This is a genomic window from Funiculus sociatus GB2-C1, from assembly GCF_039962115.1.
Taxonomy (GTDB): domain Bacteria; phylum Cyanobacteriota; class Cyanobacteriia; order Cyanobacteriales; family FACHB-T130; genus Funiculus; species Funiculus sociatus.
The window spans coordinates 1-57,671 of record NZ_JAMPKJ010000019.1; the positions used below are offsets into that span (position 1 = coordinate 1).

The 57,671-nt window shown below is 46.0% G+C and carries 40 protein-coding genes (1 of these 40 running past the window's edge); 15 read left to right on the top strand and 25 right to left on the bottom strand.

The features are described 5' to 3' along the window. Positions 1–477: 477 nt before the first annotated feature. Positions 478–2,691 carry a photosystem I core protein PsaB gene (psaB, locus tag NDI42_RS11255; protein ID WP_190451614.1) on the bottom strand — a complete coding sequence of 738 codons (2,214 nt, stop codon included), beginning with the start codon at positions 2,689–2,691 and terminating at the stop codon, positions 478–480. Between the two features lie 81 nt (positions 2,692–2,772). Continuing rightward, on the bottom strand, positions 2,773–5,028 hold the full coding sequence (gene psaA, locus NDI42_RS11260) for a photosystem I core protein PsaA (RefSeq protein WP_190428174.1): 2,256 nt from the start codon (positions 5,026–5,028) through the stop codon (positions 2,773–2,775). Positions 5,029–5,483: 455 nt separating this feature from the next. On the opposite strand from psaA, the gene NDI42_RS11265 reads away from it, so the two are divergent. Then, positions 5,484–7,289, top strand: a complete 1,806-nt coding sequence (locus tag NDI42_RS11265; protein WP_190451617.1) for a hypothetical protein — start codon at positions 5,484–5,486, stop codon at positions 7,287–7,289. Positions 7,290–7,359: 70 nt separating this feature from the next. Here NDI42_RS11265 and NDI42_RS11270 read toward each other — a convergent pair whose 3' ends face one another. Beyond that, positions 7,360–8,499 (bottom strand): EcsC family protein, encoded by a 1,140-nt coding sequence (locus NDI42_RS11270; protein ID WP_199310981.1) that lies wholly within the window; start codon positions 8,497–8,499, stop codon positions 7,360–7,362. Further along, on the bottom strand, positions 8,480–8,953 hold the full coding sequence (locus NDI42_RS11275) for a hypothetical protein (RefSeq protein WP_199310982.1): 474 nt from the start codon (positions 8,951–8,953) through the stop codon (positions 8,480–8,482). Before NDI42_RS11275 ends, NDI42_RS11270 begins: the two co-directional genes overlap by 20 nt. A 171-nt stretch (positions 8,954–9,124) precedes the next feature. Between NDI42_RS11275 and NDI42_RS11280 the strand changes: the two genes are divergently transcribed. Next, a complete protein-coding gene (locus tag NDI42_RS11280) occupies positions 9,125–10,645 on the top strand; it encodes a thioredoxin-like domain-containing protein (protein ID WP_190451618.1) in 1,521 nt (506 codons plus the stop codon). 135 nt (positions 10,646–10,780) lie between these two features. Here the strand turns inward: NDI42_RS11280 and NDI42_RS11285 are convergent, their stop codons facing one another. The 3 genes from NDI42_RS11285 to NDI42_RS11295 all read right to left on the bottom strand — a co-directional run bounded on the left by NDI42_RS11285 (position 10,781) and on the right by NDI42_RS11295 (position 13,158). After that, complete coding sequence (locus tag NDI42_RS11285; protein WP_190428181.1) at positions 10,781–11,515, bottom strand: circadian clock KaiB family protein; 735 nt, start codon at positions 11,513–11,515, stop codon at positions 10,781–10,783. An 85-nt stretch (positions 11,516–11,600) separates the two neighbouring features. Further along, positions 11,601–12,983 carry a type IV pilus twitching motility protein PilT gene (locus tag NDI42_RS11290; RefSeq protein WP_190451620.1) on the bottom strand — a complete coding sequence of 461 codons (1,383 nt, stop codon included), beginning with the start codon at positions 12,981–12,983 and terminating at the stop codon, positions 11,601–11,603. Between the two features lie 25 nt (positions 12,984–13,008). Beyond that, positions 13,009–13,158 carry a hypothetical protein gene (locus tag NDI42_RS11295; RefSeq protein ID WP_190451622.1) on the bottom strand — a complete coding sequence of 50 codons (150 nt, stop codon included), beginning with the start codon at positions 13,156–13,158 and terminating at the stop codon, positions 13,009–13,011. Between the two features lie 467 nt (positions 13,159–13,625). Between NDI42_RS11295 and NDI42_RS11300 the strand changes: the two genes are divergently transcribed. Both NDI42_RS11300 and wecB read left to right on the top strand, forming a co-directional pair. Beyond that, positions 13,626–14,000, top strand: coding sequence for a hypothetical protein (locus tag NDI42_RS11300; protein ID WP_190451624.1), 375 nt, complete (start codon positions 13,626–13,628; stop codon positions 13,998–14,000). A gap of 216 nt (positions 14,001–14,216) precedes the next feature. After that, positions 14,217–15,335: a non-hydrolyzing UDP-N-acetylglucosamine 2-epimerase gene (gene wecB / locus NDI42_RS11305; RefSeq protein ID WP_190447608.1), complete on the top strand. Its 1,119-nt coding sequence runs from the start codon at positions 14,217–14,219 to the stop codon at positions 15,333–15,335. Between the two features lie 14 nt (positions 15,336–15,349). On the opposite strand, the gene NDI42_RS11310 is transcribed toward wecB, so the two are convergent. From NDI42_RS11310 to ilvN, 3 genes are all read right to left on the bottom strand, one after another. Continuing rightward, on the bottom strand, positions 15,350–16,453 hold the full coding sequence (locus tag NDI42_RS11310) for an ABC transporter ATP-binding protein (RefSeq protein WP_190451626.1): 1,104 nt from the start codon (positions 16,451–16,453) through the stop codon (positions 15,350–15,352). A gap of 144 nt (positions 16,454–16,597) precedes the next feature. Further along, complete coding sequence (locus NDI42_RS11315; protein WP_199310983.1) at positions 16,598–21,595, bottom strand: WD40 domain-containing protein; 4,998 nt, start codon at positions 21,593–21,595, stop codon at positions 16,598–16,600. 566 nt (positions 21,596–22,161) lie between these two features. Further along, a complete protein-coding gene (gene ilvN, locus NDI42_RS11320; RefSeq protein ID WP_190428195.1) occupies positions 22,162–22,680 on the bottom strand; it encodes an acetolactate synthase small subunit in 519 nt (172 codons plus the stop codon). A 264-nt stretch (positions 22,681–22,944) separates the two neighbouring features. Here ilvN and NDI42_RS11325 point away from each other — a divergent pair, with 264 nt between their 5' ends. Beyond that, complete coding sequence (locus tag NDI42_RS11325) at positions 22,945–23,313, top strand: BON domain-containing protein (protein WP_190451628.1); 369 nt, start codon at positions 22,945–22,947, stop codon at positions 23,311–23,313. Positions 23,314–23,498: 185 nt separating this feature from the next. On the opposite strand, the gene NDI42_RS11330 is transcribed toward NDI42_RS11325, so the two are convergent. After that, on the bottom strand, positions 23,499–24,446 hold the full coding sequence (locus NDI42_RS11330) for an alpha/beta fold hydrolase (protein ID WP_190451630.1): 948 nt from the start codon (positions 24,444–24,446) through the stop codon (positions 23,499–23,501). Here NDI42_RS11330 and NDI42_RS11335 point away from each other — a divergent pair. The 4 genes from NDI42_RS11335 to NDI42_RS11350 all read left to right on the top strand — a co-directional run bounded on the left by NDI42_RS11335 (position 24,426) and on the right by NDI42_RS11350 (position 29,286). Then, positions 24,426–24,617, top strand: a complete 192-nt coding sequence (locus tag NDI42_RS11335; protein ID WP_348231402.1) for a hypothetical protein — start codon at positions 24,426–24,428, stop codon at positions 24,615–24,617. The genes NDI42_RS11330 and NDI42_RS11335 overlap by 21 nt on opposite strands. A gap of 315 nt (positions 24,618–24,932) precedes the next feature. Then, positions 24,933–25,466 carry a translation initiation factor IF-3 gene (gene infC / locus NDI42_RS11340; RefSeq protein WP_190440785.1) on the top strand — a complete coding sequence of 178 codons (534 nt, stop codon included), beginning with the start codon at positions 24,933–24,935 and terminating at the stop codon, positions 25,464–25,466. Between the two features lie 280 nt (positions 25,467–25,746). Beyond that, positions 25,747–28,731 (top strand): HEAT repeat domain-containing protein, encoded by a 2,985-nt coding sequence (locus tag NDI42_RS11345; RefSeq protein ID WP_190451723.1) that lies wholly within the window; start codon positions 25,747–25,749, stop codon positions 28,729–28,731. A gap of 75 nt (positions 28,732–28,806) precedes the next feature. Continuing rightward, positions 28,807–29,286 carry a Crp/Fnr family transcriptional regulator gene (locus tag NDI42_RS11350; RefSeq protein ID WP_190428204.1) on the top strand — a complete coding sequence of 160 codons (480 nt, stop codon included), beginning with the start codon at positions 28,807–28,809 and terminating at the stop codon, positions 29,284–29,286. 82 nt (positions 29,287–29,368) lie between these two features. Here the strand turns inward: NDI42_RS11350 and NDI42_RS11355 are convergent, their stop codons facing one another. The 6 genes from NDI42_RS11355 to fbp form a co-directional block, all read right to left on the bottom strand. Beyond that, positions 29,369–31,651 (bottom strand): dynamin family protein, encoded by a 2,283-nt coding sequence (locus NDI42_RS11355; protein WP_190451632.1) that lies wholly within the window; start codon positions 31,649–31,651, stop codon positions 29,369–29,371. Between the two features lie 150 nt (positions 31,652–31,801). After that, positions 31,802–33,217, bottom strand: coding sequence for a cobyrinic acid a,c-diamide synthase CobB (locus tag NDI42_RS11360; protein ID WP_190451633.1), 1,416 nt, complete (start codon positions 33,215–33,217; stop codon positions 31,802–31,804). A 41-nt stretch (positions 33,218–33,258) separates the two neighbouring features. Continuing rightward, positions 33,259–34,641 (bottom strand): glucose-6-phosphate dehydrogenase assembly protein OpcA, encoded by a 1,383-nt coding sequence (opcA, locus tag NDI42_RS11365; RefSeq protein ID WP_190451635.1) that lies wholly within the window; start codon positions 34,639–34,641, stop codon positions 33,259–33,261. A gap of 101 nt (positions 34,642–34,742) precedes the next feature. Then, positions 34,743–36,272: a glucose-6-phosphate dehydrogenase gene (zwf, locus tag NDI42_RS11370; protein ID WP_190451637.1), complete on the bottom strand. Its 1,530-nt coding sequence runs from the start codon at positions 36,270–36,272 to the stop codon at positions 34,743–34,745. A gap of 93 nt (positions 36,273–36,365) precedes the next feature. After that, complete coding sequence (gene tal, locus NDI42_RS11375) at positions 36,366–37,511, bottom strand: transaldolase (protein WP_190451725.1); 1,146 nt, start codon at positions 37,509–37,511, stop codon at positions 36,366–36,368. Between the two features lie 124 nt (positions 37,512–37,635). After that, a complete protein-coding gene (gene fbp / locus NDI42_RS11380; protein ID WP_190451639.1) occupies positions 37,636–38,718 on the bottom strand; it encodes a class 1 fructose-bisphosphatase in 1,083 nt (360 codons plus the stop codon). Positions 38,719–38,958: 240 nt separating this feature from the next. On the opposite strand from fbp, the gene NDI42_RS11385 reads away from it, so the two are divergent. The 3 genes from NDI42_RS11385 (at position 38,959) to NDI42_RS11395 (ending at position 41,044) form a co-directional block, all read left to right on the top strand. After that, positions 38,959–40,038, top strand: a complete 1,080-nt coding sequence (locus NDI42_RS11385) for an ATP-dependent 6-phosphofructokinase (protein ID WP_190451641.1) — start codon at positions 38,959–38,961, stop codon at positions 40,036–40,038. A gap of 155 nt (positions 40,039–40,193) precedes the next feature. Next, positions 40,194–40,508, top strand: coding sequence for a transposase (locus NDI42_RS11390; RefSeq protein WP_190451642.1), 315 nt, complete (start codon positions 40,194–40,196; stop codon positions 40,506–40,508). Next, on the top strand, positions 40,505–41,044 hold the full coding sequence (locus NDI42_RS11395) for a transposase (RefSeq protein WP_190451644.1): 540 nt from the start codon (positions 40,505–40,507) through the stop codon (positions 41,042–41,044). The genes NDI42_RS11390 and NDI42_RS11395 overlap by 4 nt, the downstream gene beginning before the upstream one ends. Positions 41,045–41,160: 116 nt before the next feature. Here NDI42_RS11395 and rbp read toward each other — a convergent pair whose 3' ends face one another. From rbp to nrdJ, 3 genes are all read right to left on the bottom strand, one after another. Next, the gene (rbp, locus tag NDI42_RS11400) at positions 41,161–41,439 is read right to left on the bottom strand and encodes an RNA-binding regulator (RefSeq protein WP_190440810.1); all 279 of its coding nucleotides are present in this window, start codon (positions 41,437–41,439) and stop codon (positions 41,161–41,163) included. A 331-nt stretch (positions 41,440–41,770) separates the two neighbouring features. After that, positions 41,771–41,989, bottom strand: a complete 219-nt coding sequence (locus NDI42_RS11405; protein WP_190451646.1) for a ssl0294 family protein — start codon at positions 41,987–41,989, stop codon at positions 41,771–41,773. Positions 41,990–42,566: 577 nt separating this feature from the next. Continuing rightward, the gene (nrdJ, locus tag NDI42_RS11410) at positions 42,567–45,824 is read right to left on the bottom strand and encodes a ribonucleoside-triphosphate reductase, adenosylcobalamin-dependent (protein ID WP_190451648.1); all 3,258 of its coding nucleotides are present in this window, start codon (positions 45,822–45,824) and stop codon (positions 42,567–42,569) included. Positions 45,825–45,993: 169 nt separating this feature from the next. On the opposite strand from nrdJ, the gene NDI42_RS11415 reads away from it, so the two are divergent. Next, the gene (locus tag NDI42_RS11415; protein WP_190451649.1) at positions 45,994–46,572 is read left to right on the top strand and encodes an Npun_F5749 family FMN-dependent PPOX-type flavoprotein; all 579 of its coding nucleotides are present in this window, start codon (positions 45,994–45,996) and stop codon (positions 46,570–46,572) included. 56 nt (positions 46,573–46,628) lie between these two features. Here NDI42_RS11415 and cysE read toward each other — a convergent pair whose 3' ends face one another. Beyond that, positions 46,629–47,396: a serine O-acetyltransferase gene (gene cysE / locus NDI42_RS11420; RefSeq protein WP_190451650.1), complete on the bottom strand. Its 768-nt coding sequence runs from the start codon at positions 47,394–47,396 to the stop codon at positions 46,629–46,631. Between the two features lie 166 nt (positions 47,397–47,562). After that, complete coding sequence (locus NDI42_RS11425) at positions 47,563–49,962, bottom strand: PhoX family protein (protein WP_190451651.1); 2,400 nt, start codon at positions 49,960–49,962, stop codon at positions 47,563–47,565. A gap of 495 nt (positions 49,963–50,457) precedes the next feature. On the opposite strand from NDI42_RS11425, the gene NDI42_RS11430 reads away from it, so the two are divergent. Together NDI42_RS11430 and NDI42_RS11435 are read left to right on the top strand one after the other, a co-directional pair. After that, positions 50,458–51,288: a hypothetical protein gene (locus NDI42_RS11430; protein ID WP_190451653.1), complete on the top strand. Its 831-nt coding sequence runs from the start codon at positions 50,458–50,460 to the stop codon at positions 51,286–51,288. Between the two features lie 270 nt (positions 51,289–51,558). Then, on the top strand, positions 51,559–52,278 hold the full coding sequence (locus NDI42_RS11435; protein ID WP_190451655.1) for an IS1 family transposase: 720 nt from the start codon (positions 51,559–51,561) through the stop codon (positions 52,276–52,278). Positions 52,279–52,453: 175 nt separating this feature from the next. Here the strand turns inward: NDI42_RS11435 and NDI42_RS11440 are convergent, their stop codons facing one another. From NDI42_RS11440 to NDI42_RS11450, 3 genes are all read right to left on the bottom strand, one after another. After that, a complete protein-coding gene (locus NDI42_RS11440; RefSeq protein WP_190451656.1) occupies positions 52,454–52,897 on the bottom strand; it encodes a hypothetical protein in 444 nt (147 codons plus the stop codon). A 97-nt stretch (positions 52,898–52,994) separates the two neighbouring features. Then, positions 52,995–56,117, bottom strand: a complete 3,123-nt coding sequence (locus NDI42_RS11445) for a PAS domain-containing sensor histidine kinase (RefSeq protein WP_190451660.1) — start codon at positions 56,115–56,117, stop codon at positions 52,995–52,997. Positions 56,118–56,356: 239 nt separating this feature from the next. Next, positions 56,357–57,671, bottom strand: partial view of an ATP-binding protein gene (locus tag NDI42_RS11450; protein ID WP_190451663.1) — the 3' portion only. The gene runs 869 nt beyond the window's last position; 1,315 of the gene's 2,184 nt are visible here — the last part of the coding sequence; the start codon falls outside the window, past its right edge; it ends in the stop codon at positions 56,357–56,359.

Consider the following 57,671-nt stretch of genomic DNA (forward strand, 5'->3'; position numbering starts at 1 on the left):
TAGGTGTCAACAATTTTTTGCCGCAGGTCAAGGGAGTAGGGTTTCATCTCTAATCAAGAAAATACTCATGCTCTATGCTTTGAGCGTACCTCACTAGACAGGAAAAGGCTATAAAGGCATTTTAGAATGCTAGCCTAATTTATAAAATAAATTTCCATAATAAACTATGGAAACGTTTACCGGATGTGGTGCAGAGCTTGCAAGAGAAAGAAGATACCTGAGATAACGTCGTAGGCTGTTTTCACAAACGGAACAATTGAAGGCATAGTCAGTGGTGCCCAACTAATCTAAAAAACTAAATACATAAGGAATATTAGTAAATTCCTACCATAAATGGTAAATCGCTTTTTAAAAGAAAAATTTTGACCAATAGCGAGGAAACTTGCCCAACGGCAATGTGAGCCAATTAAGTAAAAATCCTCTACCCGAAGGCAGAGGATTTTATTTATTTACCTACAAATGCTAGTTTCAGCCAGATTAACCGAACTTACCAGCAGTTGAGGCAATGAGGAAGGCAGCGTAGGTGAGGACGTAGCCCACAGCGAAGTGAACTAGACCAACCAAACGACCTTGGACGATGGACATAGCAACGGGCTTGTCCTTCCAGCGAACCAGGTTCGCAAGAGGAGTGCGCTCGTGTGCCCAGACAAGGGTTTCGATCAACTCTTGCCAGTAACCACGCCAAGCGATCAGGAACATGAAGCCAGTAGCCCAAACCAGGTGTCCAAAGAGGAACATCCAGTCCCAAACCGCCAGGTTATTCATGCCGTAGGGGTTGTACCCGTTGATCAGCTGAGCGGAATATAGCCAGAGGTAGTCGCGCAGCCAGCCCATGAGGTAAGTAGAAGACTCATTAAACTGAGCTACATTGCCTTGCCAAATACCCAAATGCTTCCAGTGCCAGTAGAAAGTTACCCAACCAAGGGTGTTCAGCATCCAGAACGCGGCGAGGTAGAAGGCATCCCATGCAGAAATGTCGCAGGTACCGCCACGACCAGGGCCGTCACAAGGGAAGGCAAAGCCGAAGTCCTTTTTATCGGGCATCAGCTTGGAGCCCCGAGCATCCAACGCACCCTTGACCAAAATCAGGGTGGTGGTGTGCAGACCAAGAGCGAAAGCGTGGTGAACCAAGAAATCGCCAGGGCCAATTGTCAAGAACAGGGAGTTAGTGCCGCTGTTGATGGCATCCAACCAGCCTGGTAAGTAAGTAGCACCCGCAGTGGAGGCAACACTATCGGCGTTAGACAGCAAAGTGTCAAAGCCGTAAAGCACCTTACCGTGAGAAGCCTGGATGAACTGAGCAAATACTGGCTCAATCAAGATTTGCTTTTCGGGAGTACCGAAGGCAACCACAACATCGTTGTGGACGTATAAGCCCAGGGTGTGGAAGCCCAAGAACAGGGATACCCAGCTTAAGTGCGAGATGATCGCTTCTTTGTGCTGTAGTACCCGGTCAAGAACGTTACCCCGGTTTTGCTCAGGGTCGTAGTCCCGCACCCAGAAGATAGCTCCGTGAGCGAACGCACCGAGCATGAAGAAACCAGCGATGTACTGGTGGTGGGTGTAGAGCGCTGCCTGAGTTGTGAAGTCCTTAGCCATGAAGGCGTAAGGAGGCATCGCATACATATGCTGCGCCACCAGGGAAAGAGCCGTCCCTAGCGCTGCCAGGTGGATTCCCAACTGGAAGTGTAGAGAGTTGTTATAGGTGTCGTACAGACCTTGGTGAGGCAGGTTGAACTGCCCTTCAGTTTTGGTGCCAAAGAAGTTTTTGGCGTTCAGCATATCTTTGATGCTGTGACCAATTCCGAAGTTTGTCCGGTACTGGTGACCGGCGATGATGAAGATAACAGCGATCGCTAAGTGGTGATGAGCCATATCCGTCAGCCACAGCGATTCTGTCTGAGGATGGAAGCCACCCAAGAATGTCAGAATAGCTGTTCCAGCACCTTGTGCAGTTCCGAAAATCTGCCCTGGGGTATCTGGGTTCTCAGCGTACACACCCCAATTTCCAGTAAAGAAGGGGCCTAAGCCTGCTGGGTGAGGTAGCGTGGTCAGGAAGTTATCCCAACCTACGTGCTGTCCACGAGATTCGGGGATAGCAACGTGAATCAAGTGACCTGCCCAAGCCAAAGAGCTAACTCCAAACAAACCTGCCAGGTGGTGGTTCAGCCGAGGCTCAGCACTCTTAAACCAGGACAGGCTGGGACGGAACTTAGGCTGTAGGTGCAGCCAGCCTGCGAACAGGAAGACCGCAGACAGCAAAATCAGGAATACTGCACCTTGGAATAGGTCATTATTCGTCCGCATCCCGATGGTGTACCACCAGTGGTAGACACCAGAGTAGGCAATGTTTACAGGAAAGTTCGCACCACCTTGGGTGAAAGCTTCTACTGCCGGTTGACCAAAGTGGGGGTCCCAAATCGCGTGAGCGATGGGACGGACATTTAGCGGATCTTTGATCCACTGCTCAAAGTTACCTTGCCAGGCGACGTGGAACAGGAGACTGGAAGCCCACAGGAAAATAATTGCCAGTTGACCGAAGTGGGTAGCAAAAATCTTTTGATAAAGATTTTCCTCCGTCATTCCATCATGGCTTTCAAAGTCGTGAGCCATTGCAATCCCGTACCAGATCCGACGTGTCGTCGGGTCCTGAGCGAGGTCTTGGCTAAATTTGGGAAATTTTGTCGCCATAGTATCCTCAATTATCGGTACAGAGTGCTGAGAACTAAGCAAGTCCTACTCATTACTCAGCACTCATTACTCAGTCCTGACTTATCCTATTGATAGGATTCGCGCCTCGAAGAACGCCCAAATCGTGACGATTGCCCCCAGGAGGAAGTGAGCAACCCCCACAGCCCGACCCTGAATGATGCTCAGAGCGCGAGGCTGGATCGATGGGGCAACTTTTAGTTTATTGTGTGCCCAAACGATGGATTCAATCAACTCCTGCCAGTAGCCGCGACCACTGAACAAGAACATTAAGCTGAATGCCCAGACAAAGTGAGCGCCCAGGAACAGCAGACCATAAGCGGAGAGAGCTGATCCGTAGGATTGAATCACTTGAGCGGCTTGCGCCCACTGGAAGTCACGCAACCAGCCGTTAATCGTGATGGCACTCATCGCAAAGTTGCCACCAGTTATGTGATCCACCGTACCATCGGCATTGACTGTTCCCCACACATCCGACTGCATTTTCCAGCTGAAGTGGTAAACCGCGATCGCAATCGTGTTGAACATCCAGAACAGACCCAGGTAAACGTGGTCCCAACCAGAAACCTGGCAGGTACCGCCACGACCAGGACCGTCGCACGGGAACCGGAAGCCCAGATTAGCCTTGTCTGGAATCAGACGAGAGCTACGAGCAAACAGGAAGCCCTTCAGCAAAATCAGCACTGTAACGTGAATTTGAAAGGCGTGAATATGGTGGATCATGAAATCCGCCGTACCCAGAGCAAGTGGCATCATCGCTACCTTGCCACCTACAGCCATAATCCCGCCACCGAAGGCATAGCTAACTGGCTCAAGCTGGTTGGGAGCGGTAGCTCCGGGAGCCAGAGTGTGCAGATTTTGCACCCACTGAGCAAATACCGGTTGCAGCTGAATTGCTGTATCCGAGAACATATCTTGGGGACGACCCAAGGCACTCATCGTGTCGTTGTGGATGTACAAACCGAAGCTGTGTAAGCCCAGGAAAATACATACCCAGTTGAGGTGAGAGATGATTGCATCCCGGTGACGAATCACCCGATCCAGCAAGTTGTTTTGGTTCACAACCGGATCGTAATCCCGCACCATGAAAATGGTAGCGTGAGCTGCTCCACCAACGATACAGAATGCCCCAATCCACATATGGTGGGTGAATATGGACAACTGAGTCGCGTAGTCAGTGGCGAGGTACGGATACGGAGGCATCGCGTACATATGGTGCGCCACAATAATGGTCACAGAACCTAGCATAGCTAGGTTGATACCCAACTGAGCGTGCCAGGAAGTTGTGAGGTTTTCATAGAGACCTTTATGACCATCACCTGTGAAGGGGCCTTTGTGGTTCTCTAGGATTTCCTTAATGCTGTGACCAATTCCCCAGTTGGTGCGGTACATATGACCGGCGATGATGAACAGCACCGCCAAAGCCAAGTGATGGTGGGCTGTATCTGTCAGCCATAAGCCGCCAGTGACTGGGTTTAAGCCACCTTTGAAGGTGAGGAAGTCAGCATACTGACCCCAATTCAAAGTCCAGAACGGCGTTAACCCTTGGTTAAAGCTGGGATACAGCTGCGCCATCAAGTCACGGTTCAAAATGAACTCTTGGGGTAGGGGGATATCTTTGATAGCCACTCCCGCATCCAGCAGCTTGTTGGTGGGTAGGGCCACGTGAATTTGGTGACCTGCCCAAGACAAGCATCCCAGTCCCAGCAATCCTGCTAGGTGGTGGTTCAGCATCGACTCCACATTCTGGAACCATTCCAGTTTAGGAGCACGCTTGTGATAGTGGAACCAGCCAGCAAACAGCATCAGAGCTGCTGCTACCAAGCCACCAATGGCAGTGCAGTAAAGCTGGAATGTGTTTGTGAAGCCAGCCGCCCGCCAAACCTGGAACAAGCCGGATGTAATTTGAATTCCGTGGAAGCCACCGCCCACATCGGCATTCAAAATATCTTGACCTACGATTGGCCAGACAACTTGAGCGCTAGGCCTGATTCCAAGGGGATTGGCTAGCCAAGCTTCGTAGTTAGAAAAGCGAGCGCCATGAAATTCCATACCGCTTAGCCAGATGAAGACAATGGCTAAGTGACCAAAGTGCGCCGCAAAGATTTTCCGAGATACGTCTTCTAAGTCACTTGTATGACTATCGAAATCGTGGGCGAGAGCGTGAAGGTTCCAAATCCAGGTGGTGGTTTTTGGCCCTCTAGCAAGGGTGCGGTCAAAATGACCGGGCTGCGACCACTTCTCAAAAGAAGTTGGTACCGGGTCTTTATCAACTACTACCCTTACCTTTTGCTCCCGCTCCGGAGGACTGATTGTCATGAGGACTCTCCTCTCTTTAGACAAGGAACGAGAACTGTCCCATTCAACAAAGTTGATTTTAATGGGGGCAGGAAAGCTGGCTGGGAAGAACCACTTTCCCCGAATTATGTAATGCCCGTTTTAAAGGGTTCACTACAGAGGGAAGGATTCAAAACCACACCCTCTATCTTGTAGATGATAGGTCTTGAATTACAGCCTATTCCGATGGACTTAACAATAATTCAAATTTGGTCAATCGTTTATGTAACTTAGCTTGCACCTCCATAATCAGGGGTACAAAGTCAAGAGGCGTTAAATTTAGTTTACAAAACTAAATTATCAGCTCATTTAAAGCTGGTATTTTTTTTCCTTACTATCTGCGGAAATTCCCTAGATTTCGGCGGTCAGATTCATGCTTTTGGGCTATATTTCCCTATGGGCAGCTGTCGCGCAAAGAGTAGGAGTGAGTGTTGGGCATGAATCGCCAGTGGAAACCTGTAAGAGTGCTAGTTTCATTTTTGATGGCAGCAGTATTGGTGGGGAGTTTAGCCGGGTGCGGCAAAGCCTCCCCGAAACCGCCAGATGCTGCCTCCAAAGGCATATCTTCCCTAGCCTCTGGGGCAGTCTCAGAAGTGTCGCCGCCAGAAGTCATTCAACAGTTGCGTCCAGCCTTGGAAGCTTATCAGCCGCAAGTAAGTATTCTCAGTCCCCAGGCAGATGAAATTCTCCAAGACACCAAAGTTGAGGTAAGGCTCCAGGTTCAGGACTTGCCAATCTTCAAAAACCCTGACTTTGGTCTAGGCCCGCATCTGCACGTAATCCTTGACAACCAACCTTATGAGGCGGTTTACGACTTAAACAAACCCTTAGTTTTTGAAGATTTAGCTCCCGGAACTCATACCCTGCGAGTCTTTGCCTCCCGTCCTTGGCATGAGAGCTTCAAAAACGAAGGCGCTTACGCCCAAACTACCTTTCACCTGTTCACCAAGACAGCAGGCAACAACCCCGATCCTCAACAGCCACTGTTAACCTATAGCCGTCCTAAAGGCAGCTATGGGGCCGAGCCAATAATGCTCGATTTCTATCTGACCAACGCCCCCCTGCACCTAGTCGCGAAGGAAAATCCTGAAGACGACATTGCTGACTGGCGAGTACGTGTCACAGTGAATGGTCAAAGCTTTGTTCTAGACAGATGGCAACCGCTTTATCTCAACGGCTTTAACCAAGGGAAAAACTGGGTACAACTAGAGTTTTTGGATGAGAAGGGAAACCCAGTTAACAATGTGTTTAACAACACAGTCCGGCTGATAACCTACGATCCCAAAGGCAAAGATACCCTAGACAAGATTGTGCGGGGTGAACTTTCAGCAGATCAAGTTCGGGGAATTGTAAACCCCAGCTACACCGCTACGACGCCAGTACCAACGCCAACCCCGACACCGGAACCGTTACAAACTCCTAGCGTTGAAGAAACGCCTACGCCTCAGATACAGGAAGAGATACCGACAGAACCGGAAGAATTACAGCCAACAATACCAGCCGAACCCTTACCGGCCCAGACAAAACAGGTAGAAAAACCCAAAGGTGGCTTTTTCAATCGCTTCCGTGGTAAATCTGCTCCTGTCCCATCACCTAAATTGCCAGAGGTGATGGAGTCGCCGACTCCGGAACCAGCAGCACCAGAAACAATTCCGCTACCAGAGTTTTTACCAGAACCGGAAGTATCGCCGATTCCAACTCCAGAAGTAGAACTAATTCCCCCAGTTGAACCAGTACCGACCCAGACAAAACAGGTAGAAAAGCCTAAAGGCGGCTTCTTCAATCGCTTCCGGCGGCAACCTTCCCAGGAGGTGACACCTGCTCCCAGCTTGCCACCGACAGAGCCAGAAGTTATCGAAACACCTTCGCCGGAACCCTTGGCACCAGAAACAGCTCCTGAACCAGAGGCAGGTGTTGTTACTCCTTCCCCCAGCTTGCCGCCAACGCTACCGGAGATAGTGCCATCACCAGCGCCTGAAGCAGTGACTCCTGATTTGGTTGAGCCTCAGCCACAGAGTTCACCAGAAGCAGTACCTTCAACCACATCATTGGAAGGTAAACCCAAAGTGGATTTGAAGGAAGTCTTCCTGCCAAAAACTTCTCCAACCCCAACCCCAAGGATTATCCAAGCCCCAACTGAACCAGATATCCCCAGCAGCTTCTTCAAGAAATCAGCACCACCAGTAACACCAGAACCTGCTCCCGCAGTTGATGAGACGGGGGAGGCTGAGTCAGGAGGTTAATAACCCTAGAAAAACTGGGTCAAAATCAGAGAGTGCGATCGCATTCTCTGATTCTCTAAACCCTCCTGCCCTAAACCAGCGAAACTGTAACAAAATCTAGCTCAATGCCAAATTTATTAGTGATGGTATCTATCACCTTGGCTTCTTCTGGTGTTGTCACGCCGTCTAACTGAGCAATTTTCTGGCATTGAGCCAGAAGCGGTACACCAAAGTCACGGTTGATTTGATTCAGCAAAGTCTCTAATTGTGGCGGTGATTTAATATTGGATGCGATCGCTTCCATTGAAGCTGGACTCAGGTTCAATGTTTGTAGTTCTGGCAAAATCTGTTCCCAAGTTTTCCCCGGATTCCCCGCCAAAACAACGTGAACCAAAATCTGATCCATCACTACTTCTTGAGCGATCGCGCCTTCTAAATACTTCTCGCTTTGAGCCTGAACATCCACTAGCGTCGCTTCCAAAGTTAAAGGGCTGTTTTTACCTTCATAGAAGCGGCAAGCCGCATATCCCAGCGCATAAATCATCCCTGCATTAGTGCTGGCACCAATAACTGCTCCAGCAACAGGAATATTTCTCAGGAAACCTAAAAAACCTGCTTTGACGGCATAGCTGCTGCCAACTTTTAACGCTTGAGTGCCAGCAGCTTTTAAAGCTTGGCTACCTCCGAAAGACAGACCAAAAATTGCTATAACCTCATCCTTCCTGGCTGGATCTTTTAATTCCAATCCATAGGCACAAGCAATCTGGTAAACCATTTCAGCCTGCAATAGCATATTAGCCGCAAAATCCACTACAAACGCAGCAGCAGCAGCTCCCGGCACTAGGCTACTAACTAATCCTGAACTTCCGGCATACAGTGCTTTATTTATCATCAGACGATGAGCAATATCGCTCGGTTTTTCGTGAGGATATTGCTGCTGAAGTTTTTTCACTTCAGCTTCAGCTTTCACAATATCCACTTTGTCTATAAAGTCCAACCAATCCGGCGGCAAAATATTTTTCACCTGTTGTAGCAGGGGGCTATTGACAATCAAATCAATTGCGTACCCTGTTCCTTCCGTTGCTTGTAAAGCGGCGCTACCAATTACACCGCCAACACCTACGGCGGCTCCGGCAACAGTCCCACCAGCTTGTACAGCAGCAGTTCCGACTATTCCTGCGGTTTCTACGGCGGCTCCGGCGACGGCTCCACTAGCTTGAACATACAGCACCCCCAACTACTCCTGCGGCTCCTGCTACTGCGCCAAACATCGATCCAAAAAAAGATGGTTTTTGTACAGTTAACTGAGTATCTGTATCAGCTTTGATAAGAGACGTGGAGGACTGAGCCTCAATATTTGTTTCAGGTATTGACAAAGGTAAATTTACCTGATTGTCTAGCTCAAACTCTTGTTGCCACTCGGGAAAATCTTCCCCTGTCTCCCGCCCGTATATTTTGACTTTCTTGAAAGATTCAATTCCTAAGCCGATTAATCCATCACGAATCAGCGGGACTACTGCCTGTTGATCTGGAACTGGGGCTGATTCCAGCATTACCTGTAAAATATTATCTTTTAAGCTGGCTTTTGCAGTAATACCTTTCGGTTGCACAGAGTGGTTAATTTGAGCTTCAATAGCTTTGGCGTCGCCTGTGCGAGCAAGTTCCAGAAGATTCGGCTGAGTCATAACCAGTAGATTTAACGTAAGGTTCTAAACTCAGGGTTCCCGGATTTTTACGATAGATTGACATTTTTCAGCATTTTTTGCGTGATCGCACTCCCGGTATAAAGTAGTCAACCAGAGTTTCGCTAACGTAAAGGAGTGTAAAGTTATGCGATCGCGCTCACTAATAAATCTATGACTCCCCGCGTTAGAGCGCCAGAGTTTCCCAAAAACAAAACCTGGCTAAACACCGACCGCCCTCTCTCTATCCAAGAGTTAAAAGGGCGAGTCGTAATACTTGACTTTTGGACATATTGCTGCATTAACTGCCTGCACGTCCTGCCAGATTTAAAATACCTCGAACAAAAATACAAAGACAGCCTTACAGTCATTGGGGTTCATTCTCCCAAATTTGAAAACGAGAAAGAAGCTGAAAACATCCGTCAGGCAATCCTGCGTTATGACATTGAGCATCCAGTCGTAGTTGACAGCAATTTTGCGATTTGGCGACACTATGCCGTCCGTGCATGGCCTACCTTGATGGTGATTGACCCGGAAAGCTACGTCATTGGCTATATGTCTGGGGAAGGAAATCGGGATGCTTTAGACCAGTTGATTTCGCAGCTAATTGAGCAACACAAAGAGCAGGGAACGATTAATTTTCATGAACTTAGCTCCATTTTGGAAAAACAGCGGCAACCCTTGGCGGCACCCCTAGCTTTTCCCGGTAAAGTGTTAGCGGATGGCGATCGCTTATTCATCGCCGACTCCGGTCATCACCGCATCGTTGTCAGTACCATCGCAGGTGAAGTGCTACATATAATTGGCACTGGCAAACAAGGGTTAACCGACGGTTCCTTTACTGAAGCTCAGTTTTTCGCTCCTCAAGGCATGGCACTAGATACCGAGAATCAAATTCTCTACGTCGCCGATACCGAAAACCACGCCATACGTAAAGTTGACCTCAAACATCAGCAAGTGCAAACCATTGCTGGTACTGGCGAACAAAGCCACCAAATCCGCCCCCACGGTGGTGCTGGACTAGAAACTAAGTTAAATTCCCCTTGGGATATAGAAAAAGTCGGAAATAGCCTATTTATCGCTATGGCTGGCCCTCACCAAATCTGGGAAATGCAGCTAGAAACTGGCACGGTCAGCACCTATGCAGGCACAGGTGCAGAATCATGCGTCGATGGAAATCTTGACGAATCTGCCTTTTCCCAACCCAGTGGCATCACTACAGATAGCCAAGAATTATATATAGCCGACAGCGAAATTAGTTCAATTCGCGGTGTCGGACTCGGCAAACAAGCTCAAGTGAGAACCGTCTGCGGCAGCGGTGAGCTATTTGGATTTGGAGATGTTGATGGTGAAGGCTACGACGTGCGACTCCAGCATTGTCTAGGTGTTGAATATGCCCAAAATTCCCTTTGGGTAGCTGATACCTACAACCACAAAATTAAGCGAGTTGACCCCAAAAGCGGCATTTGCGAAACTGTTTTGGGAGGCACGGCAGGATTTCAGGATGGTGAAGGCACCAGCGCACGATTTTCTGAGCCATCAGGACTAAGTGCTGTTGGTTCCACTCTATACATTGCGGATACTAATAACCATGCCATCCGTTGTGTCAATCTCACTACGCTGAGTGTCACAACCATGAAGTTTCCAGCATTGTGTGCGCCAGATGTCTGTATTCCCGCCGCTTATGAAAATTAAATTTCTCGTTCCCTGGCTGGCCCAGGGAATGCTATTCTCGGAGGCTCTGCCTCCCGTAATGTTTGGCAGACGAGGCAGAACCTCTAGATTTGCATTGCTAGTCTCTGACTGGCAACAAGATAAACAAGAGAAAATTTATAAATCCACAGCGCCGAGTACCTGTAGCACTCTTTCAATATTATCCAAATCACCAACAATCCTTCGCACAGGCTGAGGCCAGACCCGAACAAGGGTCGGTGTTGCAGAGATATGATTAGACTCCGCCTGCTCTGGGTGTTTGAAGATATCAATAACTTTCAAAGTGTAAGGATGACCAAGAGATTGCTCTAACAGCTGGTGCAAACTTTGGAGAGTCCGTTCAGTGGTTCCATTATGTCCGGAAACAAAGAGGCGCAGGACATAGCCACGAGTTGGAACTGTAGGTAATGAAGGTTGGAAACCAGTTCGCTCCAAGCGCACGATTAAGTCGTGGTTTTCCCAAAGTTGGGGAAATTGGTCGCGATAAGTTTCCAGTACAATCGGGTCGCCTAATTCTGGGGGCCAAGGAGCAATTTGCCAATTTTGCCAATCGCCAGTCTGGAAAACCCCATTCAGTAATGCCTGATGCCGTCGCACTGGCGGATAAACTTCAGCAGCAACCTGCAATTCTTGGGTGTAAGGAGCAAACCAGCGATCGATTGTGGCAGTGTACGCTGGCACTAAAAAATGAGGAGGCTCCTGTAACCCCAGCATTTCTTGAAGTCCAGCACACAGATGCAGGTGCCAGTGGTTCTGCTTAGTGGAGTCAATACAATAAATTAAATCTCCCCCTGGTGTAAACAGGGCAATGCCTTTGAACAACTGGGGGATGTGTAGTTGGTATTGGGTCAAGGAAATGCGCCAAAAGAATAAAAATTAAAAATTAAAAATGGAAGAAGACGGTCTTCTTCCATTTTTAATTTTACATTTTTAATTGTTATACCCGTCCTCGGAGGAATTGAGCCATCTCGTTAGGAGTAGGCGACATTTCCAAGGCAGTTTCTTCAGTAATTCTACCTTCTTGATAGAGGTCGAGGAGTGCTCTATTCATAGTAATCATGCCGTCAAAACTGGAGGCAAGCATGATTCCGGTAATCTCTTCATACTTACCTTCCTTGATGTAATCTTTGATCGCCTCAGTATTGATCAGGATGTCGTGGAAAGCAGCACGTTTCCCATCGGTGGTTTTGCACAAACCTTGGGAAATGATGGATACAAGAGATTCAGCGATCGCTATCTTCATAGAATGCTGCTCCTCAGCTGAGTAAAGATTGAGAATACGCTCAATCGTTTTCACAGCGCTGTTGGTGTGTAGCGTTCCCATTACCAAGTGACCAGTTTGAGCAGCTTTGAGCGCAGTGTTAACCGTTTCTTTATCACGCATTTCCCCCACCAGAATCAAGTCGGGGTCTTCCCGCAACGCTGCTTTCAGTGCGTTGTCAAACTTCAAGGTGTTCAAACCGACTTCCCGGTGTTTAATTAGAGACTTGCGACTGGTATGAACAAATTCAATCGGGTCTTCAATGGTGATGATGTGCTTTGCCATTTCTTTATTGATGTAGTCAATCATGGCAGCCATCGTGGTAGATTTACCAGAACCTGTCGGCCCTGTCACCAAAATCAACCCTTTATGGTAATGACAAATATCTTTAAATACTTCTGGCAACCGTAGCTGCTCCATCGTCAAGATATTGTTCGGGATGAGTCGCATTACCATCGCCGGACCGCGCATAGAACCAAATACGTTGATCCGTGCCCGCGAAAACTCGTACTGCGTTACCCCGTCAAAGTCTAGACGTTCTTCAAATTCCCGAATCTGAGCATCACTCATCACTTCCCGCAACCAGCTCATAAAAGTTGCTTCATCCGTTAACGGATAGTCAGTCGTTTCCATGTCGCCCCGCTTGCGGAAGCGCGGAACTTCAGATACACCTACGTGAATGTCGGAAATTCCATTTTCATGAGCCTTGACGACGATTTCCCGTAATGTTGGTTGTCCCGGACTAGGGCCTACAGGTTTTGCAGGTGTGCGAGATACAACAGTTGGTGCAGCCGAGGAAGGCGGGGGAGCTGGTCGCCCTGAAGGTGGCACCCCAGGCGGCATCCCAGGCGGCATCCCAGGGGGAACTTTGGGGGGAGGCGGAGGAGCTGCGACAGCGGTTCTTTGTGTCGAAGACATATCCACAGTTTGCATTGGCTGCTGCTGAGTAGAACTGGTGGCAGCTGCATCCCTTGCTGGAGGTCGCATTCCCGGCGGTGGTGCAGGGGGTACGCGGGGTGGAGGGGGCGGTGACATCGGTGGACGCTGGGGTTCTGTCATCTTTCAAATACCGCTGTTAGAAAATTTACATCAATTCATAAAGCGCACTTTCATCCCACGAAGACGTTTCCTCAAGGCAGCCCTCAGAGGTGATGCGGGGTTTGGCGGCTGTTGTAGGAGTTTTAAGCCCTCCTATTGGTAGTTTTCCCAAAACTAGGGGGTGAGTAACATTCACCGGAAAAAATTCTTTCTTTCCAGGGGATTGTTTAATTTGGGATTTTGAATAGGAGGTTTTCTCCCAGTTACCTTCTCCCCAGTCCCTTTCATAGATGAGCTTAATTATGAGAATATTTCTTGGAAATCATAAGATATGTTAAGCAGAATGGTGTTGGATTGGTTGTATAGAAGTTATATAGGCGATCGCGTCTTTTCAGCCTGCCTATAAAATAAGCTGAAACCCTAACACTCTTGAAACCTATATCTTTTGGGGGATGGTGGTTATAATTTGCGCTTTACAATAAGCCGACGCTAAAAATTTCGCAGCCATAAATAATCTGAACTGAGTGTAAATTTTAGTGAAGATAAGCTCATCTTAAGAAAAGGATTAACTATACTAATTTTCACGCCAGTCGAGCCGCAAGGATCGATTAAAAGTCATTTTCTACATATAAATTCGTTGTTTGGGTATCAGGAGAAAAAATCATGCAACTGACTCAGAACCAAAGTTTGGGAAAAGGTTATTCATTATCTACGATCAAAAGCTTTTTGATCTGGACTTTTACTTTAACGGTTTGCTTACTGGTTGTAGGCTTCCCGTTGGTTGTCCTCATGGTTACGGTAGGCGCAATGCTTGCGATCGCTTTACAATCTGTACTGCCTGTGAGCGCTGTATTATTGGTGGCAGGAGCCTTGATTGGAGCAAATGTTTTGGCAGTTGTCGCTGGTGCGGCATTGTTAACTCTCAAGGGAGTACATCCTCAAGAAGTCCGTTGGTTGCACTGGCTGCACGGTGAAGCAAATCCTCGCCACACTTCAGTGTATGCAGCTTGTCCACTAACTTGCGATCTAGATTCCTAACAACTGAATAAATTGTGAACGCTCATCTAAAGAAAGTGTGTTGTCTGCAACAGTTCAATGACCCGGCATCTGCCGGGTCTTTTCGTAGGAGAATCTTTATATAGGATTGGGAAAAGCGAACAACTTTGTATGCGTCCGAAGTGTGAAAAACCGCATCAAGTACCATATAAAGGAAGCGATCGCAATTCCTGTTACTCGCAAATGACCTAAATTTCCATGCTCCCATCTCCTTTTTCGATTTGCATCACCCTGGGAACCCGTCCGGAAGCGATTAAACTGGCACCAGTTATCCAGCAGTTCCAGCGATCGCCCAATTTTAAAACTCAGGTAGTTTTGACTGGTCAGCATCGAGAAATGGTTCAACAGGTGATGCAGCTATTTGGACTGAGTGCTGATTGGAATCTAGAAATCATGCAACGTCAGCAAACTCTCACAGATATTACCTTTCGCAGTTTGCGGGGACTAGAAGCCATATTTGGACAGTTGCAGCCACAAATGGTAATAGTTCAAGGCGATACAACCACAGCTTTTGCAGCTACTTTGGCGGCGTTTTACCAAAAAATCCCTGTAGGTCACGTAGAAGCGGGATTACGCACAGACGATCTATTTAATCCTTACCCAGAAGAAGCCAATCGACGGCTGATTTCCCAACTAACCCAGCTACATTTTGCGCCAACATCGCTGGCGGTGGAAAACCTGCAACGTTCTGGAGTGACGGGTGAAATTCACCAAACTGGAAATACAGTAATTGATGCTTTGCTGACGGTGGCGAAAAGTCAGCCAGAGTGCGACATTCCCGGTTTGGACTGGAATCAATACCGCGTACTTCTAGCAACAGTTCACCGCCGGGAGAACTGGGGGGAACCACTCCAAGGAATTGCAGAGGGATTTCTACATATATTAGATAAGTTTCCCGATACAGCTTTATTGTTACCCCTGCATCGAAATCCGACAGTGCGAGAACCTTTACAAGCACTTTTAGGAACTCACGAGAGAGTTTTTTTAACAGAACCCTTAGATTACGCCCAGCTTGTAGGCGCAATTCAACGCAGTTACTTGCTGTTAACAGATTCCGGGGGATTACAAGAGGAAGCACCGAGTTTAGGTAAACCAGTGCTAGTTTTACGGGAAACCACAGAAAGACCAGAAGCTGTAACAGCAGGTACAGCAAAATTGGTGGGTACCGACTCAAATCAAATTCTGGTTGCAGCGACCCAATTGTTAAGTAACCCAGATGCCTATCAAAAGATGGCAACAGCGATTAATCCTTTTGGCGATGGACGTGCATCTGAGAAAATTTTGCAAATTGTAGAGAAATATTTCTCTAGCTGTTAAAAATTAGTAACTTTCTAAGGATAGAGAGTGTCGCCAGTGGTGGAGTCAAAGACAAACAGCTGATTCAGGTCGAGTTGGATGGTCAAGCGATCGCCCGGACGACCCCGCCAATCTGCACCCGCCTGAAAATTCACCACAACAGCAGATTCCGGCAAACGCCCACGAACTAGAATCTCCCTCCCCAAAGGTTCAACAACATGCACCTCAACAACTAACTGTCCATATTCCTTATCTTCTGGGGGCGTTTGCGGTTCGTTAATCCAAATATGCTCTGGACGAATTCCCAAATCAAAAGTTTTCCCTTCAGGGAGTTTTAACTTATTGCGAAGCGCAAACAAACAAGGTAAAGATTCGTTGCCTATCTGAAAAACTTCACCCGTGTAGGTCGCAGATAAAATATTCATCGGCGGACTACCTAAAAACGTCGCCACCATCCGATTAGCAGGTCTGGCATAAATATTTTGAGGGTCGCCAATTTGCTGAATTCGACCTTGATTTAGCACTATAATTTGATCGGCTAAAGTCATCGCTTCTACCTGATCGTGGGTGACATAAATAGTAGTAATTCCCACTTTTTGATGTAGCTGCTTGAGTTCCGCCCGGGTATCATCTCGCAACTGAGCATCTAAATTAGAAAGTGGTTCATCTAAGAGAAATACTTGGGGTTGACGTGCGAGCGCTCTCCCCAACGCTACTCGCTGCTGCTGTCCTCCAGAAAGTTGCTTAGGCTTACGATCCAGAAGATGGGAAATATCGAGCGATCGCGCTACCGTTTCCACCCGTTCTCGAACCATTTTCTTCTCAAAAGAGCGCATCCTCAGACCAAAAGCCAGATTTTCCGCTACCGTCATGTGCGGGTAAAGCGCATAATTTTGGAATACCATCGCCACATCCCTCGCCCTAGCTGGGACGCCATTCATCAAAGTATCCCCGATGTAGAGATTACCGCCAGTGGCAGTTTCCAAACCAGCAATCGTTCGCAAAATCGTCGATTTACCGCAACCAGAAGGCCCCACCATCACCCAGAATTGTCCATCAGGCACCTCAAAGGTAATATTCTCAATGGCAGTGGTATTAGTAAATCTGCGCGTAATGCCTTGTAAGCGAACGTTTGCCATAGTTTTTAGTTATTAGTCATTAGTTATTAGTTTATACATAGTTATTAGTAAAAATGCCTTACTGTAGGCGCTTCGCCTTCTCCAAGGGTAGTCACGGCTTTGTAAGTGGAACATCAAAACTAAAGTGCTGTGGGTATATATTTCCTAATTACTATTGCAAAGGAAGCGATCGCTTGCTCGAACTTTCGGGTTATTAGTCAGATAGTCCTGCACCCAATTACAGCTGTGCAACAGGAGATTATCTAAATCCAGATTCCAGATACTCGCTGTTTGATCCTGACTAGCAGAAGCAAGTGCTTTACCATCAGGACTGAAACTGACGCTTGTAACGCGGCCACTATGACCTTGAAGAGTTTTAATCAAAGTATCATCAAGCCGCCACAATTGTACTGTATTTTCCCAAGTAGTCGTCGCCAAAATCTGACCATCTGGACTAAAACTAAGGTGAGAAACGCTATCAGTATGCCCTTCTAAAGTTCGATACAAAGATCCATCCCGGCGCCAAAGTTTTACAGTATTATCATAACTAGCTGACGCGATTAGCTGGCCATTGGGACTAAACGTTACATCCAAGACCCAGCCATTATGCCCAGCCAGGGTTTGGATGTATTTGCCATCAGATGTCCAGAGTTTGATAGTATTATCATCGCTGGTAGTTGCCAGTGTATTACCATTCGGACTAAAGGCAACTGCATTAACGCGATCGCTATGTCCTTTCAAAGTTTTAATCAGCCTACCAGAAACATCCCAAAGTTTCACTGTCTTATCGCGAGAAGCAGACGCAATGATCTTACCATTAGGACTAAAAGCCACATCCAAAACCCAATCTTTATGTCCATTCTGCCCGTTTAAAGTCAAAAGCAGCTTACCCGATATACTCCAAATTTTCACCGTTTTGTCGCGAGAAGCAGAAGCAATCAACTGACCGTCTGGACTAAAAGTAACACTAAGTACCCGGTCTTTATGCCCCACCAAAGTTCCGAGTAACAATCCACTTTTGTCCCACAATTTTACCGTTTTATCTTGACTAGCAGAAGCTAAAGTCTGACCATCTGGGCTGAAACTAATGTCATGCACATGATCCTTATGTCCTTTTAAAACAATGCGCGACATATCGTTAAGTCGCCAGAATTTAACAGTTTTGTCGTAGCTACCAGAAGCCAAAGTCTGACCATCTGGCGACCAAGATACACTGGTGACAGCATCGCTGTGTCCCTTAAGAATTCTGTAGGAACGGGTTTCAAACTTGGCCTTACTGTCACGCCGCCAAACTCTCACCGTATTATCATTACTGGAAGAAGCTAACTTCTGACTATCGGGACTAAAACTAACTCCAAATACCCAGTCAGTATGTCCTGCCAGCGTCTGAACCAGTTCGCCGCTTTTGTTCCAAAGTTTTATCGTTTTGTCATCGCTTGCCGAAGCCAAAAGCTGCCCATCCAGGCTGAAATTCAGGCAAGTCACTTTACCTTGATGTCCCCGCAAAATTTTTTCAGGCTGCTCTAGCTTTTGCTTGGAAATATCCCAAATGCTAATGATTTTGTCATAACTCGCCGTAGCTAACAACCTCCCATCCGGGCTGAAAACAACGCTAGTAACTTTGCTGTTATGTTTTAAGGTCTTCAGCAACTGGCCAGTGCTGCGGTTCCAAAGCTTTACCGTTTTATCATCACTTGCTGAAGCCAATATTTTACCGTCTGGGCTGAAGCTGACGTTATTAACCGGGCTACTATGTCCTTTAATTGTTCTAATTAAAGTACCGTCTGTTTTCCACAGTTTTATCGTCTTGTCTAAACTGCTAGAAGCCAACGTTTTACCGTCTGGGCTGAAACTTACACTGGTGACACTATCAGTGTGTCCAATAAGGTTTCCCAAAGTTTTCAGTAGTTTGCCATCGCGTCGCCAGAGTTTTACAGTCTTATCTGTACTCGCTGAGGCAATTGTTTGTCCGTCTGGGCTGAAACTCACACCCCAAACTATATCTCGATGCCCCTCCAAACGATTGCGCTCTTGCACGCCATAGACTGCTCGCTGCATTGCTAACAAGACGCGCAGCTGAGTCGCTGGTTCTACACCCGTGGCATTTTTTAGGCGTTTACCTGCCCTCAACGCTTCAATTAAAGCATCAAATTCCTTGTGGGAAACAAAGAGTGTTTCGGAAGAGGCACTCAGGGCGCTAAGCTGAGCATTAGTTTGCGCGATCGCAGCCACTTTTCTTTGAGCTTCCGCTCGCCACGCAAATTGTCCAGCCAAAATTGCCAGAATTGCCATTATGATACCAGCGGCAATCGTCCCCAGCTGTTGTTTCTGAACTCGATTCAGTTTTTCCTCACTTCTGGCTAGCTGTGCTTTCAGGTTCAAATCGGATCTGTGGCGAATCCGCTCGACCAAATAATCATGCACCAACTGATAGCGGGCTTCTGACTCATCCCAGACAACAAATACTAAACCAGAGCCTATAAGAATCTCTAAAATTAAATTTAGTTTCTTTTTCTTGACAGATAAAATAGTTGCGAATTCCTCTTGAGTCTTTAGTGGACGGGTTCCTTTTTTATCTGTTAATAAAAACAAAATATCCCAAGCGGCGGACTCGTTCTCTGGGCCACAATCAGCAATAACTTTTTTTAAAAATCTCTCCACCAGTTCTGCTTTTGGGTTAGCTCCAAGTTGCAGATATTGCTGCAAAGTTGTGATTTTGTCTTCTTCTTCTTGTAGTTGAGCGCCCACTAATTGCAACTCAATAGGTCGAACTTCTCCTAATTCTTCAGCCAAATCTTCTACCAACCGACTAATTAATTGCTGCTCCAAATTAAAAAATGGAGAACGTTCAGTTAATCTTTTAATCACAAGCTTGGCATCTTTCTTAGAAAAGTTGCCCAAGTAATAACGAATTTCTTGATTTAAAATATCATTGTTAATAATATCTAAATAATTAAGTCGTTCGCATTCTAATAAATAATGTAAATAGTCTTCTCGGAGGGATAAAATAACTTTTACGAAAGGAATGTTTAGACAGTCGCGCAAAAATTCATAAAATTGATGTCTAATCGCTGGGTTAGTACAAACAAAAAATAACTCTTCAAATTGGTCAAAAATCAGAACTGTTAACAGATTGCCGTTAGCATTTTGTCGCAACTGTTCTAGAATTTCAGTGGAAATGGGGAACTCTTGACTAGGTAAAGGGAATAATTCTCTCTCTCTACTGCTGTTTGCCTCTTCGCCTTTCTGATTCCTGAGAGCAAGAGAATGGGCTAAATTTCTTCTCAGCGTCCCCAACCAATCGCTGTAAGCCTGCACTACGACGGGCAAGACATCGCGAGCGCCAATACTTTTGAGCTGTAGTGCGGGGATTAAGCCAGCTGTAATAATTGAGCTTTTGCCAACCCCAGAAGGGCCGTGAATTAAAATCAGCTTGCGATCGTTGCGGCTGATGCGCTCGATAAGGCGACTAACATCTTGTTGGCGACCGGAAGCCGCTATCTCCTGGGCAACAGATCCTCTAGCTCGCGTTTCTAGTGCATGTGAGATACTTGGGTTAAGAGCTTGTCGGTGGGGCTGTAAGCGTCCAGCACCAGTGAAGGCGCGGAAACCATACTGCTGTTCAATGGAACGCAGTTGTTGCTTAAGTAGAAAAGCTTGCAGATAATGACCTTCTTCAAAGTAAAGCGATCGCAAAGCTTTGGCAATCCGAATATACAAATGCGGATCGTACTGATGGTTACACTGTTCTAGAGCTTGTTCCAAGTTTTTGACAGCAGTAGCAGTTTGCCACTCACCCAAATGCTGCTGGGACAGAGCCAGAAGAAATAGATATAAACTCTCATACTGGGAGAGTGGCATTGCTAGACAGGTTGTATCTAAATTCGTTAGCGCTAGCGTCGAGAGTGCAAACCTTGCTTGCAAATTTACCTCTTCCCAGTTGCATACAGAAAGAGCAACTTCCGCCAAAAAGCCATAATCTTGAGCTTGCTGGAGGGACAATTTATAAGTTTGATGTAACAACAAAGCTTTTTGAGCCAAAACCTGCAAGTCTGTCCAAGCTTCTAAGCGTTGCAGCACTTCACAAAGAGACGAAATAAACTTAGCAACCAGTTCTGGACGCTCAGCCGCTTCAAAGACCTGAATACACTCGTGTAAATAATCTCTGGATTGGTTCCAGTGTTGGCGGCTTTTTTCTGGTCGCAAGTTAGCCAAACGGCTGTAACATCGCCCCAAGTAAAACAGCAGTAAACCCTCTCGCTCTTTCTGGGGGTTCTGAAGGCCTAGCATGGTAAAGCGTCGCAGACGAGAATGGAAAGAAGTGTTTCTCGCCTTTCGGTTTTTGTCAGTTGCCTTTTTGTGACAACTCACTGCTGAGTCGTCACTTCGGAAATAACCCAGACTTTTTTGATAATGGACTATGCTCGACTCGATCCGATCTCTGTTGTAGTCATCGCATCCCCGGACAAATTCCAGACTTGCTTGTAATTTTGGCTCTAATTGCTGTCCGCGATCGCGCAAATCTTCTAAAGCTGACTCCAGTTCTAGAGGATGGTTGGAAACACAAGGAGCGAGGGCAAAATTTTCTGGCGACTGATCGGTACTGAGGTTTAGCTCTTTGGCAAACCAGGAGTCTGCCTTATTTTGCAGTAATTCCATTAACTCCGATGTGGACAGCACAAAGCGGATTGATGAAGCCGCCCAGCTTTTGAAATCCGGCGCAAACCGGATTAGCTTTTGCAGCACCGCGTCCGTAATCCACAGCACTATCGGAAAGGGAAAATGAGCGCGAAACTCATCTCGCAGTAAGTTGGTAGATATCAGCACCTGGTCAAGCGCGATCGCTGACTCTAACCCCAAAATCATCAAAGCTGGCGGCATTTCCTGTTGTAGCTGCGAGCTGCCTTGCTCCCCCACAGCTTCCAGAATCGGGTTGTAGAGGGTTTTGACTGTATCTGCTAAGATAAGCTCCCGCATCAAACACTGATTTTGTTGGCGTATCTGCTGCACCATCCGATTTTGTAAAGAAGCATAGTTGCAGCGCACCAAGATTAGCGAAAAGTACCCCTGAGAAAGTGCGATCGCTCTTAATAATGTCCTCACTGAGCGATCGTTGTATGCAGATGCCTCTTCTGGTTCCCTCAAATCAGTCATTGCTCTCATTTTCGGCCTGTGCGTTCGATGCAAATAGTCATCAACCAGTGCTGTAGCAGTGGCGGTATCTACAAACCTTACAAGCAATAATACTTAGTCTATTTTCTGATTCCGCAATTGGCTGATTATCAGTATTTGCTAAATAAAGTTTTTTTTACTCCCCTGTTATGTCAGGACATATTTTCAGCACCCAAGTGAACCCTGTTAATTATCAAAAATCGTTTATTAATCTTTCGCCAGCTCACATCTTATATGCCTTTAACAGAGAATAATCAATATTTCTTTAGATAGAATATAGAAACCATTGTCCGCAAAAAGCATACGACAGATTGCCCACTCCATACAGTGCTTTTGATACCGAGTAACTACCAACCCATCCGGATTCTGTAGATATTAAAGTATGTTTCCGTGGCTATAAACTAATTTAGGGAACACTAAATTAAAGTTGCTGACATAAGAAAAACATAGATAGAAACCCGCTTTCTTTAAGAAAACGGGTTTCTCAAACCCTGCATATATTGGCCGCCTTCCTAGCGTCCAACAGCGGCAACGAAACAGGTAAAGTTGCCAGTCCCTTAAAGTTTGGCTTCCAAAGACTTGAGAAACTCTGTATTAACGCCTGACTCGCGAGTCAGGGCAATCTTACCAGTACGAGCAATTTCCCGTAAGCCAAATTTATTCAGCACCTGGACAATTGCTACCAACTTCCCTGGATCTCCTACCACTTCTAAGGTCAGCGAATCCTCAGCGATATCTACTACCCTAGCGCGAAAAATCTGAGCTAACTCGACAACTTCCGAGCGATTCGAGCTGGTAGCATTTACTTTCAGCAGCATCAACTCTCGCTCAACACACGGAGTATCAGTAATATCTTGTACCTTAAGTACATTCACCAACTTGTAGAGCTGCTTAGTAAGCTGCTCAATTATCCGATCATCTCCTGGTACAACCATTGTGATCCGGGAGATTCCCAAATTTTCGGCAGGCCCAACAGCAAGGCTTTCAATATTAAAGCCGCGACGGGCAAATAAACCAGCTATTCGGGTCAGAACTCCCGCCTCATCTTCAACTAAAACAGAAAGGGTGTGTTTCATTGTATACAAAAGAAGCTGAAGCGCAAAATCTTGCTTTGCAATACAGAGTTTTCCTAAAGGTTACGCTAAGCAAAAGCAATGCTGACGCAATATGCGGCAACGGGACACCATTTTATGTTACTTCATAGCGCCCCCTGTCCACAAAAACGCCTATATCTGTAGATTTAGCGACAGTAACAGCTTAAATCTTTCCTTGGGAGATGTTATCAATTCGTCATTTTCATAATAATGGTGTAGTAAACTTCGTTCGGAGTAAGAATACTTATGGGTTGGTTAAAAAGACTTTTTGGGATGGAAAAGCCGCAAAATGCTCAAGTCAATGCGACCCCAGCACCGACAGCACAAGCTCCTGCCGCAGCTGGTGCAGCAAGTGGCAGCCAGACAATTCCCCCAGAGCGAGTAGGATTAAATGGGGAATATGACCAAAGCGGTCTTGCCAAGCGGGTTGCTCTGGCTTTTGACCAAGACCCGTCTTTGGATGATATTGATACGCTCTACGTAGCGCAGACTGGCGGTACAGTGGTTTTAAAAGGAAAAGTTCCCAGTCAGCAAATTCTCTCTCAAATGGTATCGGTCGCCCGCAGTGTGGAAGGTGCCACGGGTGTTGAAAGCAATCAAGTCACCATTGGTTAGATTGTAGCTAGAGTAATCCTCTTCACAAAAGTAGGTGGGATTGAAGGATACAAACCCAATCTAAATATAGGCATTTGTTGGGTTTTGCTTAGTCGTTCAACCCAACCTGCCCTTATCCTGGGCGCATTTATCATGCGTAGCGCAGGCATTATTCCTGCGCTACCTGGCAAAAGTTACAGCCGGTGTTATTCTCTAGCAGTCAACTGCTTTTGCGGTGTAGTAGAGTCAGTTTTAGATGTAGCTAGAGTTTCTAGCCAGTCGAGGATCAGCTGATTAACTTCGTCGGGGCATTCATCGTGGGGGCAGTGACCTGCATCTACCTCAACTAACTGGAGCCTTGCGTTGAGGTTGTTGAAGCGATGTACAAGACTGTAGGGAATCATCTTGTCTTTACGGCCCCAAATCAGCAGCATAGGCACATTTAAGGTTGGCAGCAGCTTGGTGACACTAGGGCCAAACTGTGTCCCAGTCATCGCCTTAAAGATGGCACAGAATGCCGCAGCAGAACCCCGGTCTTGGGCAGGGCCTGCGAGAATATCCACCAGTTCGTCGGTGATAGCTTCCGGGTTAGAATAAGCTAGGCTTGCCCACTTGCGGACGAAAGACGGGCGCTTAACCACAGAAAAAACGTTTTTCAGCACTAGGGGCGATGCCACAACGCCTTTAACACTCGCCACCAAAGGTCGTAAGAACTTGGGAGTCGCCTCCTCCTCCATCGTCGGATCGGGCAAACTCATCATCACAAAGCCCTGCACCATCTCCGGATGCGCCGCCGCCGCCGCTAGAGCAACCAGCGAACCAATCGAGTTTCCCACTAGCACTACTGGCTGCTGAATAAAAGTGCGCCAGAAATCATAAACCTGCTCTACCCAGAGGTCAACTTTATAATTTGCCTGGGCCTTCCGGGAAGCTCCAAATCCCAGCATATCCAGGGCATAAACTGTGTGGGATTGGCTCAAGACCCCTAGATTGTGTCTCCAGTGTCCAATAGAAGCCCCGAATCCATGCAGCAGCAACACCGGGGTTGTTATCTGACTTGGTTGAGATACACGGATGTAGGTATAGCGAGTCTGCCAACCTCGCCAAACCCAGTCTCGCTGACTGCCAATCCGATGCTGCCAATGCTGGGTCACGATCGCATTTGCCTCAAGTTAAGAAATGTTTACTATTTTGGTTTCTTAACTTCTATTTTAGAGGTTTGCAGCGGGTTGCTGTTTAAAATTCAGATCGAGGATAATTTGATTACGGCGGAAAAAAGGCAAGCTAAAAGAGCGATCGCTCTGGCAGTGATACTAGCGGATTAGCTATAAAAGCTATGGAGTGTAAAGCTTTCAGCCTTTGTGCGGGGAGGATTTCTCCCGGTTGCCGTCTCTAGACCTTAGTTCTCAGATTGGCAACAAGTGCCTAGCTCAATTGAAAGTTAAATTACAACCCTGGACAGAAACCATATCAGACTAAGTAGAATGGCTAATACAAGGAGCGCAAAGCTTGGGTTCATTCTCATTGAATTGAAAACAGCTCCTGAGCATTTTGTCAGAGGCGATCGCTCTGGCGGCAAGCTTGCTACTTGGACAAACTAACTTACTTACCATTACAATTAACCGAGCAAAAATAACCTAATGCCTGTGATTGAAAAAAGACGCACGCGCGATCTACCCCAAATCAACGAAAGAATTCGCTTTCCCCAAATTCGTGTCATTGATACCGATGGCACGCAGTTGGGTATTATGGCACCGAATGAGGCTCTACGCATTGCCGAAGAAAAAGAGCTGGATCTCGTTTTGCTGAGCGACAAGGCAGAGCCACCCGTTTGCCGGATTATGAACTACGGCAAGTATAAGTTCGAGCAAGAGAAAAAAGCGCGGGAAGCCAAGAAAAATCAGCATACGGCGGATGTCAAGGAAGTGAAGATGCGCTACAAGATTGAGGAGCATGACTATCAAGTGCGCGTCAATCAAGCCGAGCGCTTTCTGAAGTCGGGAGATAAGGTTAAAGCTACGATTACCTTTCGAGGTCGAGAAATTCAACACAGCGATTTGGCCGAGGAACTGCTGCAACGGATGGCGACAGATTTGCAGGAATTGGCGGAAGTGCAGCAAGCTCCCAAAAAAGAAGGTCGCAACATGATGATGCTGCTGTCTCCAAAAAAATAGCCTAAAAGAAGAAGTCAGGAGACTGACAACAGTCACCAAAGGATAGACTAAAAGTCTGGAACTGGTGGCAATAACCTCCATCAAGAATAGAGGAGACAAAATACAGGAGGCAGAATCAAGGGGACAAAATCCATAAGAAAAACCTTGCCTCCTGACTCCTCGCTCCTGAATGGGGGTAAGCTTTTATATCCTGCCTGTACGGGTGAAGTATTTGGGTGGGAATAATAAAGCTGTTGCCCAGATCAATCGCCTCCTAAAACTGACTTCTCCCTTGAGCGGCATGAAACTGAACAATCGCACTTGGTCTTGGTCCGACTGGGGACGGGGATTCCTCCAGTGGGTGAATCTCCGCCCAGAAGAAGGAGAGCGAACATTACTGATGTTCGCCTTCTACACCACAACCTCGGTGGGGATAATCTGGGCAGAAGCCAGCACCGTCGCTTTATTTCTCGAAAAGTATGGAGCAGAATCCCTGCCCTTGTTTTATATTCTCTCGGCAGGGATTGGTTCCGGGCTGGGGGTGGTGTATTCTTGGATGCAAAAGATTCTGCCCTTGCGCTCGGTAATTGTCGTAGTTGCTATTCTTGCAGTCGCCCCCCTACTCCTATTTCGCGTGGGGTTGAGTATTGTCTATTTGTCTGGCGTTATCGTCTTTCTGATGCGCCTGTGGGTGGAAGCTATTAACGTCCTCAATGACATCAACACCTCCATTACAGCTAATCAACTATTTAATATTCGGGAAATTAAACGCACTTATCCGCTCATTAGTAGCGGCATTTTAGTGGCAGATGTCGTCAGCGGCTTTTCTCTCCCGTTCATTGTCGCCACAGTTGGGCTGAATAATGTTTCTATAGTCGCCGCCCTGATGATGGGAGTGGGAGCCACAAGCCTTTTTTATCTTACCCAGCGCTATAGCCAAGCTTTCCCTGCTGCTCCTTATAGAGGTAGTGCTGCCCAAGAAACAGATTTTACCTCGCGCCGCCTCCGAGGGCCGCTACAGCGATACGCAATTCCGCTATTTGGCTTCTTCGTGGTTGGGCAGATTTTGTACCTGTTAATAGACTTCCAATATCTCAGTCAATTAGAGCTGAAGTTGGACAGTAAGCAAATTGCCAGCTTCCTAGGATTATTTAGTGGGATTGTGGGATTGTGCGAACTGGGGACGCAGTGGTTTATTTCTAGTCGTGCCATAGAGCGACTAGGGGTATTTGTCGCTGCTATGTTATTACCAGGAGCGATCGCTATCCTTGGCTTAATCTCCCTCACAGGCATAGGCAATTTTTTTATTGGTCTAATCTGCCTGAAATTCATAGACGAATTACTACGCTACACTCTGATTGCTGCTATTGGCCCTGTTCTGTTCCAACCTCTCCCAGACAACATCCGCAGCTCGGTTATGGCTCAGGTGCGGGGTATTGCTGAATCTCTCTCCACCGGATTTACTGGAGTAGCGATTTTAGGTGTCATCAGCCTGTTAGCTTTTGTTTTTCATCACCTGTCGGAGAACACATTACAGTATCTCCAAACTTGGGTGTTTGTCGCCGCCATCTTAATTGTGGCTCTCGTGTGGTTACTCATAGTTTGGCTGTTACGGTCAACCTATGTCGGCTTACTGGTTCAGAGCGCCCAAGGAGAACGCTTGAGCGTCTCGGATGTGGATTTGCGGGTTCTCAAGCGTACCATCATCGAAACCTTAGAGAAACCAGGAACGGAAGCCGATAAACGCTCTTGTATAGAACTGTTGTGCCAAATAGACTTGGAGGACGTTGGGGAAGTCCTCGCTCCGCTGCTGACTCACCTCACACCGTCCTTGCAGCGTCAGAGCCTGGAAGCAATGCTGCTAAACCCAAGTCAGATTTATTTAGACCCAGTTCAGGATTTAATTGCCCAAAAACCTAATCCTGAAGTTCTTGCTCTGGCTCTGCGCTATGTTTGGATAACTCAAGACGAGCCGGATATAGGGCAGTTACAGCCTTATCTTCGCCCAGGTGTAGACCCAGTAGTGCGAGGAACTGCTGCTGCCCTGATTTTACGCCGAGGTACGCCTACGGAGAAAGCGGAGGCTACTAATACTGTGCGACGGATGCTAACCCATCAACGGGAACGGGAACGAGTTATGGGTTGTCGGGCGCTATCGGAGGCGGATTATTTGCAGGGGTTGCGACTTTATATTCCCAGTTTGTTGCAAGATGAGTCTTTGCGGGTGCGCTGTGCCTTACTCGAAGCGATCGCATCAACTCACTTAAACGAATATTATCCAGCTTTGGTGCGGGGACTTTACTACAAGTCTACCCGCGAAGCCGCAATTAGCGCCCTCGTGCGTCTAGGTGATGAAGCAATACCGATGCTGGTTGAACTGGCTGAAGATATCCATAAGCCAGATTTGGCGCGGCTACAAGCTTGGGTCGCCCTTGGTCAGATTGGCACGCCAGAAGCGCTCAATCAATTGGTGGCTCACCTGAAAACGGGTTGGGGGACAACGCGACGCAACATTCTCCGCACTCTGCTGAAGATGCCTAATGAAGCCGGAATTGAGGGGGTTCTCGACCGATTAGGACGCAGTGGTGTGGAAACCTTAATTGAACAGGAAATGCTGTTTATCGGGCAACTGTATGCTGCACTTCAAGATTTAAGCCGTTCTGAGGAACGAGTGCTGATTCCTGAATCTAATAGTTTCAAATCGGCTATAGACCAGACTTATTCAGCACTGGATTTGCTGCGACGGGCGCTTTTAGAGGAGCAGTCAGATGTGGTGGAGCGGTGTTTTTTGTTGATGAAGTTTCTTTATCCGTTGAATTCTATTCAAGCTGCGGCTTTTAATCTTCAGTCTGATTCGCCTTCTAATATCGCTTTGGGGTTGGAAATTTTGGATAATACTTTGGATATTGCCAGAAAGCGAAATCTTGTGGTAATTCTCGACCGACGACCAGAAGGCGAAAAACTGCAAAGTTTGGCGGAAATGGTGCCATATAAGCCGATGACTAAGAGCGATCGCTTGCGTCGTTTGCTAGAATTACGCCACTTTCTGTCAGACTGGCCTTTGGCTTGTTGTTTTCATGTGGCACGTCAGGCAAAATGGAGTCTCACGCCAGAACAAACGCTGGTGTGTATGCGCCATCCTACAGGTTTTGTGCGAGAGGCGGTTCTGGCTTATCTAAAAGCAGCTTCGCCGCGCGCTTTGGCAGAAATGCTACCCGTGCTGAAAAATGACCCAGACCGCCTTGTAGCCGCCCAAGTTGAGCAGATGATGTCAGAGCTGAAATAATTAGTTCATGCTAATGGAAGTATGGCTAATTGCAATTGACAATTAGCAATTAGCTATTGACAAAATATTAAATTTATGTTAACCAGCGTTGAGCGCCTATTATTTGTCCGGGGTGTCCCACTTTTCCAAGAATTGCGGGATGATTTTCTGGTGCGGCTGGCTTCTGTAATGGATGAGCTTTCTTTTCCAGCGCAGCATACCATTTTTACCGAGGGACAAGAAGGGCGATCGCTTTATATTGTTGTCTCAGGTAGAGTAAGGGTACATCTGGGCGATCGCGATCTGGCGCAACTGGATCAGGGTACTTGCTTTGGGGAAATGTCTCTGTTTGATGCTGAACCGCGTTCGGCTTCGGTTACGACTTTGGAATCCTGCGATTGTCTGGTGTTGACGCAGCTGCAATTGTATGATGCTATCGATGAAACTCCGGGAATTGCTGTGAATATCATTCGTCTACTTTCCCGTCGCATCCGCGAATTAAATAACAAGTTGAGTGTTTATCGGGCAGAAACTCAGGATGGGGATTTGAGTAAGGCTGGTAATTTAGGGGGATAAACCGCGTTAGCGCTATAGACGCGAAGAACAAGAGAGGAACAAGAGAGTGCGATCGCATTCCCTCCCTACCCAACACAACTATTTATACAGGCTTCCAGCTATTCAAAGATTCCCTAATAGAATTCAATTCCGACAAATATTCATTTAGTTGCTTTTTTTGAGCCTGAAGATTTACTAAAATTTCATTAGTATCGGCTTCTGGCTTTTCTCTTTCGCTCACCAGATAGTTAAATTCATTTTTGAATCTTTCAATGTAGTCCTTAATTTGTTTCTCTGCACTTTGAAAATCTGCTACGATCTGTCTTTCAATAACTTGTTTGAAAATCTCTTGATTTATAGAAACCTGTTCATCTATCTTCAGCTTAACTTCCGCTGCTATTTGGTATAAGTCAATTTCTAAAAAATCGCCCTTATCTTCAAAGGGTATATCGACTTGATATAGATTAGTTGAAGCAGTGCGATCGCTTTCTGTTATAGTTTCTTTTTCTAGCCTCGCATATACCTCTTGCTGAGATTTAATTTCTGTATCAATGCCTAAAAATTCAAAACTCGGAAACTGAATGCAATTAATGTTCAATTCAATTTTCAAAGCTTTTTCTATAGAAGTAGTTATTTCATTGGATATTTGTTGGGCTTGCTCTTGTATTTCTTGCACCAACTCCTCTCTACTGCGCGTTCCCTGTCTGATAAGCTGATCTTGCGTGTCTATCCACCAGCTTTGAATTTGAGAACCGAAGAACTCGTTTACAGCGCGTCGAATATTTTGAGCATCTTCCCTGGTAGCAACTCTAAGTTTATAGACTTGCGAATGGGGATTATCAGTATTACTATTAAATAGATTAACAACTGCTCGTTTTATAGCTTCTACGAAAGTAGCTTTTCTTTCATTTATGACAAATATTGAAGATTCGCCTAAAAAAGGAATCTTTGTGATTTCCCGGTTAACATTACTCTGAGTAACCTTTAAATCTGTTGTTGTATTTCCAATTTCAGTATTTAGATGAGCAAGTCGTTCAATTTCTTTTTGAATCTCGTTTTTAGCATTCTCAGCAAAAATGTTTATTTCAGATGTAAGTTTAGTAATTAATTTTTCCTTTTTTCCTTCTGAAAAGTTTTTAACTAAATCAATCTTTTTAGTTACAAATTTAGATTTTTCTCTATATTCTTTCACCTGATTTTTAAAAGCTTCAATTTCCATACCCCAAACTTTTAGTTCGGTATTTAGAGAATCCTCAATTGCCTTGGCAGCTTTATCTAGTTTTGCCAAAACATCACTTATAAGATTCCAACCATAATTTTTAGTAAGGTTTTGAATTATTGTTTCTTGAATAGTTGTTATGCCACTATCTTTTAAGGCTTTCGACGCAATCTCTATGGGTTGGGGAACTCTAACTTCACCGTCCTCATTTTCTTCGAGATATTCACCCAAAAACAATTTAACAAATTCTTTGGTATGACTGTTAGCTGCTGTATCTCCTTGAATCAGTTTCGCTAATAGTCCTTTTTTAGAACTTGCAGGATAGATTATTGGGTTAGAGAGTCCAAAGCCAGCTAACTCTACTTCAAGTTTTTTTATAAAGTCATTATTTCCTGTATTTACATCTATTGTTTTATCAGCTTTATTCAAAATAAAGTAAATATTCTCCGTTTTTTCAGGTAATATATTTTTTTGGTTCTCCATGACATCACGAAGCAAATCTGAAATCAAACTTTCTGTAGAAGAGGTGTAATCTAAAATAAACAAAATAGCATGGCATTTTCGCAATGATTCCAACGTTATTTGCTTTAATTCTGTGGAATAATGATATTCCCAATTCCCATTAGCTACGCCAGGGGTATCAATGAGAGTAAATCCAGCCAGGGATGAGAGGGCGCTAATAGCCTCGATAGGATACTCTATTTCAAAGCGAATGGTATGGTCGGGATTGTTATGAGTGCGAATATATTGGGTACGTTTCAGAAATTTTTGGTGAATTTCTGCACCGTCACCTTCAGCAATAACAACAGGTTGTCTTTTCCCCTCTCTATACTCTAAAAATCTAGGCACTTGCCCAACATCAATATGTCGGATATCTGTACGGCAAACGGTACAAGCGGCGGCTTCAGTTGCTAAAATATCTGCACCAATTATGGCATTGAGAAAGGTACTTTTGCCTGTTTTAGTTGGGGCAATGACTGCAAGTTGATAGTTGTGTTCCTTCAAAGCGTATAGCGCTTTGGTGATGTCTTCCTCAACACTTTGTAAGCATTTGGTATCGTTTCCTTTAGCCAGACGCTCCGCTTGAATTTCTTGAAGGTATTGTAAGAGTAGTCTACCAGTGATATAGATGCTGTCGTGTGCTGCTTGGAACTGTTCAGAAGACATACTGGCTGTCCGAAAGAGGGTAGCTTTTGTTAGCTAAAGCTTACAACAGCTGAACGCAATAGGGCAGGGGAGGGTGATACTTACTAGGGTGGCTGACTGGAAAATGGCGAGTGCTGAGTAGAACAAGAGAAAGTTTTCTGTGATGCTTCGTTAGTTGGCGATCGCGTCCGTTGCGGCTGGAGAAAACCTCACGCAATGTTCTAAAAATCTGGCGGGAAGATCCGGACAGCCAGCAAAATGAATATGGACATAAGAAGCATGAAGCTGATGCAGCAACCATCCTTCGACTGTGGTTGAACTGTGCGGATCGCGACCTCGTGCCTGAAATAGAGGTGCAACTGGTTCCTGAGTTAACTGGGAACGGTGAAACTCATGTCCCCAAACTGTTGTACCTGCGGGTAGTAGGGGACTGTCTTGCAAAACTACGGCTTGCCGATATCCCAATGTCAGACGCGATCGCATAACGGCTGTAGTAGGCAAAACTCCCACCATTGGGGAAGAATTTCCCTCAAATACAATCTGCTGACACAAATACATTAAACCGCCGCACTCGGCATAGGTGGGCATTCCGGCTAAGATGGCTTTTCGGACTGCATCCCGGACGACTGTGTTGTCAGCTAACTGCTGGGCAAAAACTTCCGGGAACCCGCCCCCAAAATACATCCCCTGAATGCCTTCTGGTAGGCTGTCGTCGGTCAGCGGACTCCAAAATGCCAGTTCTACCCCAAGCGATCGCAAACTCTCTAGATTGTCCTCGTAGTAGAAGCTAAAAGCGCGATCGCGGGCAACTGCCAATCTTACCTTACCTCTTGCCCGTGTCTGAAGTTCGGGTCGGAGTTGGGGAGAGGTTCCCACTTGCAGCAACGGTAACAAGCGTTCCCAGTCAAAGCAATCGCCCAAGTAGGCAAGTCGATCTATCAAAGCATCCAGATGGGACACTTCTGCTGTAGGGACTAAACCAAGATGCCGATCAGGAATGGTAATGTTATCTTGACGGCGAAGAATACCTAAAATCGGCAATTGCAAAGGTTCCAGGGCATCTCGAAGAAGTTGCAAGTGGCGATCGCTTCCGACTCGATTTAAAACTACTCCCGCGAATTTGAGACGGGGATCAAAGGAACGGAAACCGTGCGCGATCGCAGCCACCGAACCCGACAACCGGCTGCAATCTAACACCAACAATATCGGCAAATCCAACAGCCGCGCAACGTGAGCCGTACTTGCAAAAGTGACCGGAGATTGGGAATCTTGCCCAGTTCCCAGTTTCGAGTTCCCAGTCCCCTCCACACCATCAAAAAGCCCCATCACCCCTTCTACCAAGGCGTACTCTACCGCCTGAGTATGACGGGCAAAACATTCCTGCACATAAGTTTCCGATGTCAGCACCGGATCTAAATTCCGACAGGCACGATTTGTAACGTACCGATGAAACATCGGATCTATGTAATCTGGCCCAACCTTGAAAGATTGTACCTTTTCACCCCGACGACACAAAGACGACAGTAGGGCAAGCGTGACTGTCGTCTTGCCCACCCCACTGCGATCGCCTGCGATTACTAAAGCCATGTTTGCTAACTGCTAACTGAAGGATAGCTAATAGTTAACCATTAGCTATTAGCTTTATTCATCTTGATAATTTCCGCCGTGACCGCCAGACTTTCTTCGTAAAGCATATCGCGACCCCAACGGCGCAACTGCTGACCTAACAAAGTCTCAGCCTTTTGATCAGTCAGAGGCGCTACCTGCTCAAATCGGCAAGCTTGCGCGCCACCCCCAGCTTCCATCCGCATACAACCGCTAGTTTCCGAACACAGAACTGTACAACAGTCAGCATCCAGGTTAGTCGAACTCATCCGCAAGGCAATCAAATCACCCGGAATTTCGCCCCAATCAGCGGTGGGAATTCCTGCTAACTCAGCTTCTATTGGGCGTTGGTCAGCAGTCACGAACGAGCAGTATCTCAGATCGTAATCGCCGCCTTCGCGCTTATAGGATACTGGATGCCACTGGAGACGACTTGCCAGCCAACCCAAGAACATCAGCGCCTGATCGGGATTGCCTTTTTCATAATTTATCGTCACTTTATCGACTTCTGTGAGAGCAGCACGGCGTTCTGGGGGATCGAAAGCCTCGGCCGTCAGTTCTTGCCATGCTGCCAACCGTCGCCAGTTAAGGTCAGTAAGCTGGATACCTTGTTCCGCCAAAGTATGTACTCGCAATAAATCGGTTTCTGGTTCGCCAAATTGACAAGAGTCAACGATTACGGAATTGCTAACTGATGCCAGTCGCTTGAACAAAGCATTATGGGGATCGGGTGTGGCTTTCCACCAGAGAAACTTAGGTAAATCGCCGATCAGTAATGCTGTCACTATGCCGCCGATGCGTTCTAGGGCATCGGCGGTGCCGCTTAGAGTGATGTATTCGCAACAAAGCAACGTATTGTTACTTTGCTTGTTCATCGGGCAATATACAGAGACTTGGACGGTTACGCCTTCGTCCATGCCGGAGTGGGGACACAGGGCAATGATGCGACAGGGATTTGAGGCAGCGATCGCATCCGCAACTCCGTAACCTGTGACATTCAACGTTGCTTGTGTCTCTCCATTCCTTTGAGCGTCTTTTATAGCACCAGAGGAGCGTCTATGAGCCAAGTCTTCCCGCAGTCGGGCTAGGGTTTCAGCATCCGCCTTCCCAGTACGAGGCAGTCCATACGCTTTTTGGGCATCCTTCAAGGCTGAATTCATCCGCGGCCCAGCGATGCCATCAATTGGCCCGGTGTAAAATCCCAAAGCAGCTAACAAGTGTTGGGTTTCTTCGGGTTCGTAAACTACAAATGTAAACGTAGTGGCTCTAGCGGCAGCAGGCGAATCGCCATTTGCAGTATTCTCTCTGTAGCTTTCCCAGATTTGATTTAGTTCCGCTTCAATATCACTCAGGGAAATATCTTTAGGTGCTTGTAGCGAAACAACGGGAGGAGATTGTGTTGTCATAGCTCAGTTATCAGTTGCTAATGTTAATTGGGAAATTGGGGATTGGGGAATTGGGAATTCAGAATCTTACCTAGTCCCCAGTCCCCAGTCCCTAGTCCCCCTTATAGTCTTCGCCAGCGGCGACCATCTTGATTGATCAGGTGTTCTGCTTCCTCTGGTTCCCAAGTTCCCGCTTCATACTGGGGAATTGAAGCCGGGCCAGTCAATCCCTCCCACGCTGAGAGGGCTGGTGTCACCACCCGCCAAGCTTCTTCCACTTCATCGGCACGGGTGAACAAAGTCTGGTCGCCCAGCATACAATCCACTAACAAGCGATCGTAAGCATCAGAGCTAGTGACACCAAAAGAAGAACCGTAGCTAAAGTCCATATCTACGGTGCGAGTACGCAAATCTGGCCCCGGCATTTTCGCTTCAAAGCGTAGGGAAATTCCCTCATTCGGGTAAACACGCATAGTCAGCACGTTGGGACTAGCTTGTTGGGCGGCAGATTGAAAGATTAAGAACGGCACCTCGCGGAACTGGATAGAAATCTCGCTAACCTTCTTGGGTAAACGCTTGCCAGTCCGCAGATAGAAGGGTACGCCCTGCCAGCGCCAGTTATCAATCGCAAACTTCATGGCCACATAGGTGGGCGTTGTGGAGTTGGGATCAACTCCTGGTTCCTCCCGGTAGCCTGGGACGGGTTTCCCTTTCATCCAGCCTGCGGAATATTGACCCCTTACTGCTGATAATTCCAGGTTATGCACATCCGCTAAACGAGTTGCCTGAAGAACTTTCAGCTTTTCCGTGCGGATACTGTCAGCATCTAGCGAGTTTGGGGGTTCCATCGCTGTGAGGCAGAAAATTTGCATCAGGTGGTTTTGCAGCATATCCCGCAAAGCACCAGCTGTTTCATAGTACCCGGCTCGGTCTTCCACGCCTACAGTTTCTGCGACTGTGATTTGAACGTGATCGACAAATTGGCGATTCCACAGTGGCTCAAAAATTGCATTGGCAAACCGGAAAACCAAGAGATTCTGAACAGTTTCTTTACCTAGATAGTGGTCGATCCGGTAAACTTGTTTTTCTTTGCAAACCTGCTGCACTACTCGATTGAGCGATTGGGCAGAACTCAAATCCCGTCCAAAAGGCTTTTCAATTACCAAGCGGGTTTTTTCTGGGTCTTTTAGCATTTCTGCTGCACCCAGTTGACGAATCGCTTCTGGGAAGAATTTCGGAGCCACAGACAGGTAGAATACCCGGTTTCCCCGCGTTCCCCGCTTACCGTCGAGTTCTGCAAGGAAGGTTTTTAGTTTTTGGTAGCTTTCTGGCTTATCAATATCACCGGGACAGTAGTATAAACCTTGGGCGAAGTCTTGCCAAAATTCATCCGACCCGATGCCACCGCCAAATTCTTCGATGCCTTCACGCATCTCTTCTCGGAAGTAGTCGTGGCTCCATTCTCGACGCGCTACGCCTACAACTGTGATTTCTTGCGGCATACGGCGATCGCGTTTCATCTGATAAATCGCTGGCACCAGCTTGCGTTTTGTTAAGTCGCCTGATGCCCCAAATATTATCAGTATCTGCGGCTCTGGTACCCGTTCCTGCCGCAACCCAACGCGCAAGGGATTTTCTAGCAGTGTGGCCATAGATGTTGCTAATTACTAATTACTAATTGAAGGATTATTAATTGGTAATGAGTTGCCCAACCCATTACCAATTACCTATTATCTATTACCCAGTTACACAGGTTGCAGATGTTTGATCTTCTCTTCCAAGGATGCTGTTAGAGATTCAAAAGGCTTCACAAATTTCTCAATTCCTTCGACAAGCAATTCATCCATCACTTCGTCTAGATTAATGTCGATGTCGGGATCTTTGAGACTTTCTATGAGGTTATAGGCTTCTTCTACTCCTGTTTCAATGCGAGATGCAACATCGCAGTGGTCGGCACAGGCTTCAATGGTGTTCGGTGGTAAGGTGTTTACCGTGTCTGGCCCAACCAGTTCATCAACATACATCACGTCGCTGTAGCTGGGGTCTTTGGTGCTGGTGGAAGCCCACAATAACCGCTGGACATTTGCACCTTTTTCTGACAGAGCTTTCCAGCGATCGCTTGCAATAATTTCTTTGTACTTCTGGTAGGCGATTTTGGCGTTAGCGATCGCTATTTTCCCTTTGATGGCTTGGAGTTCTGCCTTTTTCTCTATTCTATCCACCCCGGCTTTCAGCTTGGCATCAATCCGTGCATCAATGTTGATATCGATACGGCTGAGGAAGAAACTCGCCACTGACGATATTTTGCTGATGTCTTTGCCTTCAGCCGCCCGCTTTTCTAAGCCGCGAATATAAGCCCAAGCTGTTTCTTCGTAGCTTTGAGTTGAGAATAGCAAAGTTACGTTGACGTTGATTCCATCGGAGATTACTTGCTCAACTGCTGGCAAACCCGCCGTTGTGCCAGGAATCTTGATCATGACGTTATCTTTACCAATTTCTTGATAATAGCGTCGGGCTTCCTCAATCGTCGCTTGGGTGTCGTGGGCGATAGTTGGCGGTACTTCAATGCTAACGTAACCATCCAGCCCATCGGATGCTTCATACACAGGTCGGAGAATATCGCAAGCATTGCGGATATCTTCAAAAACCAGAGTTTCGTAAATTTTCTCAACTGGCAATCCTTCGCGAATTCCAGCTTCAATATCAGCATCGTAGATTGCGTTACCTGCGATCGCTTTTTCAAAAATGGCTGGATTAGAGGTGATCCCGCAGATCCCCTTATTTTCCACCATATCTTTGAGTTCGCCACTCTCAATCAAGTCGCGAGTCAGATTATCCATCCAGATACTCTGACCGTACTGTTTAATTTCTAGTAGATGATTGTTTGGCATCTCTGTCATCTCTGTCATTTTTTTTGACTCCTAGTAATTGTCGTTGTAGTTTTAGAGAAATAATGTTCTCTCTGAGCAGGTTTGAAGCCTGCTGTGAAAAAGGATTTCTCAAAAAGGAAATACTTCACTGAGGTATGCGCGATCGCTCTCTAACAGCTCTTTCTTCAGCAGCCCTGGCCCGATCCTGAATGAAAGACTCCACCAAGGCGACATCATCTTTGCTACCAATAATCAAAGGCGATCGCGCGTGTAGTGCTTCTGGCACTACATCCAAAATCTCCTGGGTTCCCGTACTTGCTCGACCACCCGCTTGCTCTATCAAATACGCTAAAGGAGCAGATTCATACAGCAGGCGCAATTTGCCTTCCGGTTTTTTCACCGTCCCAGGATAGAGGAAAACACCCCCTTGGAATAGAATCCGGTGAATATCCCCCACTAACGCCCCACCATAACGGGCGGTGTAACCTTCATGACGATGGACGTAGCGGATGTAGTCTCGCAGTGGTTCCTCCCACTGCCAGAAATTACCCTCATTGACGCTGTAAATCGATCCGTGGTCTGGCAAGCGGATATTTTCACTCGACAGGATAAACTCGCCCAAACTGGGATCTAGTGTGAAAGCGTGAACTCCCGTGCCGATAGAATACACCAGCATTGTGCTGGGGCCGTATAGCACATAACCTGCGGCGATTTGGTTGCGTCCATTATTTTGCAGCAAATCGCTAGCCGTGCCATCTTCGTCCAGACCCTCTTGTTGGCGAATTGCGAAGATAGAACCAACGTTGATATTAATATCAACATTGGACGATCCATCAATCGGGTCATAAAGCAGGGTATAACGACCAATTGGACAGTTTTCGGGGATATAGTATGGTTTTTCCATTTCCTCGGAAGCCAAGCGGCAAACTAAACCGCTTTGCTTAAATACCGAGATAAATACGTCATTGGCATAGACATCCATCTTTTTGACGGATTCTCCCTGCACGTTCATCTCGCCCGTAAATCCCAAGGCTCCTGCGACTAAACCAGCTCGCGTGAGCCGCCGCGCAATCAGCTTTGCCGCCAGGGCAATGCGATTCATAATGGCACTGAGATCCTGTGCTTCTGCACCGAAGCTGTGCAGTTGCTGCAAAACGTGACGAGATAACGTCATGCAGTCGCGATCCAGGGCTTGTTCCGGAATGAAAGGCTGATCCACGTTGGACATGTGTTTCCTCCTCCCTATCGATAACGCTTTATTAACAGAGGCAGTTAATTTCAGGTACTGCCCCAACAGTATCAAGGCCCGGTCGCCTTACCTTCTATCTTAGGGAGCCATTTACCAGGTTGGTGTTTAACTTCAGATCAACTAAAGAAATCAATCTTTAGACAACTTTTTTATCGAAAAGACAACTCTGCAAGCAAAATCAGTTTAATATCGCCTCTTGATCGCAATTATCAGAACAAGATGGGACAAAAACGCATTGGAATCCTTACCAGTGGTGGAGACTGTGCTGGACTAAACGCTGTAATTCGGGCAGTAGTCCACCGTGCAGTTGGCACCTATGACTGGGAGGTGCTGGGGATCTGTCGGTCTACCCTAGGGTTGATGAGCAGTCCGCCGGAAGTTATTACTCTTGACATTGACAAGGTAGACCGTCTACTAACGATGGGCGGAACGGTTCTGGGGACGACAAATAAAGGCGATCCTTTTGCGTTTCCTCTGGAAGATGGAAGTTTGCGCGATCGCTCTGAGGAAATTATTTCTGGGTATCATCAACTAGGTTTATCAGCCTTAATTGGGATTGGCGGCGATGGCAGTTTAGCCCTTCTCCGGCGATTGGCAAACCAAGGCGGGATCAACTTAGTAGGCATTCCCAAAACCATTGATAACGATGTTGGCTGCACCGAACGCTCCATCGGATTTGATACCGCAGTTAATATTGCGACAGAAGCACTCGACAGGCTGCATTTTACCGCCGCCAGCCACAGCAGGGTAATGATTTTGGAAGTAATGGGGCGCGATGCTGGTCATATCGCCCTGAATGCTGGGATTGCTGGCGGTGCTGATATTATTTTGATCCCAGAAATCCCTTACACCTTGGAAAAGGTCTGTGACAAAATACGCGATCGCCAGTTGAAAGGAAAAAACTTCTCCATCGTCATTGTCTCAGAAGCCGTCTGCACACTCGAAGGTAATCCAGTTAAAAATATGGATCGATTTGGGGAATGTCGATTTGGCGGAATTGGTCAGTACCTGGCAGAGCAAATTTCTATCTCTAGCGGTGCCGAAACTCGCGTCACAGTATTAGGACACGTTCAGCGCGGCGGTATCCCCTCGTCGCTGGATCGATTACTGGGGACAGCCTTTGGCGTGGCGGCAGTCGATTTGATTGCCGATGGCAAGTACGATCAAGTTGTCACCTGGCAAAACCGCGAAATTGTCAGCGTACCAATTGCTGAAGCAATTGGACAATACAGGGCAGTAGATCCCCATGATACTCTGGTCAAAACTGCCAGAGGCTTAGGAATTTGCCTTGGAGACTGAAATTTATGTCATTAGTCCTTTGTTTTCTGTGTCAATGACCAATGACTAATAAACGCAACTTTTTGCACCTTTTTCTTAGCCCCCCTTTATAGAACCCATTTGACATCTTTGACTATGTGCCCTTAAAGTAGCGCCAAAGCCATATGCAGCTAATCATGCCGTATTCCAGCAGCCTTACAGACGCCGAATGGGAAATCCTTGAACCTCTACTGCTCCAGCTCTTGCCGATTAAGAAGCAGACAAGACCTTGTAACTGGACGAAACGAGAGCTCTTGGATGGGATGTTCTATCAACTCAAGAACGGCTGCAACTGGCAAGATTTGCCGAAAGATTTACCGCCTTACTCAACCGTTTATTGGCATTACAAGCAGTGGCGGGAGGCAGGAGTCATCGTTGCCCTGATGAGGGTCTTACATGGACAAGTGCGTGAACAAGTGAAAAAAAAGCTCAGTGGACAACGTTGCTTATGATCGATTCCCAAGCCGTGAAAAATACCTGCAACGCTAGTATTAAGTCTAAAGGTTTCTGCTTTTACAAATGTACTAATGGCATCAAACGACATCTCGCAGTGGATACGTTAGGTTTTCCGTTTTTTACCCACTGCACGAAAGCTAATGTCTCCGATGACATGGGCTTAATCGAGATGTTGAGCCAGAACCTCGATTACTTTCGCGCAAAGCCAGTCAACATCCCGAAAATTACGATTCTGCTGGACAATGGCTATCATCCAGAAATGATTACTGCCGCTCTGCAAGACCTCTACCCGCAGATCATGACGAAGATTCGGTTTGAACTCTCGCCAAAGCCCACAAAAGCTGAAAAAGCCGCTCTTGGAAAAACCGGATTCGTCGTGGTCGCAACTCGATGGGTGATCGAGCGCTCGAATGCTTGGATGGAACGCTGCAAGAGTTTAGTCAAGAACTTTGAGAGAACTCTTAGCCATGCCACTGCAAAGCTTAATCTTTGTTTCATCAGGCTAATACTCAAGCGTTTAGCCCATAGCTAGATGTCAAATGGGTTCTATAAGGGGGGTTAGGCGATCGCACACTTGCTCTTTACAAATTTAGTTCCCTTTTAAAAGGGTTCTAATCTGTAAAGTTCTACCAAAGCGTTAATAACTAATTAAAATCTAGCTCGCTTCGCGCCGCTGCGATCGTCCTCCCTCGGTCGTGCTTTATTAACTCTTAGCTGACGTCCCATCCACTCAGCGCCATCCAATTCGGAAATGGCGGCTTCTTCCTGGGCATCATCTGTCATTTCAACAAAAGCAAATCCTCGCATACGTCCTGTTTCTCGGTCTGTCGGCAACAAAACTCGCTTGACAGCACCGTAGTCTGCAAAGACTGCTTTTAAATCTTCTTCCGTAGCTTGGTAAGACAGGTTTCCAATGTAAATGGTCATGTCGATGTATAAGGCTGAAAGAGGAACTAAAGTTCAGAACCTTTACATGGTCAGACGCGAACTATAAATCAAGGTCAAGCATTATTTACCAATGATGAAATTTTATGACCCAAGCCTACAAGTGCGGCTAAACGAGTACTAAACCCAACCATTGATAGGGCTGAACTTTTATATTTCGTCCTATCATAGCCTACTAATTTTATTGTGCAAGGTCATCTAGCCTACACAGTTGCAGCTTTTTTAATGTTGATTTTCTATGACATTTAACAAGAACTCTAATAGTGCTGAGTCCAAATAACACTAATTATTCAGGACTCAGCACTACTGAGAGTTAGTCAATAGAAATTGACTGAGGGCCACTGCTTCTGCCGTTATCACTGTTTGTGGTAGAGGAGGGATAGGAGGTAATCCCAGCTTCCGCGTCGAGCCAGCTTTTAACTGGATCGTCATTCAAGTTGACTCGGAGGATGCCAGAGACAAAGCCGCCTAAGAAAGCTGCTGGGTGTTTGGTGAATTCTTTGAATACTGGTGTCAGTTCATCGAGAAACATTTAAGAGTCTCCTGGGGTTGTGGGTTAAACAATTGATTTTTCTAGATCGATCCTAGCGTGTTTGAATGGAGGGTTGGCTTGGCAAGAGCAGGAAGCAATACTTGTCGGTGAAGAATGTCGGTTAAATAACTTACATTCATTCGCGCTACGTAGGGGCATTGCCATGCCCCTACGCTGGAAATTGGGGGTTAATAAATCCATGCCCTTTTTTAAGGGAGGGTAAAAGAAAATTCTGTAACATTGATTTTGGTTTTCGGTAGGGGCATGGCATTGCCATGCCCCTACAAAATGTCGCAGTTTTCGATATTTTCTCTCCTTGTATGAAACCACCCTACCCAGCCCCCGCGAAGAGAGCGCCCCTGCGCTAGAGAAAAGGGTGGAGAATTAAGCCTTAGTCCCCCTTTTTAAGGGGGATGCAAGGGGGATCTCCACCCTCTAAGCGTCTCGATTATGACTTTTCAGACATCTATCTAAAAAGCTACCCGCTTCACCCCTAAAATAAGGGAGCGCCACAGGTGGGGGATGGAAGCTTAACCAATCCGTATTGACAATCTGACTCTTTTTGCTTCCCCTATACCTACTTTTGCTCCGAAAAAAGACACTTATCTGAATCACACCCAGCAGGGCCAGCTTCCATTGAGTAGCCCGCATCGTAGCGACTTAAGGCAGCATGAAAATTTTCATTCTGCCGTCGCAGTTCCACTTCTTGCTTGAACTGATCGTACTGATGTTTTGTGATTGGCTCAAATGGCAAGCGCGGGAAGGTTTGGTGAGCATCGAAACGTGCCAAAAGTGCGGCTGAGATATAGCCTTCATCATTTTGAATAGCTTCGTAAATGCTACTACCTAAAGCTTCTATCTCATGTTCGCGCAGCTCAATAGTGGCTGAGGTGTTGTGTCGCACAAAGAATTTTTGGACTTGCATATAGAAATCCATTTGGGCCTTCGCGCTAAATTTGCCGATCTCGATTTGATCAGCACCAGGCAAATCAGCCCAAGGTACGGCGACGGGAATTTCCACCAGCCATTCCGTGCATCGGGGATCGAAGGGATCGTTCAGGAGATTGCCATTTTCATCTTTGTCAGACTGAGACGGAACGACATTGTAACCGTAGTCGATACACGCCAAGGCTACAGGGTCATTTTTTCTAAATGTGATGCGCCGCAGGAAACGTTGCGCCTTTGGGGGATGCCAACCAGGGGAAGCGCCTGTCAGTAGGGATTTTGTGCCGGAAGGCTGAACTGTGGTGCAACGGTTCGGGCGTTTTAGGGAATGGCGATCGCAATAATCCCACACAGTTCTATGCACAATTTCTCGCCAACGAGTCAAATATTCTTGCTCTTGTCGCTTAAACTCCAATCCTTCCACGGTGTCGGGTCGTCCAGCTTCCCACCACCGCAGCCAATCCACGCCAAAAGCCATCACAAAAAAGTCGAACAATCCTGTAAAAGATACGCCCACAATTGGATCGAGTTCGCGTGACTTGCGGTAACGTTCTTCGATAAATTCGTGATTCAGCAGTGAGGCTACTGATAATGCTGCTGCTGTGAAAGCTTCCTCTTGTTCTTTGTAGTTAGGTGGGTCAATTTGATTGAGATGAATCTCCGAAAGATTACAGTTTCCTGTTAAAGAATTGCCAAATACACCCTTATGAAACTCCGGCTCATTAAAGCAGAAAGTATCGTGTAGGCCTGGTAATTCTTCTACACCCTTAATTACTTGCCATTTTCCTTGGTACTTAGCATTCGTTCCTTTGCTAACATCTAAACGTTGACAAGGAATATCGCCACATTCAGTTATTTGCAAGTAGTACAAATCCCGGCTTCTGACACCGTAATTTGTAATTGCTCCTTTGTGGGAGCAAAGATTAACTGATGAACGGATACCACATTTTGTCAGGAGTAACTGCACTCTGTAGGCGCGATCATAGTCGGAGATATAAATCCTGATGCCGTTGCTGGCTGTATTAGAACCATCGGTATCTGCTAAACCTGCAATAAAATGTAGAATTGCTTGACGATTCCAACTAGCAATTGCATTTAGCGATTCTGGATTTGCCTTTAAGCTTTTTAGAAATTCTCCAGAGAAACCCAAGTCTGTTACATCGGTAAAAGCAGGCAAATAGTCATAGGTTCTTTCGGGAGATTTATTCCCTGATACGCATAAAGCCGCTTTGTGTTCGTAAAGCCTAACTTTTGCATTATCATTTGTGTCTGTAGTGCCATCTCCTACCGCTACCCCCAATGTGTAGGCGTAACTTGGATCGACATTCAAGCCGTCCTCATACTGAATTGTAAAAGGTTCCGTGTGGATGGCATATTGGCTGGTATCCATTAAATCTTTTGTTTGGACTTCTTTGTAAACCTTGCCAAAGCGATCCTTAACAAAAAACCGATGATACTCAGTGACATCTAGGTAAGAACCATCTCCAAACCGCACTCGATACAGTTTGCGATCGCTACCTGTCTTAAATGGTGCCACTTGACTCCATCGTTGCCCATTCCAAATTTCAACTTCAGAGCCTATTACATCTTTTATTTTGTCCATTCCCTCCCTAGTGATTAGCAGCGTGTCGCCGCTAACGCAGTGAAAGTTAGAGCCAATTATCTCACCGCAAGGATTCAACCCAACACGAGCTAATCTATGCTCTATCTCCAAAGGATCTATGTTGGGGTAGTGTTCTAGTAACCAATCTTGAGCTTTTCCTTGGTCATAAGCTTTTAGAAAATCAGTTCTTAGTTCAGGAGAAAATAGTAAATCGCAGTTAGCTCTAGCTATAGCTTCTCCAGCCCATTGAATCGCGCCTTCACCAGAGTAATACTGTTTTCTAACAGCTTCTACACACTCTTCAAGAGTTGGTTTGTGGTGAAAAACTCGCGTGTGATTTGCCATTCTCAAAGCATCTCGATCTGGATCGATCCGCCAGTTGCCATTTGCATCCTGCTGCCAAAGATTGCCTTTAGCGCTGGCAAACAATTCATCATCGCTAATGCCTTGCCTCATGCCAGCTGACCTTCTCACGTTGCCAGCTACTACTACTACTGCGGCTTCATCAATTAACAAACAGCATTCAACTGAGTTTAATTGCCGTCCTACAGCTTTATTCAAAATTGCCGCACAGCGTTCATAAAGTCCTGGTAACTTAACAGGATTAGCAACGCCTCCAAAGCCTTTAAGGGGTTCTCCAGCTGCACGAACATCACTCAAGTCAATGGATATGTTGACTTCTTCTGAAAATTGTTCATCCGTGGATAATTCCAACAATGTTTGATAAGATTTGACCCAACCTTGGCGACTGTCTCCCACATAAATCAGTACCTTATTGCCTTCCACCTGAACTTCTGTCTGTTCGCGCCGAAGGTCTGGCTGGGTGCTACCTACATCCCCTTGTATATTTACAATCAGGCGATTGCGGATGGGTGGCAGTTGATTGATGTATTTTGGTTCGAGGACGGCACCTGTGCCACAGCCCATCATCGCCAGATCCATCATTAAGCCGAAGGCACGCCAATCAAGTACATTTGTACTGGTACAGTTATAAGCGCCGGAAAAGTTTTGTTGTTGCTCGATCCATTCACTCCCGCCTACCCACAACCAGCGACCAGAAGGCAATGCTTTGAGCTGGAGCTGCATCCGTTCTAGTAGGGCTGTCTCTTCTGGGGTAAGCTTACCTAATTTGGTTAAACCACGGACGCTTCTGGCGCATACTTCTTCCCACGTCTCGCGCCCAGCTTCTGTGCGGCGGCTATACGTTCTAAAAAATACAGGTAAGCCTGCTGGTGCAGTTTCTGGAAATTTGCTATTTTGGCGTACTCGCTCAAGCTCTCGAACCATAAGTCAAGTCAGATTATCTTTGGGACTGATCGATAGATCAAGACTATACGCGATCGCTCATATGGGGTCAAAACTTGCCAAAATACATAAAATGCGCTATATGTAGGTTGCAGTCAGGACTAGCAACTAGGTAAGAATTTTTTCCAATTCCCAATTCAAAATTACTTTAATGTCCCTTGCTCCGTGGCGATCGCCCTTAGCCGGTGCCTTGCATCGCAATGACAGCCAGCCTCATTGCCGCTACTTGCAGTTAGCAACTGTTCGGGCTGATGGACGGCCAGCCAACCGTACCGTCGTATTTCGGGGATTTCTACCAGACACCAACCAACTGAAATTCGTCATAGATTCCCGCAGCCAGAAACCAGAGGAAATTGAGCATCAGCCTTGGGGAGAAGCTTGCTGGTACTTCACCAACACCCGCGAACAATTTCGCCTCGCAGGTACACTAACCCTGGTACAACAAGAGCATCCCAACCCAGCCCTACAACAAGCACGTCAAACCACCTGGAAAGACCTCTCAAATGCCGCTCGCGTGCAATTTGCGTGGCCAGCACCTCGCGAAACCAGAGCTGATGCCGTCGCCTTTTCGCCACCGCCACCCGATTCAGCCCAACCACTAGCGAATTTTTGTCTCCTACTCCTCGAACCCTTGCAGGTAGATCATTTAGAATTGCGAGGCGAACCGCAAAATCGGTGGCTATACAGCCTAGATTCGCAAACCTGGACTACTCAAGCTGTGAATCCATAAAGCATTAGAAGGCAAAAAAAATTGTTTTTTTGCCTTCTAAATTTTCCTTATTGATATTAGATACCAGCACCATCCAAGAATTGCTGAATCACCCCATCCTTAAGGCGACAACTGGGAGCCACAGATGCTGGAGCATTCGATAAATTATTTGCCGCCACCAATTGAGCAGGAGTTGACGCATGAGCAGGTTGTTGATTTTGTAGCTCTTGCAACTGTTGTTCCAGCGACTCTAGGCGGTCTACCAAAGCGCGAATCACCGCTGCTTCAGAATCGGGCAAACTTCCATGTTCCAGCGGATTCACCCGGACACCTGAGCGATAGACAATCCTACCCGGAACGCCGACCACCGTACAATCGGAAGGGACATCGCGCAAAACAACCGACCCAGCTCCGATGCGGACACTGTTGCCGATTTGGATATTACCCAGAACTTTAGCACCAGCACCCACCACGACATTTTCTCCTAGCGTGGGGTGACGCTTGCCGCCCTCCTTGCCAGTACCGCCCAGAGTAGCACCCTGATAAATGAGAGCATAATCTCCCACAATTGCGGTTTCACCAATCACCACACCCATCCCGTGGTCAATAAAAACACTCCGTCCAATTACAGCACCGGGGTGAATTTCAATGCCAGTAAGAAAGCGAGCTAGTTGGGAAATCAATCGAGGGATGAAGGGAATTCCCAGGACGTATAGCCAATGAGCAAAGCGATGGAATACCAGCGCCTGCAAACCTGGATAGCAAAACAGAACCTCCAGCCAGTTGCGGGCGGCGGGGTCACGCTCGAAGATGATGCGAAAGTCAGCTATAAGCGTAGATAGCACAAGCGTTTACCAATTTTGGCAAAATAGACCATATCTATCATATCGTTCTCAGTGATTTTCCCGATCGGGGAAACCGAACCTAAAATTTTCCCTCGTTCCCAGGCATATACCCAGAGAACGAGGGAAAATTTTATCTTTTGCCTTTTACATAACAGGCTTTTGCTTTTTAGACAAACCTGCCATTGGACTGTTTGCGGCGAATGCCAATCACCGACGGACGTGGTGGCCCTTGAGGATTGCCCTCAATGTTGCTGGGCCAATTACTGCCACGAGGTACAGTGCGTCGTTGATTAAAGACACTGCTGCCAGTCAAGTCCAGAATCTCGATATCTCGGCTCAGGATTTGTTGGGGAGTAAATGGCACCTCTTCGCCGGGGTGCTGCACCGAAAGAATCAGCGTATCCCCAATGAACGTTGGGCCAGTCAGTTCGCAACGCGGTGGGCCATAGGCAAAGGGTACGACTGCGCCAGCATCAGGCCCTGCGGTGGGAATGAAGAACAACCAGTTATTGCCAAACACCCCAATCAAGTTAGAAGTTTCAACATTGAGATTAGAGTCAATCTGACTAGGCGAGTTAGCACCCACTACCCTATGGTCGATGTTTAAGGGAGTTGCGGCAGCACCAACATCAAAACCATTGTGGGCGCTAGTAGACATATCGGTGACACCCCAGATGTTACCTTGGCCGTCAAACGCTAAGTTATCCACATTGGCGAAACCATCTCCAGGGTTGGCTCCCACTTCCCCACCTTTAGCAAATCGCTGCCAGCGGAAGGTGGTACCCGTGCCATCAGCACTATCTTCAATAATCTTGAAAAGTTCCCCAGATGGCTGTGGCGCGTTAATGTCAGCGCTGTACTTAGAAACTACAAAGATCCGTGAGTCAGGATAGCCATCGCTGCCCGGAGCACCGTCTGTGTAGGCGATGAACACTTCTCTGGGATTGCGTGGATTAACTTCTAAGTCTTCAGGACGAGCCGTCGGAGTTCCGCCAACCAAGTTAGCAGCTAAAAAGGCATCCACTAGCACAGCACCCTGGCTGGTGTAGAAATCTGATAGCTTCTTACCTCGATAAGCAGGCAGAATCGTGGCTTCATTGGTTATGTCAACGCCCTGGAACACACTACCTTGTGCAGGGTCTTCAGTGGGGCCGAAGCGTCGTATTGGGGTACGACCATTGCGGGTCGCTTTGCCCAATGCGGCAATTTCCCTTGAGGCAAGAACTGAGGGAGGAATTGGATTGGTGGCGGTATTTAATCTCAGCGGAATCCATTCACCCGTACCGTTAGGGTTGTAACGGGCAACGTACAGAGTGCCGTCTTCAAATAAGCGACTGTTGTTCTTATCAGTGGGAGAGCTAACTCTACCGGAACTGACAAATTTCCAAGTGTGACCTCCGCGTCGGTCATCACCCATATAACCAATTAATTGTTTTCCAGCCTCAACCCGCATGGCAATATTTTCATGGCGGAAGCGACCTAAGGCCGTGTGTTTACGGGGGCGGAAATTGGGGTCTGCTGGGTCAATTTCGACCATATACCCGTATTTTTCCCCGACAAAACCAAAGGTAGCCCCGGTAGTGCCTGCAATATAACCCGTCTGTGTACCGTTGGCATTTACGGGTTCTGTTACTCCAACGAAGAAGGCGGTACTGGCTTGGAAGTTCTCTTCAGCAGATAGAATGGTTCCCCAAGGACTGGTGCCGCCAGAACAGTTGTATCCAGTGCCGATAATTTTGTTACCCAATCCATCTGAACTCAGAGGGAAGACTTGAGTAGCGGCTGGGCCAGTGCCAATTAGGTAATTTTGATCTCCTTGCTGGTAGCTCTTGGAACCCCAGGATGTGACATTTTTATACGCATCAGAACGTTGAGAGTTAATCCCTAAACCTGAGAGATGGTGGATGCGTCGATTTTTGGGATCACGGACAACAGAAAAGCGTCCGCCACGGTCTGCGCGGGCAATCCGAACGATAGAGCCACCCATGTTGTACAAAAATTCGCCCAAGAGTTCGATATTCGTTTTGTCACTCGGCAAATTTTGCCCAATGACCAAAGGGTACGATTCGGGGAATTGTGCTAAATCCTCTGAGCTGCCTGGAGCAGCAAGAGAAAATGGGTAGGAGACATATTCGTGGTTAACCCAAAGGTAGCCGTCGTTGGGGTTCCTACCATTAAGGGGAATAAAGCCGGTGTAGTCGTTGTTGTAACCAAAATATTCTTCTTGGTTAGGGAAGACGCGATCGCCCCAGCGTACAATTACATAACGTTCGTATTCCGGCGGCACTACAACATCATCAAGAATGTTGTAAGTTCCTAATCTAGGATCTGCTGATTTATTTATTACTGTTCCCTGACCAATTGCTGTTGCGTAATAGCTGTTCTGCTCTGTGTAAATTGGCAAAGGATGTGGCAGACGCAATGGCGTAAATTTCAGAGGCTGTATCGCTTCAGCGATGCCTGAATCAAGCCCAAAAATTCTGTTTTCTACAGCAGGAGCTAGTACCGCAGCACCAGCACTGGCTCCAAAGAAAACAAGTAGCTGCCTCCGACTAAGCTTAGACATGAAAAACCCTCATTAAGGAATCGCAAGACTGACGCACAAAAAATGCTGGGAACTTATAGTCAAGTCACAGCAATTATGTCAACCGCTAGTTAACACACCATTACCTAACAACATCGGTGTGGTTTGAGCTGGGATAGGAATAATACCTACTGCGCGCTTTCCTTAACACAGGTGACGGCTCCCTCCACGCCCGACTGGTAAAAATCATTTGCGTGTTTACACGCACACCATAAATACTACTTACGTAAAATTAAGGTTGTTTAATGAGTTGGTTAATAAAAAATTAACAAGACATAAAGTTCTTAAGAAGCTTTGAAAATCAGAATAGAACATCGATTTAGAACTTCTTAACCTTCTATTAAAGCTTACTTAATGTTTAATGCTTTTAATCTAAGTACGTCAGTAAATATACTAGACTTGATTTGAGTCAAGCTGCTAAAAATTAGCAGCAGATAAAGCGATCGCGTTTAAACCTAAGCAAATAAGGAGTAACAAATGAGGGGCATTACCTATTTTACTACGCTTGCACTGTTTGCAAGTGTAGCCTTGCCTGATGCAGCAAATGCTGTAATTTTAAATGGCGGATTTGAAGAAGGCTTCGCTAGCTGGCAAACCCTAGGCGACTACAGAATAGAAAATTCTGCTTTTGGAAGTGGAACAGTACAAGGAAATTCTCAAGTTTTTCTATCAACTGCTTACCGCGAAGTGATTGGTTTTGATAATAACTCAATTGAAATTTTTGGTGGGGATGCAGCGCCTGTTGCCTTCATCTCTGGCTTTGCTGAAGAATCTAGTTTAGAGGGATTCCTGGGTTTCTCAACATTTTTAGGAGATAAGTCTTTATATGATATTGCTACAGCAGAACCTATTGAGGGCTCGGCAATAAAACAGACTTTTAGAGCAGGTTCTGGACAGGTTTTATCTTTCTCTTGGAATTTTCTCACAAATGAGTCTGTTGGGGAAGCGGCTGTTGACGATCTTACCTATCCTGACTTCAATGACTTTGCTTTTGTATCCCTAAAGTCAAACTCTGGCACCCAACTTTTCACCTTGGCAGATACAATTTCAGAATTTCAAAGTTCTTCTACTAGCCTTGCTAATGAGACTGGATTTAAGACTTTCTCTTACAAGATTCCAACTTCTGGGGAATATACATTAGGAATTGGGGTTGTGGATGTAGGAGAGCCAACACGTATTTCAGCTTTGTTGATTGATAAGGCGCAAGTTGTTCCGGAGACTACACCTACGCTGGGTATGCTACTTTTTGGAGTGGGAACAGTTTCGATGTTGAAGCGGGGTAAGAAAAAAAGAGATTTTGTTTCTTAGATTTAGATTTTAACTGTTGTTGCCTGTTGTAGGGGTGCAATTAATTGCGCTCCTACTTTTTTATCGTTTTTTTCGGTTACAGGCTTTGATTATCGCGATGGCTGATAAAGTAAATATAGGTTGGATTTCACCAAGGTAGCTTTTTAATAAAGATAATGTTTCTAAGGCAGAGGAAAATTCTATATAAATAATTATTTTTGGGGTAGTCCTGCATAGTAATGATAATTGGGTTATAATTTTAATTATTTAAAATAACTTAATTCTTAGCTTATGCAATGTCCCAAATGCGACTCTCGATACGTTGTAAAAAATGGTCATACTCACACTGGTAAACAAAATTTTAAATGTCGAGATTGTGGCAGACAATTTGTCACAACTCCCAGTCATCAGCCTGTTTCCAAATCAACCAGAGAGTTGATAGATCGGCTATTACTAGAAAAAATCTCTTTAGCTGGAATCGTCAGAGCTACAGGAGTTTCCGAACGCTGGCTACAGTACTATGTCAATCAAAAATTAGGAGCAGTCAAAAGAGAAGTGCAAGTAACCTCAAAAAAAAAAGGCAAATTAATAATTCAATGTGATGAAATGTGGTCATTTGTAGGCTGTAAGGGTAACAAGCAGTGGATTTGGTTGGCAATTGATATATTGACTAAGGAAATTGTAGGAGTATATATTGGTAAAAGAGATGAAAGTGGTGCGATAGGATTGTGGGGTTCTTTACCAGCAATTTACCGTCAATGCGCTGTCAGCTATACAGACTTTTGGAGTGCTTATCAAATAGTTTTTCCTAAAAAAAGACACAAATCAGTATCCAAGGATACTGGCAAAACAAACTATATAGAAAGATTTAATAATACGATGAGACAAAGAATATCGCGGCTGGTAAGAAAAACTCTTTCATTCTCTAAAAAACTCTCAAATCATATAGGAGCTATCTGGTATTTTATTCATGAGTATAACGCCAGTTTATCTATAGAGCTAAAAGCTTAATTATCATTACTATGCAGGACTACCATTTTTGGTTCGTTGCTGCCCTACTCAACTTATACTTAACTAAATATTTTATGATAGAGGTGTCACTACAATTATTGGAAAAAATAGATGAGGCTATAGCCTTATCGTTCGCATTCCCAGGTTCTAGCCTGGGAACGAGAAAGAAGTTAGCTTAATCATCTCGAAACCCGGGATCGTCTTCGAGTCTGATTCTGCTTCGTGTAGGAGCAATGTTTGTAGGTGAAACAGAAGAGTTGTCAAAACCTAGCAGCAATCCAGAAGTAATAAAATATCGAGTCCAACGATGTATTCTAGGGTCTTGTTGCCAATCTGAACGAGAAACTTTTGAAAACAGAACTGGGACGATTTGTCCTTTAACGTCGCCGAAAACTCGGAGATAAATTTGGGTAGTCTCCGGGCTTTGTGATAATTCTTGGTCGATAGAGATAGTGGCTACGGTTTCTGCTTCTTCGACAACGTTTTCATAAGGTTGATTGGAGTTGGGGCTGAGGAAGAGATCGATTTTCGTAGATTCAGATAAAGCTGGGGAAGCGATCGCGCCCAAACTACTTAAAATTGAAAATGTCGTTAAAATTCGCCAGATGCGGATAACCATTGCTTTTATTCATTATCAAGGTTTACACAGAGTAGCACTCTCAAGATTAAGGATTCAGTAAAGTTTGATTAATTCTAAATAAAACTGTTGTTTATCTTTAAATCTGCCGAATGGGAATTTTAATTGCAAATTCTGTACCCTTTCCAGGCGCACTTATACAGTTCAATTCGCCTCCGTGTTTTTCGACAATAATTTGATAACTAATTGACAAACCAAGTCCAGTGCCTTTGCCTACTGGTTTGGTAGTAAAGAAGGGATTAAACAGTTGTTGTTTCATTGCTTGTGTCATCCCAGTCCCGTTGTCTGCAATCCGAATCACAACTTGATTGTTGTTTTGCACTTTGGTAGAAATCCGAATTGTGGGGATTGGGGACTGGGAAGAATCTTTTCCAGCACCTAATGCCAAGTCACAAGTCTCCAGTTCCAAAGCATCAATGGCATTGGCAATCAGATTCATAAATACTTGGTTCAACTGTCCAGCGTAGCACTCTACCTGCGGCAGGTTGCCGTATTCTTTGATTAGTTGAATGCCGGGGTAATCGGTCTTAGCTTTCAGACGATTTTGCAGAATTAGTAGGGTGCTATCAATACCTTCGTGAATATCAACTGCCTTCATTTCTGCTTCATCGAGTCGTGAGAAATTACGCAGAGATAAGATAATTTGACGAATGCGTTCAGCACCGACTTTCATTGAAGACAGCATTTTGGGTAGGTCTTCGATGAGGAAATCTACATCGATTGCTTCTATCTCGTCTCGAATTTCCGCAGTGGGATTAGGATAGTTTTTGTTATAGAGATGTAGTAGGTTAAGCAGGTCTTGGATGTAATTATCAGTGTGAATCAGATTACCGTAGATGAAGTTGACAGGGTTGTTAATTTCGTGGGCGATCCCAGCAACTAGCTGTCCTAAGCTGGACATTTTTTCGGTTTGCACGAGTTGGGCTTGGGTTTGCTGGAGTTCGTATAGGGTTTGTTCTAGTTTGGTTGCTTGTTCTTGGAATTGTCGGGCGGCGGTACGGGTAGCGGCGTAGAGTTCGGCTTGGTTAATAGCGATCGCAAGGTTATCTGTAACGGCACAAAGCAGTTCTACTTCGGCATCGCTCCAAGCTCTCGGTGTAGAATTACTACAAATAATAACGCCGATAGTGCCTGAGAGAGTTTGAATTGGCAGCACTAATATCGAGGCATAATTAAGAGAGCGCATAAGTTCCTGCCAGACGCGATCGCTTTCTTTGTAGACATCATCCATCCGCAGTATTTCCAGATCCAACAGTTTTTCCGCGATTAGCCCCACCACCGCCGCCGGGTAGTAACCTCTAGAATCGGGAAGATCCGGAAGTCGATCTTCCTTAATCACCTCCCAACCAGGTTCTTCTCTGTCATGGTAATACCAGGCGAAGCCACAGCGCTCAATCTGCAATAAGCTGCGGATTTCTTGCACTGTTGTTTCCAGAACTGTGTCCAGGTTGAGAGTGTTGCGAATTTGGGTAGTGATACGGTTTAGCAAATTTTCCCGGTTGGCTTTTTCTCTCAGCCGTACTTCCGATTGTCGTAGTGCTTCCTCAGCAGCTTTGCTTTGGTTAATATTAGTCATAGTGCCGATATAGCTTTTCAATCCCTCTGACCCGATTTCAGCTGCTGCTTGAGCTAAAACCCAAGTTACCAAGCCATCGGCTCGAATCAGCCGAAACTCGGATTGAAAAGGTAAATTATCCGTTACTGCTTGATGCCATTGGGAATATACGCGATCGCGATCGTCAGGATGTAGGGCTTTTATCCAACCGTCTCCCAGTGTTCCTTCTTTTGTTAGTCCAGTAATCTCACGCCATTGCTGGTTAGCATACACAGAGTTTCCTCGCGCATCTGTGCGAAATATCACTACTGGGGACAATTTAGCTAATATTTGATATCGTTGTTCGCTTGAGCGCAGTGCATCTTCAGTGGCTTTGCGTTCTGTGATGTCTGTAATCATCCCCAAAGTACCCAAATACTCACCTTGTGAGTCTAAGATGGGTTTTGTGGAAACAATTGCCCACATAGGAGAGCCATCTTTGCGAGTGAATTTGAAATCATGGTTTTCCTTAATGCCTTGGCGACGACGTTCCACATTTGCGGATGCGATCGCCTTTCCCTCATCATCCATAAAATCAAACAGCGGCTTATCCTGCATTTCTTGGGCGCTGTAGCCCAACATTTCTGCCATTCTGGGATTGACAAAGCTGGTCTTGTTATTACTGTCAATAATCCAAACGCCTTCTAAGCTCGTTTCAATAATGCGACGATAACGCTCCTCAGATTCTCGCAATGCAATCTCTGTCTGTTTGCGTTCAGCGACCTCGGCTTTTAAACGATTAATCGCATTTTTTAAGATATTTGTACGTTCTTCTACTCTAATTTCTAAGGTTTCATTCGACTGTTTCAAAGCTGCTTCTGCTATCTGGCGCTCTGTAATGTCGAGAATAACAGCTAAAAATACTGATTCTCCATTTTGCACAATCAGTTGTAGGTGTACTTCTACTGGATAGAGACTGCCATCAGCACGCTGGTGGACTGTTTGAAACTGTAGTTTTTCTTGCTCGTGTTGCAGCAAAGGCGCAATCAAGTTACAAAAAAAAGCTTCATCTAGTTCTGGATCGATGTCAAGGGGTGTAAGAGTTCGCATCTTTTCCAGAGAATAGCCCAGGTTGCGCCTAGCACCCGCGTTAACATACTGAAAGCGAAGAGTTTTGGCATTAACAATATAAATTTCGTTTAAGCTTGCTTCAACTGCATTTAACAGTAGCAAACGTTCAGCTTCAGTTTGCTTGCGATCGCTAATATCAACACAGGAACCAATGTAACCTCCAAAGCTGCCATCCGGTAGAAACCGAGGCGTTCCTGTATCCCAAATCCAGCGGTACTCGCCATCAGCACGCAAAAGGCGGTATTCCATCTGGAATTTTTCACGGGCATCAAAGGCTGTAATATAAATATCTAAACAATGCTGCAAATCCTCTGGATGAACGCCTTCCGCCCAGCCATTACCCATTTCTTGTTCTATTGTTCGCCCGGTAAAATCTAGCCAGACTTGATTAAAGTAATAACAGAGTTTGTCAGTGCCAGATAACCAAATCATTACGGGGGCGGTATCTGCTACTATCCGAAATAGTTCTTCGTCCCGTAAAGGCGTTTGTATTAGCTGTTGCTCAGTGTTCTGTACTTTTAAATCCTGGCTAGTCATTTTTGGGAGTAAGTTGGGTTTGATTTGACTATACTGGCATTTTAAGCATTAATTTCTGAATATAATAGGTCATTTATAAAGTCTCTATACAATTGCTAGTAATACGGAGTGTAGCGATCGCGATCGCACACCGGATGTCAGTATTTCTATAGCATATGCAACAAAAGGCTATACCCTGTTTGGCAAATTACTCCAGATGCTTCACTACGCTTGCACCCACTAGGCATAACAGCTTAAGATTAAGCCGAGGCGGGTTGGGAAGATGTCTGTTTCAGTGGGAGAGCGATCGCAAACTCCGTTCCCTCACCTATCTGGGAATTTACAGAAATTTTTCCTCCATGCTTTTCAATAATTTGGTAGCAAATCGAAAGTCCTAAACCTGTACCTTGACCTACTGGCTTAGTAGTAAAAAATGGGTCAAATATTTTATTCTTAATATGCGATGGGATTCCTGAACCATTATCCCGAATTCGCACTTGAATTTGGTCGTCAGAAGTATTTATTGTTTTAATTATTATTTGCTTATTTGATTTTTCTTGATCGGTTAATAGCGCATCAACGGCATTACTAATAATATTCATAAATACCTGATTAATTTGCGCTGGATAGCACTCAATTAGAGGTAAATTACCATATTGCTTAATAACCTTAACTTCTTTTTTTAATTTGTTGCTCAAAATTAACAACGTGCTATCAATACCTTCGTGTAAGTTAACGTCTTTAACCTCGGCTTCATCTAGACGCGAGAAGTTTCGCAAAGATAAAACCATCTGCTGAATCCGCTTAGCTCCTACCTTCATAGAAGACAACATTTTAGGTACATCTTCAGTAATAAATTCTAGGTCAATTTCCTCGCTAACCTCCTCAATTTCAGGAGATGAATATGGGTGCTGCTGATAAATATGCACCAATCTAAGCAAGTCTTGAAGATATTCGCTGGTATGTTCAAGATTGCCGTAAATAAAATTAATTGGGTTATTGATTTCATGAGCAATGCCAGCTACCATCTGACCGAGGCTGGACATTTTTTCAGTTTGAATTAGCTGAGATTGGGTTTGTTGCAGTTCTTGCAGAGTTTGAGAAAGTTTAGTTGCTTGTTCACGCAATGCTTCCTCCGCAACTTTAGTAGGAGTAATGTCACGCGCACTCGCATAAATTAACTTTTCTTGGGGAGACTGCACAGATGTCCACGCCAGCCATTTGTAGGAACCATCTTTGCAGCGATAGCGATTCTCGAAGTGGTAAGACGTTATTATACCTGTGGAAAGTTTTTCCGCTTCGGCAATAGTTGCTGCTTTATCTTCAGGATGAACAAAATCGATGAATTGGCTGTTAAGGAGTTCTTCGGGTGTGTAGCCAAGAGTTTTTTCAAAAGCTGGGTTAACGAACTTAAAATAACCGTCGAAACCAGCTATACAAAGCATATCAAACGAAATATTGAAGAAGTTATCAAGCTGCTGTTGTTTTTGCTTTAGTTCTTGGGTATAAGTTGCAACTCGCCGGATCATTTGGTTTAGAGAAATCGTCAACTTCCCAACTTCATCTTCAGTCGTC

Excerpts from the sequence above, each read along its gene's own strand:
- NDI42_RS11405 (WP_190451646.1), bottom strand. The coding sequence starts at position 41,989 with ATGTTTCTCGATGAACTGACACCAGTATTCAAAGAATTCACCAAACAC.
- NDI42_RS11335 (WP_348231402.1), top strand. The coding sequence starts at position 24,426 with ATGCTGCCAATGCTGGGTCACGATCGCATTTGCCTCAAGTTAAGAAAT.
- NDI42_RS11280 (WP_190451618.1), top strand. The coding sequence starts at position 9,125 with ATGACTCCCCGCGTTAGAGCGCCAGAGTTTCCCAAAAACAAAACCTGG.
- NDI42_RS11440 (WP_190451656.1), bottom strand. The coding sequence starts at position 52,897 with ATGGTTATCCGCATCTGGCGAATTTTAACGACATTTTCAATTTTAAGT.
- NDI42_RS11385 (WP_190451641.1), top strand. The coding sequence starts at position 38,959 with ATGGGACAAAAACGCATTGGAATCCTTACCAGTGGTGGAGACTGTGCT.
- NDI42_RS11310 (WP_190451626.1), bottom strand. The coding sequence starts at position 16,453 with ATGGCAAACGTTCGCTTACAAGGCATTACGCGCAGATTTACTAATACC.
- NDI42_RS11315 (WP_199310983.1), bottom strand. The coding sequence starts at position 21,595 with ATGAGAGCAATGACTGATTTGAGGGAACCAGAAGAGGCATCTGCATAC.
- NDI42_RS11435 (WP_190451655.1), top strand. The coding sequence starts at position 51,559 with ATGCAATGTCCCAAATGCGACTCTCGATACGTTGTAAAAAATGGTCAT.
- NDI42_RS11445 (WP_190451660.1), bottom strand. The coding sequence starts at position 56,117 with ATGACTAGCCAGGATTTAAAAGTACAGAACACTGAGCAACAGCTAATA.
- psaB (WP_190451614.1), bottom strand. The coding sequence starts at position 2,691 with ATGGCGACAAAATTTCCCAAATTTAGCCAAGACCTCGCTCAGGACCCG.
- tal (WP_190451725.1), bottom strand. The coding sequence starts at position 37,511 with ATGCCAAACAATCATCTACTAGAAATTAAACAGTACGGTCAGAGTATC.
- NDI42_RS11290 (WP_190451620.1), bottom strand. The coding sequence starts at position 12,983 with ATGACAGAACCCCAGCGTCCACCGATGTCACCGCCCCCTCCACCCCGC.
- NDI42_RS11325 (WP_190451628.1), top strand. The coding sequence starts at position 22,945 with ATGGGTTGGTTAAAAAGACTTTTTGGGATGGAAAAGCCGCAAAATGCT.
- NDI42_RS11355 (WP_190451632.1), bottom strand. The coding sequence starts at position 31,651 with ATGTCTTCTGAACAGTTCCAAGCAGCACACGACAGCATCTATATCACT.
- opcA (WP_190451635.1), bottom strand. The coding sequence starts at position 34,641 with ATGACAACACAATCTCCTCCCGTTGTTTCGCTACAAGCACCTAAAGAT.
- fbp (WP_190451639.1), bottom strand. The coding sequence starts at position 38,718 with ATGTCCAACGTGGATCAGCCTTTCATTCCGGAACAAGCCCTGGATCGC.
- infC (WP_190440785.1), top strand. The coding sequence starts at position 24,933 with ATGCCTGTGATTGAAAAAAGACGCACGCGCGATCTACCCCAAATCAAC.
- NDI42_RS11345 (WP_190451723.1), top strand. The coding sequence starts at position 25,747 with ATGAAACTGAACAATCGCACTTGGTCTTGGTCCGACTGGGGACGGGGA.
- wecB (WP_190447608.1), top strand. The coding sequence starts at position 14,217 with ATGCTCCCATCTCCTTTTTCGATTTGCATCACCCTGGGAACCCGTCCG.
- NDI42_RS11415 (WP_190451649.1), top strand. The coding sequence starts at position 45,994 with ATGTCCCTTGCTCCGTGGCGATCGCCCTTAGCCGGTGCCTTGCATCGC.
- nrdJ (WP_190451648.1), bottom strand. The coding sequence starts at position 45,824 with ATGGTTCGAGAGCTTGAGCGAGTACGCCAAAATAGCAAATTTCCAGAA.
- NDI42_RS11300 (WP_190451624.1), top strand. The coding sequence starts at position 13,626 with ATGCAACTGACTCAGAACCAAAGTTTGGGAAAAGGTTATTCATTATCT.
- ilvN (WP_190428195.1), bottom strand. The coding sequence starts at position 22,680 with ATGAAACACACCCTTTCTGTTTTAGTTGAAGATGAGGCGGGAGTTCTG.
- rbp (WP_190440810.1), bottom strand. The coding sequence starts at position 41,439 with ATGACCATTTACATTGGAAACCTGTCTTACCAAGCTACGGAAGAAGAT.
- NDI42_RS11275 (WP_199310982.1), bottom strand. The coding sequence starts at position 8,953 with ATGACTCAGCCGAATCTTCTGGAACTTGCTCGCACAGGCGACGCCAAA.
- NDI42_RS11265 (WP_190451617.1), top strand. The coding sequence starts at position 5,484 with ATGAATCGCCAGTGGAAACCTGTAAGAGTGCTAGTTTCATTTTTGATG.
- NDI42_RS11360 (WP_190451633.1), bottom strand. The coding sequence starts at position 33,217 with ATGGCTTTAGTAATCGCAGGCGATCGCAGTGGGGTGGGCAAGACGACA.
- NDI42_RS11390 (WP_190451642.1), top strand. The coding sequence starts at position 40,194 with ATGCCGTATTCCAGCAGCCTTACAGACGCCGAATGGGAAATCCTTGAA.
- NDI42_RS11425 (WP_190451651.1), bottom strand. The coding sequence starts at position 49,962 with ATGTCTAAGCTTAGTCGGAGGCAGCTACTTGTTTTCTTTGGAGCCAGT.
- NDI42_RS11350 (WP_190428204.1), top strand. The coding sequence starts at position 28,807 with ATGTTAACCAGCGTTGAGCGCCTATTATTTGTCCGGGGTGTCCCACTT.
- NDI42_RS11430 (WP_190451653.1), top strand. The coding sequence starts at position 50,458 with ATGAGGGGCATTACCTATTTTACTACGCTTGCACTGTTTGCAAGTGTA.
- NDI42_RS11395 (WP_190451644.1), top strand. The coding sequence starts at position 40,505 with ATGATCGATTCCCAAGCCGTGAAAAATACCTGCAACGCTAGTATTAAG.
- psaA (WP_190428174.1), bottom strand. The coding sequence starts at position 5,028 with ATGACAATCAGTCCTCCGGAGCGGGAGCAAAAGGTAAGGGTAGTAGTT.
- zwf (WP_190451637.1), bottom strand. The coding sequence starts at position 36,272 with ATGGCCACACTGCTAGAAAATCCCTTGCGCGTTGGGTTGCGGCAGGAA.